49 protein-coding genes and 1 tRNA gene (1 of these 50 cut by a window edge) are annotated in these 57,671 nt (G+C 70.8%); 25 read left to right on the top strand and 25 right to left on the bottom strand.

The features are described 5' to 3' along the window. Together galK and galT are read right to left on the bottom strand one after the other, a co-directional pair. On the bottom strand, positions 1-314 hold the 5' portion of the coding sequence (galK, locus tag EDF19_RS06230; RefSeq protein ID WP_123680083.1) for a galactokinase. It extends 823 nt beyond the left edge of the window; only the first 314 of its 1,137 coding nucleotides appear in the window; the start codon lies at positions 312-314; the stop codon falls past the left edge of the window. Beyond that, entirely contained in the window at positions 311-1,408 is a 1,098-nt protein-coding gene (gene galT, locus EDF19_RS06225; RefSeq protein ID WP_123680082.1) for a galactose-1-phosphate uridylyltransferase, read from the bottom strand. Before galT ends, galK begins: the two co-directional genes overlap by 4 nt. Positions 1,409-1,472: 64 nt before the next feature. Between galT and EDF19_RS06220 the strand changes: the two genes are divergently transcribed. Together EDF19_RS06220 and EDF19_RS06215 are read left to right on the top strand one after the other, a co-directional pair. Next, positions 1,473-2,318 (top strand): DeoR/GlpR family DNA-binding transcription regulator, encoded by an 846-nt coding sequence (locus EDF19_RS06220; protein WP_123680081.1) that lies wholly within the window; start codon positions 1,473-1,475, stop codon positions 2,316-2,318. After that, complete coding sequence (locus tag EDF19_RS06215) at positions 2,315-3,247, top strand: aldose 1-epimerase family protein (RefSeq protein ID WP_123680080.1); 933 nt, start codon at positions 2,315-2,317, stop codon at positions 3,245-3,247. The genes EDF19_RS06220 and EDF19_RS06215 overlap by 4 nt, the downstream gene beginning before the upstream one ends. Positions 3,248-3,367: 120 nt before the next feature. Here the strand turns inward: EDF19_RS06215 and EDF19_RS06210 are convergent, their stop codons facing one another. The 4 genes from EDF19_RS06210 to EDF19_RS19075 form a co-directional block, all read right to left on the bottom strand. Then, entirely contained in the window at positions 3,368-3,688 is a 321-nt protein-coding gene (locus tag EDF19_RS06210) for a hypothetical protein (protein ID WP_123680079.1), read from the bottom strand. Positions 3,689-3,904: 216 nt separating this feature from the next. Continuing rightward, positions 3,905-4,654 (bottom strand): SGNH/GDSL hydrolase family protein, encoded by a 750-nt coding sequence (locus EDF19_RS06205; protein WP_185022715.1) that lies wholly within the window; start codon positions 4,652-4,654, stop codon positions 3,905-3,907. Between the two features lie 122 nt (positions 4,655-4,776). Next, positions 4,777-4,849: transfer RNA gene (locus tag EDF19_RS06200), tRNA-Lys, on the bottom strand. 52 nt (positions 4,850-4,901) lie between these two features. Continuing rightward, positions 4,902-5,063 carry a hypothetical protein gene (locus EDF19_RS19075; RefSeq protein WP_185022714.1) on the bottom strand — a complete coding sequence of 54 codons (162 nt, stop codon included), beginning with the start codon at positions 5,061-5,063 and terminating at the stop codon, positions 4,902-4,904. A gap of 125 nt (positions 5,064-5,188) precedes the next feature. Between EDF19_RS19075 and EDF19_RS06195 the strand changes: the two genes are divergently transcribed. The 3 genes from EDF19_RS06195 (at position 5,189) to EDF19_RS06185 (ending at position 7,856) form a co-directional block, all read left to right on the top strand. Beyond that, positions 5,189-5,818, top strand: a complete 630-nt coding sequence (locus EDF19_RS06195) for a DNA-directed RNA polymerase subunit beta (RefSeq protein ID WP_123680077.1) — start codon at positions 5,189-5,191, stop codon at positions 5,816-5,818. Between the two features lie 494 nt (positions 5,819-6,312). Further along, positions 6,313-6,912: an ECF RNA polymerase sigma factor SigK gene (gene sigK, locus EDF19_RS06190; RefSeq protein ID WP_123680076.1), complete on the top strand. Its 600-nt coding sequence runs from the start codon at positions 6,313-6,315 to the stop codon at positions 6,910-6,912. Next, the gene (locus tag EDF19_RS06185; protein ID WP_123680075.1) at positions 6,909-7,856 is read left to right on the top strand and encodes an anti-sigma factor domain-containing protein; all 948 of its coding nucleotides are present in this window, start codon (positions 6,909-6,911) and stop codon (positions 7,854-7,856) included. Before sigK ends, EDF19_RS06185 begins: the two co-directional genes overlap by 4 nt. A gap of 272 nt (positions 7,857-8,128) precedes the next feature. Here the strand turns inward: EDF19_RS06185 and pstB are convergent, their stop codons facing one another. The 6 genes from pstB to EDF19_RS06155 form a co-directional block, all read right to left on the bottom strand. Next, entirely contained in the window at positions 8,129-8,908 is a 780-nt protein-coding gene (gene pstB, locus EDF19_RS06180; protein ID WP_123680074.1) for a phosphate ABC transporter ATP-binding protein PstB, read from the bottom strand. Positions 8,909-8,955: 47 nt separating this feature from the next. Next, positions 8,956-10,041 (bottom strand): phosphate ABC transporter permease PstA, encoded by a 1,086-nt coding sequence (pstA, locus tag EDF19_RS06175; protein ID WP_123680073.1) that lies wholly within the window; start codon positions 10,039-10,041, stop codon positions 8,956-8,958. Between the two features lie 13 nt (positions 10,042-10,054). After that, the gene (gene pstC / locus EDF19_RS06170; RefSeq protein WP_185022713.1) at positions 10,055-11,005 is read right to left on the bottom strand and encodes a phosphate ABC transporter permease subunit PstC; all 951 of its coding nucleotides are present in this window, start codon (positions 11,003-11,005) and stop codon (positions 10,055-10,057) included. 204 nt (positions 11,006-11,209) lie between these two features. Beyond that, positions 11,210-12,316: a phosphate ABC transporter substrate-binding protein PstS gene (gene pstS, locus EDF19_RS06165; protein WP_123680072.1), complete on the bottom strand. Its 1,107-nt coding sequence runs from the start codon at positions 12,314-12,316 to the stop codon at positions 11,210-11,212. 376 nt (positions 12,317-12,692) lie between these two features. Next, complete coding sequence (locus EDF19_RS06160; RefSeq protein ID WP_123680071.1) at positions 12,693-13,640, bottom strand: NUDIX domain-containing protein; 948 nt, start codon at positions 13,638-13,640, stop codon at positions 12,693-12,695. After that, positions 13,637-15,802, bottom strand: coding sequence for an RNA degradosome polyphosphate kinase (locus EDF19_RS06155; RefSeq protein WP_123680070.1), 2,166 nt, complete (start codon positions 15,800-15,802; stop codon positions 13,637-13,639). The genes EDF19_RS06160 and EDF19_RS06155 overlap by 4 nt, the downstream gene beginning before the upstream one ends. Before the next feature lie 206 nt (positions 15,803-16,008). On the opposite strand from EDF19_RS06155, the gene EDF19_RS06150 reads away from it, so the two are divergent. The 3 genes from EDF19_RS06150 to EDF19_RS06140 all read left to right on the top strand — a co-directional run bounded on the left by EDF19_RS06150 (position 16,009) and on the right by EDF19_RS06140 (position 22,208). After that, on the top strand, positions 16,009-16,290 hold the full coding sequence (locus EDF19_RS06150; RefSeq protein WP_027466625.1) for a hypothetical protein: 282 nt from the start codon (positions 16,009-16,011) through the stop codon (positions 16,288-16,290). 106 nt (positions 16,291-16,396) lie between these two features. Continuing rightward, positions 16,397-21,733, top strand: a complete 5,337-nt coding sequence (locus tag EDF19_RS06145; RefSeq protein WP_123680069.1) for a DUF6531 domain-containing protein — start codon at positions 16,397-16,399, stop codon at positions 21,731-21,733. A 28-nt stretch (positions 21,734-21,761) separates the two neighbouring features. Then, positions 21,762-22,208 (top strand): hypothetical protein, encoded by a 447-nt coding sequence (locus EDF19_RS06140; protein WP_123680068.1) that lies wholly within the window; start codon positions 21,762-21,764, stop codon positions 22,206-22,208. A 37-nt stretch (positions 22,209-22,245) separates the two neighbouring features. Here the strand turns inward: EDF19_RS06140 and EDF19_RS06135 are convergent, their stop codons facing one another. After that, positions 22,246-22,707, bottom strand: coding sequence for a hypothetical protein (locus EDF19_RS06135; protein WP_123680067.1), 462 nt, complete (start codon positions 22,705-22,707; stop codon positions 22,246-22,248). Positions 22,708-22,757: 50 nt separating this feature from the next. Continuing rightward, complete coding sequence (locus tag EDF19_RS06130) at positions 22,758-23,351, bottom strand: hypothetical protein (RefSeq protein ID WP_123680066.1); 594 nt, start codon at positions 23,349-23,351, stop codon at positions 22,758-22,760. Positions 23,352-23,571: 220 nt separating this feature from the next. On the opposite strand from EDF19_RS06130, the gene EDF19_RS06125 reads away from it, so the two are divergent. Genes EDF19_RS06125 through EDF19_RS06115 form a run of 3 tightly spaced genes read left to right on the top strand, consistent with a single transcriptional unit; the run spans position 23,572 to position 32,082 of the window. Further along, on the top strand, positions 23,572-26,358 hold the full coding sequence (locus EDF19_RS06125) for a hypothetical protein (RefSeq protein WP_148071043.1): 2,787 nt from the start codon (positions 23,572-23,574) through the stop codon (positions 26,356-26,358). After that, positions 26,355-27,782, top strand: coding sequence for a hypothetical protein (locus tag EDF19_RS06120; RefSeq protein ID WP_123680064.1), 1,428 nt, complete (start codon positions 26,355-26,357; stop codon positions 27,780-27,782). The genes EDF19_RS06125 and EDF19_RS06120 overlap by 4 nt, the downstream gene beginning before the upstream one ends. 37 nt (positions 27,783-27,819) lie before the next feature. Continuing rightward, positions 27,820-32,082, top strand: coding sequence for an FtsK/SpoIIIE domain-containing protein (locus EDF19_RS06115; protein ID WP_123680063.1), 4,263 nt, complete (start codon positions 27,820-27,822; stop codon positions 32,080-32,082). A gap of 140 nt (positions 32,083-32,222) precedes the next feature. Here the strand turns inward: EDF19_RS06115 and EDF19_RS06110 are convergent, their stop codons facing one another. The 3 genes from EDF19_RS06110 to EDF19_RS06100 are packed head-to-tail and all read right to left on the bottom strand — an operon-like array spanning position 32,223 to position 35,812. Further along, positions 32,223-34,259, bottom strand: coding sequence for a serine/threonine-protein kinase (locus tag EDF19_RS06110; protein ID WP_123680062.1), 2,037 nt, complete (start codon positions 34,257-34,259; stop codon positions 32,223-32,225). A 45-nt stretch (positions 34,260-34,304) separates the two neighbouring features. Then, positions 34,305-35,129, bottom strand: a complete 825-nt coding sequence (gene mshD, locus EDF19_RS06105) for a mycothiol synthase (RefSeq protein ID WP_123680061.1) — start codon at positions 35,127-35,129, stop codon at positions 34,305-34,307. Continuing rightward, the gene (locus tag EDF19_RS06100; RefSeq protein ID WP_123680060.1) at positions 35,129-35,812 is read right to left on the bottom strand and encodes a response regulator transcription factor; all 684 of its coding nucleotides are present in this window, start codon (positions 35,810-35,812) and stop codon (positions 35,129-35,131) included. The genes mshD and EDF19_RS06100 overlap by 1 nt, the downstream gene beginning before the upstream one ends. Before the next feature lie 120 nt (positions 35,813-35,932). Between EDF19_RS06100 and EDF19_RS06095 the strand changes: the two genes are divergently transcribed. The 3 genes from EDF19_RS06095 (at position 35,933) to EDF19_RS06085 (ending at position 38,063) form a co-directional block, all read left to right on the top strand. Next, entirely contained in the window at positions 35,933-36,214 is a 282-nt protein-coding gene (locus EDF19_RS06095) for a hypothetical protein (protein ID WP_148071042.1), read from the top strand. 137 nt (positions 36,215-36,351) lie between these two features. Then, positions 36,352-36,954, top strand: coding sequence for an FABP family protein (locus tag EDF19_RS06090; RefSeq protein WP_123680058.1), 603 nt, complete (start codon positions 36,352-36,354; stop codon positions 36,952-36,954). Beyond that, positions 36,954-38,063 (top strand): folate-binding protein YgfZ, encoded by a 1,110-nt coding sequence (locus EDF19_RS06085; RefSeq protein WP_123680057.1) that lies wholly within the window; start codon positions 36,954-36,956, stop codon positions 38,061-38,063. The genes EDF19_RS06090 and EDF19_RS06085 overlap by 1 nt, the downstream gene beginning before the upstream one ends. A 252-nt stretch (positions 38,064-38,315) precedes the next feature. On the opposite strand, the gene EDF19_RS06080 is transcribed toward EDF19_RS06085, so the two are convergent. After that, complete coding sequence (locus tag EDF19_RS06080) at positions 38,316-39,089, bottom strand: class I SAM-dependent methyltransferase (RefSeq protein ID WP_123680056.1); 774 nt, start codon at positions 39,087-39,089, stop codon at positions 38,316-38,318. Between the two features lie 43 nt (positions 39,090-39,132). On the opposite strand from EDF19_RS06080, the gene EDF19_RS06075 reads away from it, so the two are divergent. Continuing rightward, a complete protein-coding gene (locus EDF19_RS06075) occupies positions 39,133-39,879 on the top strand; it encodes a phosphoglyceromutase (RefSeq protein ID WP_111032327.1) in 747 nt (248 codons plus the stop codon). A gap of 188 nt (positions 39,880-40,067) precedes the next feature. Here EDF19_RS06075 and EDF19_RS06070 read toward each other — a convergent pair whose 3' ends face one another. Next, positions 40,068-40,616, bottom strand: a complete 549-nt coding sequence (locus EDF19_RS06070) for an AAA family ATPase (protein ID WP_123680055.1) — start codon at positions 40,614-40,616, stop codon at positions 40,068-40,070. A 31-nt stretch (positions 40,617-40,647) separates the two neighbouring features. Then, positions 40,648-41,316, bottom strand: coding sequence for a phosphate signaling complex protein PhoU (gene phoU / locus EDF19_RS06065; protein ID WP_123680054.1), 669 nt, complete (start codon positions 41,314-41,316; stop codon positions 40,648-40,650). Positions 41,317-41,462: 146 nt separating this feature from the next. Here phoU and EDF19_RS06060 point away from each other — a divergent pair, with 146 nt between their 5' ends. Together EDF19_RS06060 and EDF19_RS06055 are read left to right on the top strand one after the other, a co-directional pair. Then, positions 41,463-42,629 carry a cell wall metabolism sensor histidine kinase WalK gene (locus tag EDF19_RS06060; protein WP_123680053.1) on the top strand — a complete coding sequence of 389 codons (1,167 nt, stop codon included), beginning with the start codon at positions 41,463-41,465 and terminating at the stop codon, positions 42,627-42,629. Continuing rightward, the gene (locus tag EDF19_RS06055; RefSeq protein WP_123680052.1) at positions 42,626-43,306 is read left to right on the top strand and encodes a response regulator transcription factor; all 681 of its coding nucleotides are present in this window, start codon (positions 42,626-42,628) and stop codon (positions 43,304-43,306) included. Before EDF19_RS06060 ends, EDF19_RS06055 begins: the two co-directional genes overlap by 4 nt. 125 nt (positions 43,307-43,431) lie before the next feature. Here the strand turns inward: EDF19_RS06055 and EDF19_RS06050 are convergent, their stop codons facing one another. Then, entirely contained in the window at positions 43,432-43,950 is a 519-nt protein-coding gene (locus EDF19_RS06050) for a DNA modification methylase (RefSeq protein WP_123680051.1), read from the bottom strand. A 155-nt stretch (positions 43,951-44,105) separates the two neighbouring features. Between EDF19_RS06050 and EDF19_RS06045 the strand changes: the two genes are divergently transcribed. The 4 genes from EDF19_RS06045 (at position 44,106) to rlmB (ending at position 48,313) form a co-directional block, all read left to right on the top strand. Then, positions 44,106-44,588, top strand: coding sequence for a CarD family transcriptional regulator (locus EDF19_RS06045; RefSeq protein ID WP_017888066.1), 483 nt, complete (start codon positions 44,106-44,108; stop codon positions 44,586-44,588). Between the two features lie 64 nt (positions 44,589-44,652). Then, complete coding sequence (ispD, locus tag EDF19_RS06040; RefSeq protein WP_123680050.1) at positions 44,653-45,843, top strand: 2-C-methyl-D-erythritol 4-phosphate cytidylyltransferase; 1,191 nt, start codon at positions 44,653-44,655, stop codon at positions 45,841-45,843. A gap of 18 nt (positions 45,844-45,861) precedes the next feature. Then, the gene (cysS, locus tag EDF19_RS06035; RefSeq protein ID WP_123680049.1) at positions 45,862-47,271 is read left to right on the top strand and encodes a cysteine--tRNA ligase; all 1,410 of its coding nucleotides are present in this window, start codon (positions 45,862-45,864) and stop codon (positions 47,269-47,271) included. 28 nt (positions 47,272-47,299) lie between these two features. Continuing rightward, positions 47,300-48,313 carry a 23S rRNA (guanosine(2251)-2'-O)-methyltransferase RlmB gene (rlmB, locus tag EDF19_RS06030; RefSeq protein WP_123680048.1) on the top strand — a complete coding sequence of 338 codons (1,014 nt, stop codon included), beginning with the start codon at positions 47,300-47,302 and terminating at the stop codon, positions 48,311-48,313. Between the two features lie 679 nt (positions 48,314-48,992). Here rlmB and EDF19_RS06025 read toward each other — a convergent pair. Both EDF19_RS06025 and EDF19_RS06020 read right to left on the bottom strand, forming a co-directional pair. Continuing rightward, positions 48,993-50,303 carry a DUF4032 domain-containing protein gene (locus EDF19_RS06025; RefSeq protein ID WP_123680047.1) on the bottom strand — a complete coding sequence of 437 codons (1,311 nt, stop codon included), beginning with the start codon at positions 50,301-50,303 and terminating at the stop codon, positions 48,993-48,995. An 85-nt stretch (positions 50,304-50,388) separates the two neighbouring features. Next, positions 50,389-51,492 carry an ABC transporter ATP-binding protein gene (locus EDF19_RS06020; protein WP_123680046.1) on the bottom strand — a complete coding sequence of 368 codons (1,104 nt, stop codon included), beginning with the start codon at positions 51,490-51,492 and terminating at the stop codon, positions 50,389-50,391. A gap of 264 nt (positions 51,493-51,756) precedes the next feature. Between EDF19_RS06020 and EDF19_RS19070 the strand changes: the two genes are divergently transcribed. Continuing rightward, on the top strand, positions 51,757-52,701 hold the full coding sequence (locus tag EDF19_RS19070) for a thioredoxin domain-containing protein (protein ID WP_185022712.1): 945 nt from the start codon (positions 51,757-51,759) through the stop codon (positions 52,699-52,701). Positions 52,702-52,707: 6 nt separating this feature from the next. Here EDF19_RS19070 and EDF19_RS06010 read toward each other — a convergent pair whose 3' ends face one another. After that, complete coding sequence (locus EDF19_RS06010) at positions 52,708-53,601, bottom strand: neutral zinc metallopeptidase (protein WP_123680045.1); 894 nt, start codon at positions 53,599-53,601, stop codon at positions 52,708-52,710. A 99-nt stretch (positions 53,602-53,700) separates the two neighbouring features. On the opposite strand from EDF19_RS06010, the gene EDF19_RS06005 reads away from it, so the two are divergent. Together EDF19_RS06005 and EDF19_RS06000 are read left to right on the top strand one after the other, a co-directional pair. Continuing rightward, positions 53,701-54,843, top strand: coding sequence for a glycerol dehydrogenase (locus EDF19_RS06005; protein ID WP_123680044.1), 1,143 nt, complete (start codon positions 53,701-53,703; stop codon positions 54,841-54,843). A gap of 35 nt (positions 54,844-54,878) precedes the next feature. Then, complete coding sequence (locus tag EDF19_RS06000) at positions 54,879-55,820, top strand: 2-deoxy-5-keto-D-gluconate 6-phosphate aldolase domain-containing protein (RefSeq protein WP_123680043.1); 942 nt, start codon at positions 54,879-54,881, stop codon at positions 55,818-55,820. 72 nt (positions 55,821-55,892) lie between these two features. Here EDF19_RS06000 and EDF19_RS05995 read toward each other — a convergent pair whose 3' ends face one another. Next, the gene (locus EDF19_RS05995) at positions 55,893-56,654 is read right to left on the bottom strand and encodes an NAD(P)H-hydrate epimerase (RefSeq protein WP_123680625.1); all 762 of its coding nucleotides are present in this window, start codon (positions 56,652-56,654) and stop codon (positions 55,893-55,895) included. Between the two features lie 34 nt (positions 56,655-56,688). Between EDF19_RS05995 and EDF19_RS05990 the strand changes: the two genes are divergently transcribed. Further along, on the top strand, positions 56,689-57,468 hold the full coding sequence (locus EDF19_RS05990) for an alpha/beta fold hydrolase (protein ID WP_123680042.1): 780 nt from the start codon (positions 56,689-56,691) through the stop codon (positions 57,466-57,468). The last annotated feature ends 203 nt before the right edge of the window (positions 57,469-57,671 follow it).

Genomic DNA, 57,671 nt, shown 5'->3' with positions numbered 1-57,671 from the left:
TTGTCGGACAGGTCGGCACCGGCCTGCTCGCGCAGCGCCCAGGCGATGCCGAAGACGTACGCCGACCAACCGTTCATCGCGTCGGGCGACAGGTCGTCGAGCGACAGCTCGAGCACGGCGCCGGTGTCGAACGCGGACGAGACGCGCAGCAGACGGTCCGGCCGCGGCGCGATGGACGCGGTGGTGCGGCGGTCGATCGCGAACGGCAGGACGTAGCCGTCGTTGTAGTCGGTGTGCTCGCCGATCAGGTTGACCCGGCCGGGGGCGGAGTACCGCACCGTCGGCTCGTACCCGTAGACCTGCTGGAACGTCATGCGCGCTCGACTCCTTGTCGGATGAACTCGGCCGCCTTCTCGGGCACGAGGTCCCCGATCCAGGCGCCCATGGCGGCTTCGCTGCCGGCCAGGAACTTCAACTTGTCCGCCGCACGACGCGGCGAGGTGATCTGCAGCATCAGCCGCACGGTGTCACGGGCGACGTGCACCGGTGCCTGGTGCCACGCGGCGATGTACGGCGTCGGGTCGCCGTAGAGCTGGTCGATGCCCCGCGTGAGGCGCAGGTGCATGTGTGCGAGCTCGTCCTTCTCGGCCTCGGTGAGGCCGGCGAAGTCGGGGACGTGGCGGTGCGGCAGCATGTGGATCTCGATGGGCCAGCGTGCTGCGAACGGCACGAAGGCCGTGAAGTGCTCGCCCTGCAGCACGACCCGCTCGGACGCCCGCTCGTTCGCGAGGTGCTGCTCGAACAGGTCCGGACCGAAGCGCTCGATGGACTCGAGCAGGCGCTGCGTCCGGGGCGTGATGTACGGGTACGAGTAGATCTGGCCGTGCGGGTGGTGCAGCGTGACGCCGATCGCCTCGCCCCGGTTCTCGAACGGGAACACCTGCTGGATGCCGGGCATCGCGGAGAGCGCGGCGGTGCGGTCCGCCCAGGCTTCGACCACGGTGCGGGCGCGTGACTCGGAGATCGACGCGAACGAGCCCTCGGTCGCGGGGGAGAAGCACACGACCTCGCACCGGCCGACGCTGCGGAGCTGGCGGTTCAGGCCGACGTCCGACAGGGACTGCAGCGAGGACGGGGCGTCGTCGGCCTCGAGCGCCGGGCCGAACGACGGCGAGCGGTTCTCGAACACGGCGACGTCGTAGCGGCTCGGGATCTCGGAGGGGTTCTGCGGCGTCTGCGGCGCGAGCGGGTCCTGGTCGGCGGGCGGCAGGAACGCGCGGTTCTGCCGGCTCGCGGCGATGGAGACCCACTCGCCCGTCAGGACGTCCTGGCGCATCCGTGCCGTCTCGGGCCGCGGGTCGAGCGCACGCTCGTCGATCGCACGGTCGGCGGGCAGGGTGGTGTCCGCATCGTCGAAGTAGAAGAGGTCGCGGCCGTCCGCGAGCTTCGTCACGCGCTTGGTGATCACCGACCCAGCCTAGCGCCCGTCCGAAGCGTTGCGAAAGACATCGGAAGCAAGCGAAACTGAGCACATGACGGACGACGACATCTCCTTCCTCGCCGGCGCGCTGCCCGCGCCGCTGCGTCAGGACCGCATCGTCTCGATCGTCGAGGGCGCGCCGGGCATGGTCCGCACCGCCGCGTTGGCAGCGTCGCTCGGTACCAGCGAGGTGACCGTCCGGCAGGACCTCGCCGTCCTCGACCAGGAGGCGCGGATCCGTCGGGTGCACGGCGGTGCGGTCCGCCTCGGGGCCGGTTCCGGCGAGCGACCGTTCGAGGAGACCGCCGTCGAGCACCAGGTCGCGAAGGCCGCCATCGGCCGCGCGGCCGCGGCACTCGTGCGCTCCGGCGAGTGTGTCGTGCTCGACGTCGGCACCACCCCGGCCGCCGTCGCCGAGGCCCTCGTCGCGCGCACGGACCTCGTCGACGTCACCGTCGTCACGAACTCGCTGACCACGGCACTTACCCTCGAGCGCGCCGTGCCGCGGTTCACCGTGATCGTGACCGGCGGCACGCTCCGACCGCTGCAGCACTCCCTCGTCGCCCCGTTCAACGGTGCCGTCCTGCCGATGATCGCGGCCGACGTGGTCTTCCTCGGGGGCACCGGCGTCGACGTCGCGCACGGCCTGACCAACGTGAACCTGCCCGAGACCGAGGCGAAGCGGATGCTCGCCGCCACCGCTCGGCGTACGGTCGTGGTCGCGGACGGGTCGAAGTTCGGCCGGGCCCACATCGGGGTCGTCCGCGCGCTCGAGGACATCGACGTCGTCGTCACCGCCGAGGCCGAGGCCCACGCGGTCGCCACGATCCGGGCGGCCGGGGTCGAGGTCGTCGTCGCGGACGGCGAGGACACACCCGGAAGGAACCGAACCCCATGACCGCAGCACCCACCGGTGGTCAGTACCGCCTGCACCACGCCGGACCCGACGGCGTCGTCGAGGCCGTGGTCACCGAGGTGGCGGCCGGCATCCGCGAACTCCGTGTCGCCGGCTTCGACCTGACGGAGCCGTTCCCCGTCACGGAGCAGCCGCCCGGGGCGAACGGCATCGTGCTCGTTCCCTGGCCGAACCGCGTCGGGGGTGGCGTGTGGCAGCTCGACGGCAAGGCGCAGCAGCTCGACATCTCGGAGCCGAAGTACGGCAACGCCTCGCACGGGCTGCTCCGCTTCGCGCCCTACCGGGTGGTGTCGCAGACCGAGACGGGCATCGTGCAGGAAGCCACGATCCATCCGCAGCACGGTTGGCCGTTCACCCTCGAGACCCGGGTGCACCACGAGCTCGTCGACGACGGCATCCGGGTGACGCACGAGATCACGAACCGCTCGGCGGTCAGGGCGCCGTTCGCCGTCGGCGCGCACCCGTACCTGCGAGCCGGTGACACCCCGGCCGAGGACCTCGTCGTCCGGCTCGACGCCGCGACCGCCTTCACGGTGGACGAGCAGAAGGTGCCGAACGGGTCCGTGCCGGTCGAGGGGACCGACTTCGACCTGCGCCAGGGCCGTCGAGCCGGCGACTCGGACCTCGACACCGCGTACTCCGACATCACCCCGGACGCCGAGGGGATCCGCCGCACGACGATGCACGGCCCCGAGGGCGACGGGGTCGAACTGTGGCAGGACGCCTCGTTCCCGTACGTGCAGGTGTTCACCTCTCGCGAGTACCCGCGCGGCGACGGGAAGGGCCTGGCTGTCGCGGTCGAGCCGATGACCGCCCCGGCGAATGCGTTGAACTCCGGCGAGGGCCTGCGCTGGCTCGAGCCCGACGAGACCTGGACGGGCACCTGGGGCATCCGCCGCGTCTGGTCCTGACCAGGCTCGCTGACGACGAAGGCCCCACCGGACGTCCGGTGGGGCCTTCGTCGTGCGGTCGAGGGCCGCTGGAGGCGCTGTGGGCGCTGTGGATGCTGCGGGCGCTGCGGATGCTGTGGGTCAGCCGCGGCGCATGCGGAGCGCTTCGACCGCGAGGGACTCGCTGGCGTACCGGCCGACCTCGTGCGCCCATGCCGGGTCGTCCCCGCGCAGGGCGATGAAGTCCTTGCGCTGGCGGCACACGTAGCCGAGCACGGCGGTGGCGTTGGCGACCTCGATGAAGTCCTTGCGGATGTGGCGGGTCGTGACCTGGGCGTTCCGGCGGAGCGTGTCGAGCAGGAGCTCGTTGCTCATCGTCGTGTTCGTCGCGGCTACGAGCTCGACGATGCGGCGCGCGTCACCGGTCGTGCTGGTCTGCGTGGCTTCGATGGGCTCGATCACGGTGTACCCCGTTCGTTCGTGGTGGTGCTGTTCCTGCAGGATCCGGTGATCGGATCCGGGAACGACACTATCGGCGTCAGCCCAACAGTCGGCTGGACGTCCACTGGGGTGTGCAGGGGAACACCCATGAGCCTGCTGGGGACGACTTGTACCCCGGTGTCGTTCGCGGGTCGACCGTCCGGCGTGGCGGCGGCCGTCAGTCGCGAGGATCAGCCGTCAGGCGCACTGCTCGCCGTCGGCCGGGGTCGCGAGGGCGTCCAGTGACTCCTCGATCCGGTCGGCGAGGTACTGGTACCCGGCGTCGTTCAGGTGCGCCCCGTCGGAGGCCGCGTAGCCAGGGCTGTTCATCGAGGTGAACCACTGGCCGCCGAGCGCGTCGATGTACGGCACCCCAGCTGCTGCCGCTCCCGCCGACACCGAGGCCGCGACACCGACCGTGGAGCTCGCCCACGGCTGCGGCGCGGAGGGGCCGACCGCGACGACGACCGCGTCGGGCCAGGTCTGCTCGGCCGTACGGAGGGTGCGCTCGACGGTGGCCTGCAGCTTCTCCGAGTCGACCAGCCAGTCGTTCTGGCTGCCCTGCACGATGACGAGCTGCGGGTCGAACGCGGCGTGCCGCTCGATGCGCGGCCCGAACGTGTAGTGCGAGGAGCCCGTGCGGCCGGTGTCGACGTAGCCGGTGCCGGGGTAGCCGTCGATCTTCGCGTTCCAGTCACGGTCGGCGGCGATGTCCTGCGCCCAGCCGTGCACTCCGCTGGTCGAACCGCGGCCCGAGGTGTACGAGTCACCGACGATGAGGACGTCGGTGCCGGGGGCGATCGCGTCGGCGACCTCGGCGGCGGAGACGCTCGTCGAGGTGGACGTGGGCTGGCAGGCGCTCGACACGGTCGGGAGGATGACCAGGAACGCGCTGACCCCGAGGGCCATCGCGCCGAGCGCGATGCCGGGGAAGAGTCGTCGTGCCATCCGCCACATCCTAGACAACGGACGACGTGCAGACCCCGAACGCCCTGGGCGAGGCTGAGAAGTGGGCCCCGTGGGGCTCGAACCCACGACCCTCGGATGAAGAGCCGGCGTTCAGGAGGCGGTGGGCCCCGTGGGGCTCGAACCCACGACCCTCGGATTAAAAGTCCGGTGCTCTACCAACTGAGCTAGAGGCCCTCACCCGCAAGGCTAGCGGGTGAGGGCCTCTGGGAAGTACCGGGTGTCCGGGTCAGCCGCGGCGCCCGGTGAGCGAGCGGACCAGCCACAGGACGACCGCGATGACGAGCAGCACGATGCCGACCCAGAGCAGGAACTTCAAGCTCGCGGCGAAGCCACCGACGAACAGCAGGATGACCGCGATCACGGCCAGGATGATGAGCAGGGGGTTCATGAGAGTCCTCTTCCTTCGCGTGCGGGAGGAGCGCCTCCCGAACAGAGACCGTACGCGCGACGGAGCGGTTGCGTTCTGGGCGAACGGCGGGCGGGCGTGTCACCGGCCGTGCCTACACTGCTGCGGTGCCTCGCGATCACCACCGTCCAGTCCACTTCACCGACGCCGAGTTCGCTGCCCTGCAGGGTGGTGAAGACCCGGCCGTGGTGAACCGCGTCGCGCACGAGACCGCGAACGCACTGCTCCACCGTGTGCGCGAGGACCCTGACCCCGCCGTGGTCGAGCGCCTCGTGACCTACACCGACGTGCACGGCATCGACGCGATCGCCGAACTGTGGGCTCGTGTCGGGGCCCACACCCTGCCGGGGGCACTGTGGCGGGTCTACCTCGTCCGGACGGTGATCCGGCAGAACCCCGAGGAGATCGCCTACCTGTTCGAGCGTGGCACCGAGCGCATCGGCACGATCGACCAGGCGGTCGCGGGTGCCGAGCAGCCGACGGGCCCCGCCGAGATCCTGACCCTGGCGGACCGGATCCTGCACGGGCTGTACACGGGCGACTTCGCGGTGGCGCTGGATCGCGGGGCGGCGTTCTGCCGACTGACCGCCGCCGGTGCGACCGCGGTGGCGGACGATGCCGACCTGACCGCGGGGGAGCGCGCGAGCGAGTTGACGACGAGGGCGCTCCGGTTGTCGGAGCTGGCGGCCGACCTGACCGAGGCGGCGGCGCTCTGGCGTCGCGACAGCCTGGACTAGCGGGCGACCCGCCGGACGCGCACCGCACCTCCAGGCCGGAGCCCGACGACGAACGCGACCGGCCAAGAACACGACCGGGCAGAGAAAGACCGGGCCGCAGAAGCGCCTCTCGGCGCGAGGCCGCTCGAAGCGGCGAATTTTGGAGCCCGGGGCTTGCTGCGGCCCGGCGACGTCGAGTCTACGAGACCTCGGCTGTGCTCGCTGCCCTGTTCACTCTCGGTGGACAGATCCGGCCCCGGGCGTGCCAGCGGGACGACCGGTCCGGGCAGGTTCTGCAACCTGATCCAATCCGCACCGGGCAGGGCACCGAATCATCAGCGTGACGGACTTGATGACCGTCGCACAAGAGAGGCCCAGCGTGACCCGGGCCGGCTTCCGCCGGTCAAATCCCTGTGGGTCACGCTGGCCCTCTCGTCTCGACCGCCGACGCGGCGGTCCTGTCGTACCCAGGTCGCAAACGGCCACCCGAGCAACCGAGAGGAGTGAAACCTGCAATGCTTGCCCTCGTGGATAGCGACACCGAACGCTGGAGCTCGTCAGAGCCCGCTCAGGCATCGCCGGACGACCTCTTGTCTCGGGTCGCTGCTGGCGACCAAGCCGCCTTCTCGGACCTGTACGACGCACTCTCCGGCCGGGTCCTCGGACTCGTGACACGCCTCCTGCGGGATCGCGCACAGTCGGAAGAGGTCACGCAGGAGGTCTTCTTGGAGGTCTGGCAGCAGGCCACCAGGTTCGACCGGAAGCGTGGCACCGCCTCCAGCTGGGTCCTGACCATGGCGCACCGCCGAGCGGTCGACCGGGTACGGGCCTCACAGTCCTCGCACGACCGAGACACGAAGATCGGCATCCGCGATCTCGAGGCCGGGTTCGACCAGGTCTCCGAGTCCGTGGAGATCCGGATCGAGCACGAACGTGTCAGCCGGGCCCTCGCGAAGCTCACCGAGTTCCAGCGACAGGCCGTGCAACTCGCCTACTACGGCGGCTACTCGCACAGCGAGATGGCCGAACACCTCGGTGTCCCCATCGGCACCGTCAAGACCCGTCTCCGTGACGGGATGATCAGACTCCGCGACGAAATGGGGGTGGCCTCGTGACCGAACGACACGACGACCCCGCTCTGCTCACGGGCTCGTACGCACTCGACGCTCTCTCCGACGACGAGCGTGCGCTCATCGAGGACGCGCTCCGGACGTCGCCCGAACTCCAGGCCGAGGCCGACTCGCTGCGCGAGACCGCGCTGCAGCTCGCCTACGCCACGGCTCCGGTCGAGCCGCCGGCGGCGCTCAAGGCGTCGCTGCTGGCTCAGATCGCCTCGACCCCGCAGGCCGCGCCGATCGTCGACACGACGGTCGACTCGACTCCTGTCACCTCGGCTCCTGCTGACTCGGCAACCGTCGGCTCGGCTCCCGCAGGCTCGGCTCCTGCCGGCTCGGCTCCTGCTGACTCTGCACCCGTCCTGGAGGCCCGTCCCGAGCCCGCCAGGCACGTCGCCTCGATCGCGGACGGCTCCACCGCCGGTGGCCGCGCGACCTCCGAGGCCCGCCGCCGCTGGTTCCAGCGTCCGGCAGTCATGCTCACGGCCGCCGCTGCCGTCGCCGCGGTCTTCTTCGGAGGGCTCGGGGTCGGATCGGTGTTCGACCCGAACGACTCCGGCCCGGGCACCACGCAGGCGTCCAGCGGTCTCGACCGGATCTACGCCGCGTCGGACTTCCAGCGCAGCACCACCAAGGTCGAGGGCGGCGGCACGGCCACGGTCGTGTGGTCGAACGACCTCGGCAAGTCCGCGGTCATCCTCGACGGCGTCGCCCAGGCGCCGAAGGGCAAGACGTACGAGCTCTGGTACATCGGCTCGGAGGACGAGGGCGGTTCGATCACCGCCGCCGGGCTGATGGACGGTGTCGCCGACGGCGTGCACTCCGCGGTCCTCAAGGGCTCGCTGTCCGACGGTGCGACGATCGGCATGACCGTCGAGCCGGCCGGTGGTTCGGAGCAGCCGACGACGACGCCGATCATGGCGGTCCCGACCACCACCGCCTGAGGCTCTTCCCGGAAGGTGCTCACGCAGTCGATGCGTGGGCACCTTCTGTCGTTCCACGAGACGATCGACGCGTGCTCTGTCGGAACATGCGCACGCAACTCCTGCGTGCGCATCGAGCGACGAACCACGAGACGATCGACGCGTGCTCTGTCGGAACATGCGCACGCATCCGCCACCGCGATCCCCAGCGCGACCACGAAGGCCCGGTGCGCGTCCGTGGCGGACGTGCACCGGGCCTCCAGGCTGCCGTCAGTGCGACGGACTGACAGCGATCACCCGAAGCGACCCGAGACGTAGTCCTCGGTCGCCTGCACGGACGGGTTCGAGAAGATCGTCGCGGTGTCGTCGAACTCGATGAGCTTGCCCGGGTGCCCGGTGCCCGCGATGTTGAAGAACGCGGTCTTGTCGCTGACGCGCGATGCCTGCTGCATGTTGTGCGTGACGATCACGATCGTGAACTCCTTCTTCAGCTCCTCGATCAGGTCCTCGATGGCGAGGGTCGAGATCGGGTCGAGCGCCGAGCAGGGCTCGTCCATCAGGAGCACGTCGGGCTGCACCGCGATCGCACGAGCGATGCAGAGACGCTGCTGCTGGCCGCCGGACAGGCCCATGCCGGGCTTGTCGAGGCGGTCCTTGACCTCGTTCCAGAGGTTCGCGCCCTGCAGGGAACGCTCGACGATGTCGTCGGCCTCGGACTTCGAGACGCGCTTGTTGTTGAGCTTCACGCCCGCGAGCACGTTGTCCTTGATGGACATCGTGGGGAACGGGTTCGGACGCTGGAAGACCATGCCGACCTGGCGGCGGACGAGCACGGGGTCGACCCCGGCGCCGTAGAGGTCGTCGCCGTCGATCTTGACCGAGCCCTCGACCCACGCACCGGGGATGACCTCGTGCATGCGGTTCAGGGTGCGGAGGAAGGTGGACTTGCCGCAGCCGGACGGGCCGATGAAGGCCGTGACGGTGCGGGGCTCGATGGTGATGTCGACACCCTCGACCGCCTTGAACTTCGAGTAGTAGACGTTGAGGCCGTCGACCTCGATGCGCTTGGACACGTTGATCCTTCTGGGTGGGTGGTGACGCTGGACCGCGGGGGCGGAGGTCAGCGGCTGAGCTTGGGGGCGAAGAGGCGGGTGACGAACCGGGCGAGCAGGTTGAGCAGCATCACGATCAGGATGAGCACGAGTGCGGCGGTCCACGCCCGGTCGACGAACGGCACCGGGTTGGCGCCCTGCTGCGAGTACTGCGTGTACGCGTACACCGGCAGCGTCATCATCGGGTTCTTGAACAGGTCGTAGTTCATGCTCGCGGTGAAGCCTGCGGTGACGAGCAGCGGGGCCGTCTCGCCGATGACGCGGGCGATGGAGAGCATGACGCCGGTGGTGATGCCGGCCAGGCTCGTGGGGAGCACGACCTTGAGGATGGTCAGGTACTTCGGCACGCCGAGGGCGTACGAGGCCTCGCGGAGCTCCATCGGCACGATCTTCAGGACCTCTTCGGTGGAGCGCACGACGATCGGGATCATCAGCACCGACAGGGCGACCGAGCCGACCAGGCCGAAGCGGGCGCCCGGGCCGAGGAACAGCGCGAAGAGCGAGTAGGCGAACAGACCGGCGACGATCGACGGGATGCCCGTCATGACGTCGACGAAGAACGTGATGCCCTTGGCGAGCACCCCGCGGCCGTACTCGACCAGGTAGATCGACGTGAGCAGGCCGATCGGCACCGAGATGAGCGCCGCGAAGAGCGTGATCTCGAGCGTGCCGATGAGGGCGTGGATCGCGCCGCCACCCTCGGAGATGACGCCGCGCATCGAGTACGAGAAGAAGTTCGCGTCGAAGCGGGCGAGGCCGTCGGCGAGCACCGTCCAGAGGAGCGACACCAGGGGCAGCACGGCGATGACGAAGGCGGTGATGACGAGGGACGTGACGAGCCGGTCGACCGCCTTGCGGCCACCCTCGACGATGCGGGAGACGACGACGATGAGCACGTCGAACAGGACCGTGCCGAGGAAGATCGCGGCGACGACGTTGAAGTCCTTGACGGCGCCACCGGCGTTGAGCAGTGCGAAGACCAGGACGAGCGCGACCCAGCTGCCGACGAGCAGCAGCCACGGCACCGAGCGGTGCAGCTTGCCGTTCGCGTAGACGTTGCCGGCCGCGGTGGGCTGGCGGAGAGCGAGGGACATCGGGGGTGACCTCTCAGCTGACTCGGCTGCGGACGATGTACCGCGCGAGCATGTTGATGACCAGGGTGATGACGAAGAGGATCAAGCCCGTCGCGATGAGGGCGTTCAGTGCCGTGCCCGAGGCTTCGGCGAACTGGAGCGCGATGTTCGCGGCGATCGTCGAGGGGTTCTGCGACGTCAGCATCTGGAACGTGACGTTCGTCGACACCGACAGCACCAGGGCGATCGCCATCGTCTCGCCGAGCGCACGGCCGAGGCCGAGCATGATCGCGGACACGATGCCGGACTTCGCGAACGGCAGCACCGAGAGGCGGATCATCTCCCACCGGGTCGCACCGAGCGCCAGCGCGGCTTCCTCGTTGAGGGTCGGCGCCTGCAGGAAGATCTCGCGCATCACGGCGGTCATGATCGGGATGGCCATCACCGCGAGGACGATCGAGGCGGTCAGGATCGTGCGACCGGTGCCGGAGACCTGCCCGGAGAACAGCGGGAACCACCCGAGGTACTCGTTCAGGAAGGCGTAGAAGGGCTTCACGAACGGCGCCAGCACGACGATGCCCCAGAGGCCGTAGACGACCGACGGGACCGCTGCGAGCAGGTCGATGACGTAGCCGAGCACCGGGGCGAGCCGTCGCGGTGCGTAGTGCGAGATGAAGAGCGCGATCCCGAGGGCGAGCGGCACGGCGATCACGAGCGCGATGAGCGCGGACCAGACGGTGCCGAAGACCAGGGGGCCGACGTAGTCCCAGAAGTTCGTCGCGCTGTTCGGCAGCTCGCCGACCTTGGCGGAGAACGCGGGGATGCTCTGCCAGACGAGGAACGCCGCGACGAGCACGAGCACGAAGAGGATCAGGCCGCCGGCGATGACCGAGGCGGCGGAGAACACCCGGTCGCCGATGCGCACGACGGGCTTCGGCTTGGTCGGGGTGACGGTGGCCCCTGGCTGGGCCGGTGCGGTCGTCATGGGACTCCTGTCGGAGGAACGCCGGGGGAGGCGACGGGTTCGGGTGGTGGTGCGGGGTGGCGCGGGCTGCTGCGGCGGTGCGAACTGCGGCGGTGCTGCGGTGCTGCGACTGCGGTGCTGCGGCCGCGCCGCTTGCCTCGTGACGGGCAAGAGCCCGGACGCCGGTCGAGTGGGTGGGACCGGCGTCCGGGCGCGTGCGGGGTGTTACTTGATGGAGTCGACCGCGGCAGCGGCCTTCTTCGCGAGGTCGGACGACAGGGCGGCCGACTTGGCCTCCTTCGCCGCGGCGTCCTGCGCCTCGCCGGTGACGACGTAGCTCAGGTAGCCCTTGACCAGGTCGGCCTTGTCCGAGTCCTTGTACTCCTGGCACGCGATGGCGTAGGAGACGAGGACCAGCGGCCATGCGCCGTCGGCGGTGTCCTTGCGGTCGATGTCGATCGCGAGGTCGTTGTCCTCGCGGCCCGAGGCCACCTCGGAGTCGGCGACGACCTGCGCGGCGCCGTCGGCCGAGATCTCGGTCGCCTTGTCGCCGACCATCAGCTTCGCCTTGTCGAGGTCACCGGCACCGGAGTCGTCGATGTAGGTGATCGCGTTGGAGGCGCTGGCCATCGCCGAGGCGACACCCGAGGTGCCCTTGGCGCTGTCACCGACGGAGTACGGGAAGGTCTGGCTCGGCTCCTCGGTCCACACGTCGGAGGCGTTCGCGGAGACGTACTCCGAGAAGTTCTGCGTGGTGCCCGAGTCGTCGGAGCGGTGCACGACCGTGATGTTCGCGTCCGGCAGGTCGACGCCGTCGTTCAGGTCGGCGATCTGCGAGTCGTTCCACTTGGTGATCTTGCCCGAGAAGATGCCCGCGATGGTCTTCGCGTCGAGCGTCAGGTCGCTGACGCCGTCGACCTTGTAGGCGATGGCGATCGGGGAGATGTACACCGGGATGTCGATGGCCTTGGTGTCGGCGTTGCACAGCTCGAAGGAGCTGGCGAGCTCCTCGTCGTTCAGTGCGGCGTCGGAGCCGGCGAAGTCCGCGGCACCCGAGATGAAGTTCTTGCGGCCTGCACCCGAACCGTCGGGCGAGTAGTTGACCGTGACGCCCGAGGCCTTCTCCTGGAAACCAGCGGTCCAGGTGGCCTGCGCGGTCTGCTGCGCCGACGAGCCGGAGCCGGTCAGGGTGCCGGAGAGGCTCGAGTAGTCGTTGCTGCTCGTGGAGGAGGTCTCGGTGCTGCCCGAGCCCTCGTTCGCCGCGCACGAGGAGAGCACGACTGCGCCGGCGATCGCGATTGCTGCGATCGAACCGATTCGCTTGATGTTCACAGGGGTCCCTTCGGGATGGGGTGCAGTGGGACCACTGCGGTCCCTGGGCCGGTGCCGACCCGGGAGCGACTGTAGGGACGCGAGGTGACGGGGATCACCCGCCCCGGTGAACGGAAGGTGAACGAGGGGTTGTCCCGGCCGGGGAGGCGTGCGCGGCGTGCGTCCGCGGAGCAGGATCGGGGCTCCGTGCGTGGGCGCGTGCGCGCGTTCGTGCGTGGGTGCACGGCTGCGCGGGTGCTTGGGTGCGTGGGCGCGTGGGCAGCTGCGCGCGTTCGTGGCTGCGTGCGTTCGTGCGTTCGATCGGCCTGGAGGCGCGGATCGCCCTCCGCGCGCGACCGACGCCCGGCACGTGGCCGGGTCGTCGAGCCCCCTCGGACTACGCCGAGATCGTGTTGCGGTGCGTCTCCACGGCGACCAGGGTCTCGCCGGCGATGTGCATCACGGCGAAGTCGCCGACTGAGAGCATCGCGGCGCGGCGCAGGTCGAACCGGCCGGAGTCGTCGGCCGTCGCGGTGGCGATCCGGGCGATGATGTCCGGCAGCACCGGGCCGTGCGAGCAGAGGACGGCGGTCTTGCCCTTGTCGAGACGACGGCGGACCACACCCTTGACGTCGGCGGCGCCTCGGTCGTGGGCGTCCTGGCTGATGTCCGGGGTGCTCGAGACGCCGAGCTTCGTGGTGGCGGACAGCGGCTCGACCGTCGCGAGGCACCGTGCCGCCGTGCTGCTGACGATCTTCTTCGGGCCGAAGGCCGCGACGGGCGACGCCGCTGCCTTGGCCTGCGAGCGGCCGACCGGCAGGAGCGGACGCGTGGCGTCGGGGCCGTTCCAGTCGGAACCCGGGACGGTCTTCGCGTGCCGGAGTGCGATCAGGGCGAAGGTGCGGTGGTGCCCAGCGGCCGCGCGCTCGGCGAACCGGTCGAGGATCGCCACGTCACGCTCGTACGTCAGGCGGTTCCGGGCGTCGTCGATGGTGACCCACTCGAGCGCGGCGACCTCGTGGTTGGGCGTGAACTCGCCGGCGCGTGCGTACTCCTTCGCGGAGACCCGTGCGGTCCAGTAGTGCACGACCTTGTCGCGGCCGTTCGGCAGGACGTACTCGGCGGTGCCGAGCGGTGCCCCGAGGTGCACCCGGTAGCCCGTCTCCTCGTCGATCTCGCGGACCGCGGTGGTCGGGATCGCCTCGCCCGGGTCGACCTTGCCCTTGGGCAGGGAGACGTCCTTGTGGTGGTCGCGGTGGATGAGCAGCACGAGGGGCGTGCCGTCCTGCTCACGCCAGACGACGGCGCCCGCAGCGAGGACGGGGCCCGAGGAGCCGCCGCTCACCGAGTCGAGCGCTTCCGAGCCGAGATCTTCCGCATCGTCACATTCTGCACGTCTTCGAGCGGACGGCCGTCATCGTCGGTCGAATGACGCGTCCACTCGCCGTCGGACTCCAGGTGCCACGAGCTCGCCGTGTCCGCCATCGCCAGGTCGAACATCTCGAGGACCTCGTTCACGTGGTCCGGAGCGCTCAGTCGCACCAGGGCCTCGACACGACGGTCGAGGTTGCGGTGCATCATGTCGGCGCTGCCGATGAACACCGCCGGGTCGCCGTCGTTGTGGAACGCGAACGCCCGGGAGTGCTCGAGGTAGCGGCCCACGATGCTCCGCACCCGGATGGTGTCGCTGACGCCCTCCATGCCCGGCTTCAGCGAGCAGATGCCGCGCACCCAGATGTCGACCGGCACCCCGGCCTGGCTCGCCAGGTAGAGCGCGTCGATGATCTGCTCGTCGACCATCGAGTTGACCTTGATCCGGATGCCGGAGGGCTTGCCGGCGCGAGCGTTCTCCGCCTCGGTCTGGATCCGCTTGAGCAGCCCCTTCCGCAGGTGCAGCGGGGCCACGAGGAGTCGCTTGAACTTCTTCTCGATCGCGTAGCCGGAGAGCTCGTTGAACAGGCGCGTCAGGTCCTTGCCCACGACGTCGTCCGACGTGAACAGCCCCATGTCCTCGTAGATGCGCGAGGTCTTCGGGTTGTAGTTGCCGGTACCGATGTGGCTGTAGTGCTTGAGCGTGCCGCCCTCTTGCCGGATGACGAGCACGAGCTTCGAGTGCGTCTTCAGCCCGACCAGGCCGTAGACGACGTGCACGCCCGCCTTCTCGAGCTTGCGCGCCCACGTGATGTTGTTCTGCTCGTCGAAGCGCGCCTTGATCTCGACCAGCGCCAGGACCTGCTTGCCGGCGGCGGCGGCGTCGATGAGGGCCTCGACGATGGGGCTGTCACCCGAGGTGCGGTACAGCGTCTGCTTGATCGCGAGTACGTGCGGGTCGGCGGCGGCCTGCTCGAGGAACGCCTGCACGCTCGTCGCGAAGGACTCGTACGGGTGGTGCACGAGGACGTCGTTCGACGCGATCGCGCGGAACAGGTCGGGCTTCGTGTTCGGCTCGCCCGGCTGGAACTGCACCGGGGTCGTCGGCACGTGCTTCGGGTAGTGCAGGTCGGGGCGGTTGATCTTGGAGATCTCGAACAGCCCACCGAGGTCGAGCGGCGACGGCAGCCGGAAGACCTCTTGCTCCGTGATGTCGAGCTCGCGCACCAGCAGGTCGAGGGTCACCGGGTCCATGTCCTCGGTGATCTCGAGCCGGATCGGCGGACCGAAGCGCCGACGGAGGAGCTCCCGCTCGAGGGCCTGGATGAGGTTCTCGGCCTCGTCCTCCTCGATCTCGACGTCCTCGTTCCTGGTCACGCGGAACACGTGGTGCTCGAGCACCTGCATGCCCGGGAAGAGGTCGTCCAGGTGGTTCGCGATGAGGTCCTCGAGCGGGATGAAGCGCATCCGCCCCGAGTTGTCGTCCGGCAGCTTGATGAAGCGGGAGAAGTTCTGCGGCACCTTGAGGCGCGCGAACTCCTGCCGCTGCGACTTGGGGTTGCGGACCCGGACCGCCAGGTTGAGCGACAGGCCGGAGATGTAGGGGAACGGGTGCGCCGGATCCACCGCCAGGGGCATCAGCACCGGGAAGATCTGCTCGTTGAAGTACTCGCGCATCCGCAGTCGGTCGGCCTCGTCCAGGTCGGACCAGTGCTCGATGTGGATGCCGGCGGCGTCGAGGTCCGGCTTGAGCGAGCCGATGAACGCCTGCGCGTGCCGGTCCTGCAGCTCGTGCGCCTTCTTCGCGATGTCCCGGAGGACGTCGCTCGGTGCACGGCCGACGTTGGTCGGCACGGCGATCCCGGTGTCGATGCGGCGCTTCAGGCCGGCGACCCGGACCATGAAGAACTCGTCGAGGTTGGACGCGAAGATGGCCAGGAAGTTCGCCCGCTCGAGCAGGGGCTGCGTCCGGTCCTCGCCCAGCTCCAGCACGCGCTGGTTGAAGCGGAGCCAGCTCAGCTCGCGGTCGAAGTAACGGTCGGTGGGCAACGACTCGTGCTCGATCTCCACGACCTCGTCGAAGTCGTCGAGGTCGGGTGCGACGGATTCGCCGTCGAGCTGCGGTTCGGTGTCCATGCGCACATCCTGCCACCCGTCTCCCGGCGTCGGAACGGCCCCGGTGGCCCCTGTGGAAACCGCGGGTGAACGGACGACGTGTGGAGGAACCGTCACGATATACGAACGGTGACATCTGCGCCCGATGTGGGTATGGTGGGGCGGGTCAGAGCCTCCGGGGGGATTCCACTGCGCGGGGGTGCAGCTACGAATGAAAGAGGTTCATCATGTCGCGTGTCCTTTCGACCGAGCAGGCCAAGACCGCCATCCGTCAGGTCCAGTCGATCATCAACGGTGGCTTCACCGACCAGATCTCGCAGCTCGACGCCCAAGGCCGGATCCTGTCCGACTCCAACGTCTGGGACGGCCCGCTCGCGGCGACGTTCCGTGGGTCCACCTGGCCGGAGACCAAGGCTGCGCTGGACAAGGCGAAGACCGAGCTCGAGCAGCTCCGCACCCAGCTCGACAAGATCTCGCAGGACATCTTCACCGCGGGTGGCGGCGCGTAAGCACCAGCCCGTCCGGCCCGGACCGTCGCACTCGTGGCGGTCCGGGCGTTCGCGGTCGGTGGGGCCGCGTCACCAGCACGACCAGTACGACTTCGGGGGATGAACCATGGGTGATCTGCACGGCAATGAGCCGGTCGAGTTCGACAACGGCACGGCCGACGCACTCGAGACCGCGCTGAACGGTGCGGCCGAGTCGATCGATGGACAGGCCGGATCACGGCAGTCGTACGTGAACACCGCGTCGACGGAGTTCCGCGGGCACTTCTCCGAACTCTTCACGCAGAACGCGTCGACGGCTGCGTCCGACGGTTCGACGATCGCCACCAACCTCCGCACCGTGGCGGGGTGGGTGGGCAAGATGCAGGCCGCCGCCGAGCGTGAGAACGCGCGCCGGAAGGAAGCCCGTGACTGGGAAGCCGAGTACGGCGACCGGAACTTCTTCGAGTGGGTGCACGACAAGGTCGCCGGAGCACCCGTGCCGCCCACGGTCCACCACGAGGACCCGCCGACGTTCGACCAGGCGACCGGACCGAGCACCCCGCGTCAGACGCCGAATCCCGGTTCGGGTGGCGGCGGTGGCGGCGGGACGTCGTCCGCGAAGCCTGCCGACCTCCGCTCGTTCGCGACCGGGTCGTCGTCGCTGAACCGAGCGCTCGACGGCAAGCCCGGCGGTCTGCGCGGCAAGCTCGCCGACTTCGCGAGCAAGTGCTCCTGGGGGCACATCGACGCGACGAGCCTGGTGAGCGCCTTCGAGAAGTGGCTCGACGCGAACGACCAGGACGTCACCTGGGCGAACACCGTCGCCGACGCCTTCGCGGCTGCCGGCGGTGAAGGCGCCGTCTCCACCGTCTCGGACGCCGCGCTCGCCGCGGCCCTGGCCGCCGCCGGGGTCTCGCAGACCCGTACCGACCTGCAGTTCGACCCACCATCGGCCTACGGGGCCCAGCCGACGACCGGCTACTCGATGGACCCGGTGAACACCACGACGGGCAACTTCCTCGAGCCGGAGCTCGACCTGGCGTTCACCGGTGCATCTGCGGCGCTGCAGGTCACCCGCATGTACAACTCCCTCGACCAGCACGTCGGACTCTTCGGTCCGGGGTGGGCGTCGATCCTCGAGACCCGGTTGCTCCTCGACGACGAGGGCGCATCCTTCGTCGGGGCCGACGGGCGCCAGGTCCGCTTCCCCCGCGACGGCGAGGGCTGGGCCCGTGGTGTCGGCGAGAACCGCTGGCTCGCGGCCGAGGGCGACCTGCTCGTCGTCCGCGACAACCAGGGCGAGCGCATCGACTTCTCGCCCTCCGGGCAGTGGCTCGGGCAGCGCGGCGGTCCCGGCACCGCGGTCCGCGTCGAACGGGACGCCGACGACGTCGTCGTCCGGTTGGTGCACGAGCGTGGGCGCGAGATCGACATCGACCACGTCGACGGCCGGGTGGCGGTGCTCCGCGCCTCCGACGGCCGCCGGGTCGAGTACGGCTACGACGATCGCGGCCGACTCGTCTCGGTGACGGACGCCGTCGGCACCCGGACCTACGGCTGGGACGACGACCTGATCACCACGGTCACGAGCGCGGCCGGTGTCGTCGAGGTCGACAACACCTACGACGACCAGCGCCGCGTGGTCGAGCAGGTCAGCCCGCACGGCCGCACCGTGCGCTTCGCGTACCTGCCCGGCCGTGTCACGGTGGTGTCCGACCACGACGGCTCCCGGTCGAACTCCTACATCGCCGATGCCAAGGGGCGCCTGGTCGGGGTCATCGACTCCGACGACCGGCGCCAGTCGATGAGCTACGACCGGTACGGCAACCTCGTGTCGGCGACCGAGCGCGACGGGTCGGTGACCGTCCACGCGTACGACGACCGCGGCCGGAAGACCCGGACCGTCACGCCGTCCGGCGGCGACCTGACCTACGGGTACGACGAGCAGGACCGCGTGACGACGGTCGTCACCGAGGCAGGCGCCGTGGTCACGTACGAGTACGTCGGCGACGACCGCGACCCGTCAGTGATCATCGACCCCGTCGGCGGCCGCACTGAGCTGACCTGGCAGGACGGCACCCTGACCCACGTCGTCGATCCGACCGGCGTGGTCCTGACCCTCGAGCACGACGCGTTCGGTGAGCTCGTCGCGACGACGAACGCCGTGGGTGACACCGCGCGGATCGAGCGCGACGCCGCCGGTCACCCGGTCGCCGCGATCAGCCCCTCCGGCGCACGGAGCGAGTACGGCTACGACGCCGCCGGGCTCCTGGTCGAGCGACGTGACGCCGACGGTGCCACCTGGCGGTTCGAGTACGCCGCCGGAGCGCGGATCGCTGCGATCACGGACCCGCTCGGAGCACGGACGACGCTCGAGTACGCCCCGAACGGCGAGCTCGCGACCACGATCGATCCACTGGGTCGCCGCGTCTCGCGGACGTTCGACGACCAGGGGAACCTGGCGGAGCTCGCATTGCCGGGCGGCGCGGTCTGGACGTTCGCGCACGACGCCTTGTCGCGCCTCCAGGCCGTCACCGACCCCGCGGGCGCGACGTGGCGTCACGAGTACGACGTCGTCGGCGAGCTGGTGGCGACCGTCGACCCGACGGGCGTCCGCCGAGAGTTCGCCGCCGACGTCGCGACCGGCGTCGCGACGCTGCGCGACGCCTTCGACGCCGCGACCATCCGTTTCGACGAGTACGGCCGACCCATCGAGTCGACATCCGACGAGACGGGCTCCGAACTCATCACCTACGACGCCGCCGGCCGGCCCGTCGAGCTCGTCGACGGCGAGGGCGGGCTGACCCGCCTCGAACGTGACCTCGCAGGCCGCGTCGTCGCGCTCGTCGCACCCTCCGGTGCGCGGTCGACCTACGAGTACGACGCCTGCGGGCGTCCCGCCGCTGCGATCGACGCCTCCGGTGCGCGGACGACCCTCTCCTACGACGCGGACTCCCGCGTGGTCGCCCGGACCCTGCCCACCGGCGAGGTCGAGGCGGTCACGTACGACGCCGTCGGACGCGTGGTCACGCAGACGACTCCGGGTTCCGGCACCGCGCGGTTCCGCTACGACCAGGCCGGGAGGCTCGTCTCCAGTCACGACGCACGCTTCGGCCGCCGTCGGTTCCGCTACGACCCCGCGGGGCAGCTCATCCAGGTCGTCAACGGTCTCGACGGGGGCACCGCGTTCGCGTACGACGACCGCGGACGCCTCGTGACGATCACGGACCCCACCGGCGGTGTCACGCGACGCGAGTACGACGACGCGGATCGACTGGTCGCCGTCACGGACCCGCTCGGCCGCACCACGACGGCCGCCTACGACGCTGCTGGTCGTCAGATCCGTCAGACGGACGCCGAGGGGCGGACGACCGAGTGGACGTACGACGCTGCCGGCCGGCAGCGGGCCGTGCTCGTCGACGACGCAGTGCAGTCGGAGATCGCCCGCGACGCCGTCCACCGCACGGTCGTCGTCACGGACCACACCCGTGGGGCCGGCCGCACGATCGAGCACGAGCTCCAGCACGACCGACGTGGCCTGCTCGTCCGCCGTGCCCGGGGCGACCAGTCCGTCGCGTGGGAGTACGACGCCGACGGCAACCGCACTGCCCGGGTCGACCCGACCGGCACCCGCACCACCTACCGTCGCGACGTCGTCGGCCGGGTCGTCGGGGTGGACCGTGACGGCACCGCTGCCGGGACGTTCTCCTACGACGCCTCGGGTCGTGTCGTCCAGGCGGCCACGGGCGACCTGGTGCAGTCGTGGTCGTACGAGGGTGGCGCCCTGGTCGCGCACACCTCGACGACGCTCGACGGCGCCTCCAGCACGCGGATCGAGCGCGATGCTGACGCGCGGATCACCGCGGTCGACGGACCGTCCGGAGCGGTGTCGTACGAGTACGACGCTGCCGGGCAGCTCGTCCGTGCGGGGGAGTCGACGTGGACCTACGACGACGGTGGGCGACTCGTGGCCGAGACCGTCGGCGGTGTCGAGACGCGCCACGAGTACGACGCTGCCGGACAGCTGGTCGCGACGATCACCGATGACGACCGGATCGAGTACGTCCACGACGGTCTCGGCCGACGGATCCGCCGGACCGTGGCGGACGGGTCGACCACCGAGTACGCCTGGTCGGACCTCGGCTTCCTCGCCGCCGTCGTCGACCGCGACGCAGCGTACGCCGTGACCGGCCGACTCGACGTCTGGGTCGACGCCCTCGGTGAGCTCGCCGAGGCGGGTGGGGCCGCCGCGTGGTGGGACTCCGCCGCGGTCGTGCCGTCCCTCATCAGCATCGCGGACACCGCACTGCTCGAGCTGCCCGGCGGTGTCACCGCGATCGGCGACGCCGTCACGCAGCCGGGGTGGCGGACCGCTCGCGCGACCGATGCTGCGGACCCGTGGGCTGCGCTCGCTGCCGTCACGGACCTCGCACTGCCCTCCGGGGTTGCCCTCACCGGCTCTGGCGGGGTGTCCGTCGCCGGCCTGGAGTGGCTCGGAGCGCGTGTCTACGACCCCGCCGCGCGGGGCTTCCTGTCCGTCGACCCCCTTGCGCCGGTCCTGGGCGCGGCGTGGGCGGGGAACCCGTACTCCTACGCCGGCAACGACCCGTTGCAGGCCGTCGACCCGCTCGGGCTGCGACCGGCGACGGACAAGGACCTGCAGGCGTACCGGGATGCGCACCAGGGGGCGATCGCCGCCGTCGGGAACTGGTGGGACGACAATTGGGAGTACGTCGTCGCAGGGGTCGCGATCGCCGGCGGCATCGCGCTCATGTGCACGGGAGTCGGCGGGCCGGCGGGCATCGCACTGTTGGCGGGATCGGGTGCGCTGCTCAGCGGTGGGATCTCCGTCGCCACCCAGAAGGCGACCACCGGATCGGTCGACTGGCAGAAGGCGGGGATCGACTCGGCGATCGGTGCCATCGGAGGTGCTGCTGGCGGAGGGGCTGCCCTCGGGCTCTCCAAGCTCGCACCGATCGTCGGGCGAGCATCGACCCCGATCGTCCAACAGGTCGTCGCACCTGTCCTGAGTTCGACCGGCCGTTCGTCCATCTCAGCCGGTGTCTCCGGTGCCGCGTCCAACATGGCTGACTACGGGTTCAACGGCAAGAACCAGACGGTCGGCGGGTACGCGCAGACGGCACTCGCCGGATTCGGGACGGGCACGGTCGCCAGCCTCGGGTCGAGCAAGGTCGGGTCCTACTTCACCGATCGTCTGCACATCACGCCGCACTTCCCCGAACCGACCGGCAGACACGTCCGTATCCCGGAACACGCGATGGCGCCCAACGTGGTCCGGTGGAACAACGCGGTGGAAGGAACTGTCGACCACGTCTTCGGGGGCGCGAGCAGCGTCGTGAACGGCTTCGTCACCGGGAAGCGGCCAGACGACATCCTCCAGGACGCCGTGAACGGTACAGTTTCCGGGGCCGGTGGTCCCACGATGGGTGTGCATCGCGGATGACGCCGTCAGTCGAACGAAGGGGCGGTTGATGTCGGAGACGTCCGAGCAGCCGGCACGACGCAACAAGCGCTCTGTCCGGAGGGACCGGATCACGGTTGTGGTCGGTCTGATCGTGGTCGTGTTGGTCCCGGTGCTGCTGATGTTCGGCGGTCCCGTCGCCCTGAAGCTGTACGACGCGGGTCATCGGACGATCGTCACGTGCTCGGTGTCGTCCGCCGAGAGCGCCGTCGGATCCTCTCGCTCGCTCCGGGGTGTCGGCACATCGACCAACCAGATCTACATCGACACGAAGGACTGCGGGGAGCTCGTCCTGCGGTGGGGTGTCACGGCGGCGAACCGCGAATCGATCACTCGCGAACTGTCCAGCGGTGGCAGCTTCCGTTTCGACATCGGCGAGGGCTCGTACCGCTTGCGGGGGCTGCTCGGCGTGGTCCGTCAAGCTGTCTTCGTGAAGGACTTCGACAAGGTCTCGTGAGACGCCGCGCCGCAAGCGCGTGGATGAGCCGGGTGTTTCAGCAGCCGGTGTTGAGGCCTGTGCCGGCCGGGCTCGAGCGCTTGCTCTCGGGCATCGAGCCCTCGGCTGCGCTGTACGTGACGTTGTACGTGGACATCGCGACGGGGTCCGCGTCCTCGGTTGGTCGGTACTCGACGCAGACCGTCCCTGCGATGTAGCCCGGGCGCTTCGTGATCTCCCACTTCCCGAGGTGGTGGTGCTCGTCGAGCGGGTGCGCCTCGAGGTACGTGTTGCTGTCCGCGTCCAGATCGCCGGCCGCGATGGACTCGAGCATGGAACCGGCTGCCGTCTCGGCGTCCGCGGTGAGTCCCGGCAGGGTCGCCTTTCGCTGCGCCTCGGACATGTCGGGTCCGGTCGTCTTCGCAGGCGCAGCATCGTCGCCGCCGGCGCTGCACCCGGCGAGCACCATCAGGATCGCTGTCCCGACGGCGATCGCGCTCGCCGAGCGGATGGTGCTCATCGTGTTGCTCCTGCTCCTGTTCCTGCTCCTGCTCCTGCTCCTGCTCGTGCTCATCGAACGAAGACCCGTGCGAACTCGCTCCACGGACCGGGTGCCCGCTCCTCGAGCCATGCGCACAGCTCGGGGTAGGCTGCGTCGATCGCGAGGACGGTGATCACGCCGCGCTGTCCCTTGGACTTGATGTCCAGCCCGCCGAACCGGTTCGTGGTCGGCCTGATGCTGGTGATCGCTCCCGGACCGACTGCTCTCGGCGCGCGGAACATCGGCGTCACGAGCAGTTGTGCGTCGTAGGCCTCGACGCGGCGGCGCTTCTGCCCGACGCCGATGTACACGAACAAGATCCCGAACAGGCAGATGCCGACGCCGGCCAGCAGCATGCCGAGCGCGTCCGGGTCGTCGAGCACCCCCAGGGTGACGAGGAAGAAGAACCCGCCGACGACGATGAAGACGATCCCCAGGACACGGAACATCAAGTAATTCCAGCGGCGTGAGCGGACGGTGAAGAGCACGCCGTACGCCTCGTCGCCGACGACGGTGGACGGCGGCCGCTTCCGGTCGCTCCGACGGACGAGCGCGCTGACTGCGGCCGGGATCGTGATCATCGCGAGCAGCGCGATGATCACCGACGAGAGCGTGATGGTCACTGGTCTGCCCCCGAGAGTGCATCCGGACGTCGTCGTTCGATGGGCGTCCCGCCCTGGTCCCCCTGGATCATGCGGGCAGCGTACCAGCGCCCGCGAGATCGTCCGGAAGCGACCGGCGGATTCGCTATGTCGGATTTCAGTTCAGGAGTGTGGCCCGAACGGGGGCCGCGCGAGCAGGCGATCGACGCGGACCGCGCGACGTCCAGCAACTAGCATCGACGTGCTCGACGATTCTCTTGGGGGGAAGACCGTGATCAACCAGCGTGCCGGGAACACCGGGGGACGACGGACCAGTCGACGTGTCGTGGGGGCGGTCGCCGTCACGGGCATCGCCGCGCTGGTGCTCGCCGGGTGCACATCCGACGACAAGCCGGTGACCGACCCGTCGCGGATCCTGCAGACGGTCGACACCCGTCTGGCTGCGGATGGATCGATCACCTCGATCTCCGACACCGCGATCTCGGTCGCCGGCAAGGAATCGTCGACGGCCACGACCGACCACGACCCGGCGACGGCTGCCGGAGACCTGCCGCTCCGGATCACGACGCAGTACTCGACCGCGAAGAAGACCGGCACGGACCTCGACGACCTCGACGGGTACTCGGGCCGGATCGCGATCGACCTGACGATCGAGAACCTGACCGTGACGTCGAAGAACCTGACGTACGACGTCGCGGGGACCTCCCGCTCGACCCCGGCCCTCGTGGGTGCTCCCTTCAGCATCGCCGCGTCGACCGTGCTGACCGGGACGGCCGCCGACCGCATCGTCACGGACGGGGCCGACTCGGGCCCGTCGACGGACGGCGTCGTCAGCACGAACGACGACGGCGACGCCGTCGTCCAGTGGGGTCGGCTCCTGGCCCCGCCGACCTCCGGTGCGAGCAGCACGCTGCACCTCGTCGCCGACGTCGAGGACTTCGCCGCACCCACCTTCGACGTCGCGGCGCAGCCCGGACTGTCGACGGACCTGTCGTCGACCGGCGTGGTGAGCGCCGCGTTCGGCTCTGACAGCGACTCCGAGCTCGCCCTCCAGCGCCGGACGATCGACCTCATCTCGCAGGTCAACGAGGTGCTCGCCCGAGCCGGTGGGACGATCACCGAGGTCCGGTCCAACCTCGAGACCACGTCGAAGACCCTCGGCGTCAGTACCGCGGAGCGCCTCAAGGAGAGCAGCTCGTCGCTCGCGAGCACGATGCAGTCGTTGTCTGGTGAGCTCGGCTCGCTGAACAGCGACCTCGGCGCGACCGTCGAGTCCACGCAGTCCACGGTGCTGCAGCAGCTCCAGCAGACCACCACGAGCCTCGACGGCCTGCTCGGCGACACATCCGCGACGGCGCCGGCGACGGTGCTCGACGGCAACGGGTGCGCTGCGACGCCGAAGACCTCGGCCGCGGGCGGCAGCGTCTACGGCAACCTGCTCCGTGTCTCGTCACAGCTCGACGGGTACGCCGACGCCAGCGAGGCCTGCAAGCAGCAGGTGAGCGCGCAGCTCGCGTCCGCCGTCGGCCCCGATGAGCCGGACGCCACGACCTGCGCGGCAGCCGATGCCCGTGACTCGCTGACCTGCACGCTCTTCGCCTCCTCGACGGCCATCAACGGTTCGTTGATCGGACTCGTCAGCACCGGGCAGGCGCTCGCCGCTCGGCTCCAGCCGGAGACGGTCGACGACGCCATCGCGAGCGCAACCGACCTCGACGCGCAGCTCACCAAGATCTCCGACGCGCTGGACGAGTACGAGGACGGCGGCGACGGTGGGACCGGCGATGCCCTGCGCGGCCTGTCGGCGAGCGCGGACCAGATCGGGACGCGGCTCGATGCCCTGGCGACCGCCGTGCGGACGACGCACGACCGCGCGCAGGCGGCCCGCGACCTGGTCGACGGCGCCGGCTTCCCGCTGTCGATGCAGCGCCAGAACTCGACTGTCGCCGACCAGCTCTGCACCCTCGCGACGCTCGGACAGCTCGACCAGGCCGACGCTGATCGCCTCCGGGGCTACCTGACGGCGGAACCCTGCGCCGGCGCCCCGGAGGGCACCGTCCTCCGGCCCGGTCTCGGCTTCGACACCCCGATGGACCAGCGACTGGACGACCAGACGATGCGGTGGCAGGAGATCGTCGACTCGACCAGCGAGGACGCGACGGCAGACGGTTCCGTCGGCAGCGCCATCGCGGGCATGCGGACCGACCTCGCGGCGCTCCAGACCAGCATCCGTGCGGTGCGGGACGCCGTCCGGGGCGGCAGCGACGAGGTCGGATCGACGATCGATCGGCTCCGTGCGGCGTTGGGGGACGCCGATCGGTCGCAGCAGGTCATCGCCACCCAGCTCGGGACGGTCCGCCAGACGCAGATCGACCTGGCGGCCGAGGTCGAGAAGACGTTCGAGGACGCCTCGGACCAGTCGTCGGAGACCTTCAAGAAGGCGATCGACGCGCAGGTCCGCAAGGTGTCGACGACCGCGGCCGAGAGCAACGAGGCCGTCCGGGAGGCCTTCGACAAGTCGATCACCGGGCTGCGATCGACCTCGGACGAGGTCACGAAGGGCTCGAAGGGCACGCTCGACGAGCAGAAGGAGACGCTCGAGCAGGAGAGCTCGGGCCTGGCGTCGGCGGTCGATCGGCAGACGGCGTCCAGCCTCGAGCGCATCGCTGCCAGCACCAGCGCGTCGACGCGTGACGTGCAGGGTGCATCGACGCTGCTGACCGCGGACCTGAACCGCGTGATGCTCGACCTGGGCGACCGCAAGGTCAACGGTTCCGGCATCCTCGGGGCGATGGCCACGAGCGCGGCGAAGTCCGACTCCGCCGACTACCAGCTCGCGCTCGCGTCCCAGAACGCAGCGGGCTACGCGAACGTCCGCGCCGAGGACGTCGCCGGCATCTTGCTCCAGCAGGAGCAGTTCCGTGCATCGCTCGACGCCGCGACGACGCTGCCGGCCTTCCAGTTGCGGGTGCCCTCGAGCGCGACGTCGACCACGCTGTACACCTTCCGGATCGGGGCGGACCGATGAGCGACCACACGATCGACGACACCGAAGGCGAGCGTCCGAGCAACCGCCGTCCGCTGCTCGTCGTCGGCATCGCAGTGCTGCTCGTCGCCGCCGTGGTGGCGGCCGTCCTGACGTTCCGGACGATCGGCAGCGGCTCGCCGGTCGAGGCCGTCCCTGCCACGGTGCCCGTGGAGATCGTCGCCGCGCACGTCCCGGAGGACACGAAGATCGGTGTGGTCGTCACGCTGGGTGACGGCGAAGGGTCCGAGTGGAACGCGGCAGCGCAGGGAGCGCTCGTGGCGGAGCGACGCCTGGCGCTCGGCGGGACGGACATCACCCTCGTCACGAAGAACGACGGCGGGACGGTGTCCGGCGCGAAGGCTGCGGTCGAGTCGCTCGCGAAGAGCGGCGTCTCGGGCATCGTGGTCGCGTCGGCCGGCACGCACGTCGCCGGCGCGCTGACGGCTGCCGCCGCCCTGGACATCCCGGTCGTGCTGCCCTACGCGGCCGCCGAGAAGGACTCGTGGTCGACCGCACCGACTGCTGACTCGATCAGCGACGCGATGACGACGGCCCTCGGTGACGCCCGGTCACCGCTCCTGGTCGACCTCGGAGGCGGTGCACCAGCTGGCCTGCGGATCTCACACGTCCTGGACGGTGAGGACACCGCGGACACCGCCGCCCTCGCCCAGACCGTGGCCGAGCGGACCGGAGCGACGAGCACGGACGCCGACGCCGACACGGGCGCCGACACCGACGCGGCCGACGCGGAGACCGCCGCCCCGGACTCCGACGCCGTCGTCGTCAGCGGTCCCGCAGACCGCCAAGGGGGGTTGGTCGCAGCGCTCCAGGCCGCCGACGTCACCGTGCCCGTCGTCCTCACCGCGGACGCGACGAGCCCGGCCTTCGGCACCGCGCTGGCGGAGGCGGGCGGCAGCCTGAGCGGCTCATTCCGCACCGTCGGTGTCGCCACCGACGACGCCCGGGCCCTCGCGTCCGACGCCGAGGGCCGCGCGATGTCGGCGTTCCTCGGAGGGGTCCGCGTCCTGGCGGGCGACCAGGACGCCGAGAACCTGACCGGTGACCAGTCCTTCGCAGCGGTCGCCGACGCAGCGGACTCCCGGAGCCACGACGCGGTCGTCGCCTTGGTCCGCGCGGTCGGGAAGGCACGGAGCACCGAGCCCGCCGACGTCACCGATGCGCTCGCCGCGCTCGAACTCGGCCCAGGGTCGGGCATCGCCGGCCCGGCGCTCGACTTCACGCGGCAGCAGGCGCTCGGTGCGCCGGCAACGGTCCTCGCAGCGTCGGCACAGCAGCTCGGCCTCCGCCCCGCCAGCACCGCCACCACGTCCGGCACGGCGACGAGCGGTGGCACCGACACGGGCGACGCTGCGACGGCCCCGAGTGCGTCGCTGGTGTGGTTCGAGGACTCCACCGCACGCTGACCCGTCCACCCACCCACCTCGGAGAAGGAACGCGAGCATGCGCCTGCTGATCGAGCTCGACGACCGCCGTGACGCGGTCGAGGTCGACGGGTGGTCGGGTGCGTCCTCGCTCGGCGAACTCGTCGCCGCAGCGATCGGCACCCAGCTCGACGCCGACACCGCGCTGGCGGTCGACGGCCACCGCACCAGTGCCGGGACGCCGCTCCGCGACCTCGTCCTGCTCGAGGGGTCACGCATCGGCCGCTCGGTCGAGGAGCGCCCGGGGACGGTCGACGGCTGGAGCGTGACGCTGGCGGGCGGCCTCGACGCCGGACTCGTCGTGCCGGTCCCGCGCAGTCGGGAGTTGGTCGTGGGACGCGCGCCGCAGGCCGACGTCGTGCTGCCCACCGAGAGCGCCTCGTGGGAGCACTGCACCATCGAGCGCGAGGACGACGGCGTCCGTGTCCGTGACGCGGGTTCGACGAACGGCACCGTGATCGCGGGGCAGCGTGTCGACGCCGAGGGGGTCCTGCTGACCGGCACGACGAGCGTCATCGTGGGCGGCGCCGTGCTGCTCGTGCGGCCGGTGCTCGACGAGGTCCCCGTGCCCGCGGCCGGTTCGATGGCGAACCTGACCCCGGCGGCGACGGCACCGTTCAACCGCCCGCCGCGCGCCGGCCGGACCTCGGACGCCGAGACGGTCGTGCCACCCGGCCGGAAGGACGTCCCGCCCGCGTCGAAGTTCAGTTGGATCACCGTCGCCGCCCCGTTGGTGCTCGCGGGAGCGATGGTGCTCCTGCTCGGCGATGCCCGCTTCGCGCTCTTCGCCCTGCTCTCCCCGGTCACCGCGATCGGCATGTGGTTCGAACAGAAGCACCGCCGCGCGAAGAACCTGAAAGAGGAGGACACCCGGTTCACCGAGGCCGTCGAGTCCTTCCGTGGCGAGATCGCCGAGGCCGCCGCCGTCGAGGCTGCACGTCGGCAGGAGCTCGTGCCCGACCCGGCAACCGTGGTCCGGCGAGCAGAACTGCCGACCACCCTGCTGTGGCAGCGACGATCCGACGACGTGGACTTCCTGAGCCTGCATGCCGGCACCGGGGACGCTCCGTGGCGACCCGAGGTCGACCAGCGCGCGGCGTCCGCGAAGCTCGAGGACGAGGCCAAGGCAGCCATCGCCGACAGCCGTCTGACGGCCGCACCGGTGGTCGCCGACCTTTCGGACGCCGGTGTCGTCGGGATCGTCGGTGACCGCGAGGGCGCCCTCGCCCTCGCGCGCAGCCTGCTCACGCAGGCGACCGTGCACTGCGGACCCGCGGACCTGACGGTGGGCGTCTTCTGCGACGCGGGCCGAGCGGACGACTGGGGGTGGGCCTCCTGGCTGCCGCACGCGCGCGTGGCGGGGAGCAGTACCGGTGCCCGCTGGATGTCGTCGCAGCGCGACCAGAGCGCGGCGGTGCTGCGCGGCCTGCGGGAGTCGCTCGACGAGCTGCCGACCCCGAACCTGCTGGTGGTGATCGACTCCGAGGTGCTCACGGAGGGCCGAGACGCCCCCGCGCGCAACCTCCTCGGCCAGGGCCGTACCGTGCCGGGAGCCTCCCTCCGGCCCGGCGAACGCCCCCGGCGCGTCAGCGGGATCGTCATCGCGACGAACGAGCAGCAGCTCCCCGCCGCGTGCACGTCGATCATCACGGTCGCCGCGGACGCCGCCGCCACCGTGTACCGCCCCGAGGACCGCACCCGTGTCGAGGACGTCGTCCTCGCGGGCCTGAGCGTCGAGACCGCCGAGCGCAGCGCCCGGAGCGTCGCACACTTCGACGACCCGGAACTCACCGTGCCCGGCGCATCACTGCCGTCGCTCGTCCGACTGCCGGAACTGCTCGCGGGCGACGACACGGTCGCGCGAACCCCGACGGGCGCGAGCCCCGCCGATGCGATCCGCACAGCCTGGGACGCCCGCACCGGCTTCTCGACGCCGATCGGCTCGTCGGAGAGCGGCGTGCTCGAGATCGACCTGGTGCGCGACGGGCCGCACGGCCTGGTCGGCGGCACGACGGGTTCGGGCAAGAGCGAGTTCCTGCGCTCGCTCGTCGCCGGGCTCGCGGCGCGGAACGACCCGACCCGTCTGAACTTCCTGCTGGTCGACTTCAAGGGTGGTGCAGCCTTCGCCGCCTGCGAGCGGTTGCCGCACACCATCGGCACGATCAGCAACCTCGACGAACAGCTCGCCGACCGCGCGATCCGTGCGCTCGAGGCCGAGCTCGAGCGACGCCAGCGCGTGTTCGCCGCAGCGGGTGCGGACATCGACAACCTCGATGCCTACCTGGCGACGGGGCCGGCCGAGCCGATGCCGCGCCTGCTCCTGGTGGTGGACGAGTTCGCGATGCTGGCGAAGGACTTCCCGGACGTCCTGACCTCGCTGGTCAGCATCGCCGCGGTGGGTCGTACCCTCGGCGTCCACATGATCCTGGCGACTCAGCGACCGGCTGGCGTCGTGAGTGAGGACATCCTGGCGAACACGAACATGCGGGTCGCGCTCCGGGTCCAGAGCCGCGAGGACTCCACCAACGTGATCGGTGTCCCCGCGGCGGCGGGCATCGGTCGCCAACAGACGGGCCGCGCGTACGTGAAGCTCGGGCAGGACGACATCACCCCGGTCCAGACGGCGCTCGTCACCGGCCGTGCCCGCGACGAACGCGCCGAGCAGCCGGTGTCGGTCCGACCGACGGACGTCTTCGGTGTGCCCGCGCCGATGCCCGCCCCGGCACCGACGGCGTCCGACGTCACCGACCTCGATCAGCTCATCGAGGCGATCACGGAGGCGAACGACGCCGCCGGGTACGCCCCGCCGCGCCCGATCTGGCCCGAAGCGCTCGGCGATCGCGTCGAGCTCGGGGCGCTGGCGAGCACGGACGCAGCGAGCATCGTCCCCGTCGCCCTGGCCGACGACCCGGACCACCAGCGCCAGCTCACCACCGGGTGGGACCTCGACGAGGGCAACCTCATGCTCATGGGGATCCCGGGCAGCGGGACGAGCACGGCGCTCGCCACGATCGCCCTGCAGCTGGCCGCGGAGACCACCCCCGAGGGCCTCGACCTGTTGGTGCTCGACATGGGCCCCGGTGACCTGGCTCCGCTCGCGCAGCTCCCGCACACCACGGCGTACGTCGGTTCCGGACCGGGTGCGGGGGAGTTGCAGGCACGCTTCCTCCGTCACCTGCGGGTCGAGCTCGAACGTCGTCGTGCGGCTCCGGGTGGGCGTCGCGCCGTGGTGCTGATCGACGGCCTGGCGGCCCTGCGTGACGAGTACCAGGACTTCGAGGGGCAGCAGCTCCTCGACGCGCTGTACCGCGTCTACGCCGAGGGCCCCGCGCTCGGGATCTCCTTCGCGGTGTCGACGACCCGCGCCAAGGCCGTGCCGTCGGCCATGGACGAGGTCACCACCCAGAAGTGGATGTTCCGCCTGGCGGACCCGTACGACTACGCCTCGATCGGGGTCCGCCCGAAGGACGTCCCACCGCCGGTCCCCGGTCGCTTCATCGACTCGGTCCTGCGGCTGCAGTCGCACGTCGCGACACCGGACGCCCCGCTCGCGCAGGCCGTCGAGCGCGTCGCCGACCGTTGGTCCGGCGCAGCGACCAAGGCGAGCGCGGTCGGCCGGCTGCCCGACGCGGTGCTGGTCGACGAGATCGGCTCCGGTGCGGACTTCACGAGCGAACCGTGGCGGCTGCCGATCGGCATCGCCGAGGACGACCTCGGACCGGCGGCGCTCGAGGTCTACGACGGCGAACACGTGCTCGTCGCAGGTCCGGCCCGGTCCGGCAAGTCGTCGGTCCTGCTGGCCGTCGCCGCGCTCGCCCGAGCGGGCGAGGGCGTCCGCCCCGCGGTGTGGGCGATCTGCGACCGCCGGTCACCCCTGGCGTCAGGGTCGTTCGACCGCATCGCCGTCGGCGCGGACGAGGTCCCCGCACTGCTCGCCGCGGTGCGTCTCGAGCGCGGCCCGGTGCTGCTGCTCATCGACGACGCGGAGCGCTTCGAGGACGGCGACCAGGCGATCGCGACCCTGCTCTCGACGGAACGCCCCGGCCTGTGCGTCGTCGCCGCCGGACGTTCGGCGGACCTCCGGTCGCTCTACAGCCACTGGACACGCGCCGTCCGGAAGTCCCGCTGCGGGATCCTGCTGCAGCCGGACGTCGACTACGACGGCGAGCTCCTCGGGGTGACGCTGCCGCGGCGCGCGCCCGTCGCGTTGACGGTCGGTCGCGGCTACGCGTCGTCCGGTGGCTCGGTCCGTCTCGTCCAGACCGCGTCGGCCGGCAGCTGACCGGGGCCAGCGCACCAGCGCAGCACCGCAGCACCGCAGCAGTGCTGGAGCGCAGCAGTGCAGCCGTGCGACGGACTGGAGGCCCGTGGCGGCGCCGCCACGGGCCTCCAGTCCGCCACCTGGTCGCGTGCCGTGCGCGCTCAGTCGCGCGTCGTGATCCCGAAGGGGGAGCTCTCGAGGTTCGTGAAGTTCCCGACCGTCGCCCGGACGGTGCACGAGGGGGCAACGGACAGTGCGGTGACCACCAGGCCGTCGGACGACACGGCCAGTGCGCCCGAGCAGCCGTCGGCGAAGCGCACCCCGGACTCTCCGCCGGCCACGTCGACGAGCATCTGCGACGGGCGCCCCGTTGCCGGACTGCGGTAGAGCGGGTTGAGCTCGTCCGAGCCGCTCGGCCAGACCGGCACGAGGGTGACGGGCAACGCCGTCTGGCTCACCGTGCGGTCGGGCGTGCGGACCTCGATGCCCTGCAGCCGCTGCACCGGGTACGCCGTCCCGCGCACGGACTGGTCGGTCACGGCGGTGGTGGTGGCCACGCCGACGCCGTCGAGCCAGGTCTGCAGTGCGGCTCCGTCGGTCACCGACGACAGCGGGACCGAAGCCTGCACGGTGACGTCGCCGCCCGCGGGGACCTCGATGCCGGACAGGGTCCAGGCACAGTCGGCGTCGACCCCGGTCAGTGACGGCTGGTTGCGCTTCGCGGTGATGCCTTCGCCGGACCAGGTGACCGCGGGACAGGACGCTCCGGTGCGGGCACCCGGCACGACCTCGAGGAAGGGGCCGGTCAGCGCCGAGGCCTGCGCAGCGTAGGTGATGCGCAGGTCGACGGTGTCCTTCGCCGGGTCGATGGTGGCCCGGCGGGTGGTCGCGAGTCCGGTGGGCAGCGGCCGGTCCTGCTGGTAGGCGTTGGCTGCCTGGGCGGTCGCGGTCCCGGTGCCCGGGGTCTTCCGGAGTGCGCCGGGCAGCCACACGACACCGCCGACCACGAGCGCGGCGACGAGCACGATTCCCAGACCGCCGAACAGCAGGGCACGGTTCGTGAGCCACTCCGGGCGGGCGAACCGGCGTGCGGGCACGGACTCCGGTGCGGGAGCCGCGGGCATCGGCTGCCGGGCCATCGGTCGGATGACGGTCCGTGAACCAGCCGGGCCGAGCTCCGGGGCCGGCCCGAAGGCAGCTGCTGCAGCGTCGTCCGCGGCGCCCGTGTCGTCGGTGCCGACCGTGCCGACCACGCCGCCGGGAGCGCGGATCCCACGGACCACGGTGGCGGGACGCTCGACCTCGTCGAACGCGTCGGGGTCCTCGGCGGCCGGCAGCGCCGGGGCCGATGCGAGGGGCCGGGCGAGCCGACGCAGGGTGGCCGCTGCGTCCGTGGCCGACGGGCGGGCGTTCGGGTCCTTCGCGAGCAACGCGGACAACGATGCCCACAGGGCGTCGGGGACGTCGAGCGGCGGCGGGTTCGAGGTGACGTGCCGGTACGCGACGGCGAAGTCCGTGCCGGGGCCAGCGAAGGGCGTGCGGCCGGACAACAGCTCGTAGAGCATCACGCCGGCGCCGTAGACGTCGGCGGCCGGACCCGAGCGGCCGTGGCTGATCGACTCGGGTGCCATGTACTGCGGCGTGCCGAGCAGCCCCGTGGTGGTGCGCTCCCGCTCGGCGACCACGGAGGCGATGCCGAAGTCGGTGACCCGGACGTCGCCCGTCGTCCCCGGTGTCCACGGCGTCTGGAGCAGCACGTTGTCGGGCTTCACGTCACGGTGGGTGACGTCCTGCTCGTGCGCTGCGGCGAGGGCGTCGAGCGTCTCCGCCGTGATGGTCAGCGCATCCCGCGGGGGGAGCGGACCGTTCGACACCAGCAGGTCCCGCGCGGAGCCGCCGGGCACCAGGTCCATGACGATCGCGAGCCGATCGCCCTCGACCACCAGGTCACGCACCCGGACGATCGACGGGTGCTGCAGGGCCAGGAGCACCGACCGCTCACGGACGAACCGCTCGACGATCTGCGGGTCGGCGGCGAGCTCGGCGCGCAGGAGCTTCGCGGCGAAGTGCTCACCGGTCGCGCCGTGCTCGGTCCGCCAGACCTCGCCCGTGGCACCGGTGCCCAGGAGCTCGACCAGACGGTACGACGCGCCGAGCGGCTCCCCCTGGCCGTACTGCCCTTGACGGTCCTGCGCCACGTGCTCCCCGATCCCCAGTGCCGGCCCCTCGCCGACCTCGCGATGTTACCGGCCGGTCGGTGCCGCTGCGTGCTCCGGGGCCGCGTACTGCACGTCGATCGCGTGCTGCGTGAACCCGGACCGCCGGTACAGCGCGAGCGCGGGCTCGTTGTCGCCCTCGACGTACAGCGCGGCGGCGGTCAGCCCCCGGCCGGACAGGCGAGCCGTCCCCGCGCGCATGAGCACCCCGCCGAGTCGCCGTCCCTGCAGGTCCGGCCGCACCGCGACGGCGTAGAACTCGCCGATGCCGTCCTCGACCTTGAGCCAGCACGACCCCGCGAGCGCACCCGACGCATCACGGAGCAGCAGCAGGTCGTCGCCGGAGAACCAGGCGTCGTCCTCGCGAGCACGGAGGTCGTCGAGGGTCATCCGCCCCTGCTCGGGGTGGTGCGCGAACGCCGCGGCGTTGAGCGCGAGCCAGTCGGTCTCGTCGTCGGTGCCCGGACGGAACGCGGACAGGGTGTAGCCGTCGGGCAGGTCGACGTCCGGTGCGGCATCGGAGATCGGTGCGCGGAGCTGCAGCAGGGTGCGGACCGCGCGCCAGCCGAAGTGCTCCGCCAGGGCCCGCGCGCCGGGGTGGTCCCCGTGTGCCCAGGCGAGCACCGGAGCGGCCCCGCCGCCCAGCGCGAGCGCCTGCGTGACGAGGGTGGTCCCGACGCCGCGGCCACGGGCCTCCAGGCTGACCACGAGTTCGAGCTCACCGTCGCGCACCACGGCGACCCCGTCGTCGACGTCGAGGACGGTCGCGCGCCCCGCGCGGACGTCGACCAGCGTCTGGTCGGAGAACGGTGGGGGATCTCCGGGCGTGACGAACCGGTCGAGGTCCGGCACTACTGACCCATCAGGCGCTCGGCCTCGTCGTCGTAGACGTTGAAGCGGTACCCGACGTTCCGGACGGTGCCGATCAGGGACTCGAGGTCGCCGAGCTTCGCGCGGAGACGACGGACGTGGACGTCGACCGTGCGGGTGCCACCGAAGTAGTCGTAGCCCCAGACCTCGCTGAGGAGCTGCTCGCGGGTGAACACACGAGAGGGGTGGGTGGCGAAGAAGCGGAGGAGCTCGAACTCCTTGAACGTCAGGTCGAGCGGCCGGCCACGGACCTTCGCCGAGTAGCTGGCCTCGTCGATGACGACACCCGACGCCTGGATCTTCGAGCTCGACTGGCCCTTCGCCGCGCGGCCGGCCGACAGTCGGATGCGGGCGTCGATCTCGGCGGGACCGGCGCTCTCGAGCACCACGTCGTCGATGTTCCACTCGCTGTTGACCGCCGTGAGGCCACCCTCGGTGACCACGAGCACGATCGGCGTCGTCGACCCCGACGAGGCGAGGATCTTGCACAACGCCTTCGCGCTGACCAGGTCCGTGCGGGCGTCCACGAACATCAGGTCGCTCTGCGGAGCGTTGACCAGCTGTGCTGCCTCGGCCGGCACGTGACGGATCCGGTGGCTCAGGAGACCGAGGCTGGGCAGGACGTCCCCGGGCGCGGTCGAGGTGAGTACCAGGAGCTGTGCCACAGGACCTCCGGAGGTGGATGACGTCGTGGAGACATCCTAGTGATGCTGGACAAGCGCTCATCCGGCCGGACGGTTTGCGCGGGAACCCGCAAGCGTCGCCTCCCTGACATGATGGAACGCGTGACCGAGCCCGTGCAGCCCACCGACCAGCGTCGCCTCCGGCTGACGTCCGTCCTGCCGGTCTGGGTGCTGGCGATCGTCGGGGCCGTGCTCGTCCTCGTGCTCGCCGACCGCGACGCCTACGCCTGGCTGCTGCTCGTCTTCGTCGCCTGCGTGATGGTCAGCTTCGTGCTGCAGCTCATCACCGCGACGAAGGACGGCCTGGTCGAACGGATCAGCATCGCGTCGTCCGGTGCGTTCGTCGTCGTGCTCGTCACCGCCGTGGTGCTCCTGGCGCGTTGAGCCGAGCCGCGTAGACTCCACACCATGGATTCGCTGCTTGCGCTCGAGCTGTTCTACGTGGGCCTGCTGGGCCTGGCGTCGCTCGCGATCGCCTTCGTCTCGGTGACCGTCGTCGTCAAGCTGTTCAAGGGTCAGCGTTGATCGAGCTCCCCGAGGGCCTCGCGCCCGAACTCGTCCCGCTGTCGTGGCTCGTCGGCGTCTGGGAGGGCACCGGCGTCGTGGAGTACCCCGTCGGTGACGACGAGGACGTCCGCAAGTACGAGTTCGGCCAGCGCGTGAGCTTCAGCCACGACGGCCTGCCGTACCTCAACTACTCCTCCACCACGTGGCTCCTCGACGACGACCACACCCCGCTCGCCGCCGAGATGGGCTACTGGCGGATCGATCGTCCGACCGAACCGGGTGACCGCGGTCCCGCGATGCTGATGGGCGACGGGCCGACCCCGTTCAGTTCCGTCGAGAGCGTCGAAGCCCTGCGGAACGCGTCCGACGGGTTCGACGTCGAAGCGGCGATCATCCACCCGACCGGGGTCAACGAGCTCTACGTCGGCCGGGTCCTCAAGGGCCGGATCGACCTCGCGACGGACGCCGTGCTGCGCTCGCCGAACGCGAAGGACTACTCCGCCGCGACCCGTCTGTACGGGCTGGTCGAAGGCAAGCTCTTCTGGGCGTGGGACATCGCCGCGCTCGGCCGCGAACTCACCTCGCACGCCTCGGGGCAACTCGCGAAGGTCGACTGATGACGTCGGCGTTCGCGGCGCACGACGGGTTCGTCGCGGCGACCCCGTCGGACGACGGTGCCACCGGCGGCGTCGCCGCGCACTTCGGCAACCCGTTGGGTGAGCAGCGCCTGCTCGCCCGCGGTCGCGCCGTCGTCGAACTCGGCCTCGGCGTCGTCACGGTCACCGGCCCCGACCGCCTCTCGTGGCTCAACTCGATCACCTCGCAGCAGCTCACCGGGTTGCCGGCCGGCGTCAGCACCGAGACGCTCGTGCTCGACCAGGCCGGTCGCGTCGAGCACGCGGCACGGGTCGTCGACGACGGTTCGGTCGTCTGGCTCCTCACCGAGCGCGGCGACGCGGCACCGCTCGCCGGCTGGCTCGACTCGATGCGCTTCATGCTCCGGGTCGAGGTCGCGGACCGCTCAGACGACTTCGCGACCATCGGTTGGTTCGGCGACGCCGCCCCGTTCGCGTCCGTGGAACTGCCGGAAGCGCCGGTCGCCGAGTGGGTCGACCCGTGGGGTGCCGTCACGCCCGGTGGGTGGGGCTACGCCAGCCTGGAGGCCCATCCCGGCTCCGACTGGACCCTGCGGATCGCCGTGGTCACGCCCGGCACCGCACAGGCCATCGCCTCATCGGGTGAACCCGTCGCGGGGCTGCTCGCGTACGAGGCACTGCGGATCGCCGCCTGGCGCCCGACCCTGTCCGACGTCGACGAACGGACCATCCCGCACGAGCTCGACTGGCTCCGTTCCGCCGTGCACTTGTCGAAGGGCTGCTACCGCGGGCAGGAGACCGTCGCGAAGGTCCACAACCTCGGGCACCCGCCGCGTCGGGCCGTGCTGCTGCACCTCGACGGGTCCGACGGCGTGCTGCCGGCACCGGGGACGCCCGTGCTGCTCGACGACAAGCAGGTCGGTCGGCTGTCGGCCTCGGCGATCCACCACGAGCTCGGGCCGATCGGGCTCGCCGTGGTCAAGCGCTCCCTCGACCCCGCCGCGACCCTGACGCTGGTCGCCGACGACGTGGTGGTGACCGCCGCGCAAGAGGTCATCGTCCCGCCGGAGGCCGGCGCCACGGCGAACGTCCCGCGCCTGCCCCGCCTCGGGGCCGTCAAGCGCTCCTAGCGTCCGTTCGCAGAACCGCTGCGGTCACCGGTCGCCGGTTGCCTGATGCCTGTCGCCGGTTGCCTGATGCGTGCGCAGGTTCCGACAGTCCACGAGTCGATCGACTGGTGTTCCGTCGGGTGATGCGCACGCATCGTGTGCGTGTGCATCTTCCGACAGTGCACGCGGTGATCGACTCGTGGATCGTCGCGAACGCGCCGCCGCGCCGCCGCAGCGCCGTCAGGCAGGCGCAGTCGCGCCGCCGCCGCGCCGTCAGACAGGCTCGACCGCGGCCCACGGCACGGACAGCTCGCCGAGCCGCCACCGCGCCGGCCCGTGCAGTACCGGCCACCCGCGGTCCCGCATGCCCCGCACCGTCGCGATCCACCGCTGCCTGGGGCCGTACGTCCCGAGCGGTGCCGCGACCGCCCACGACAGGTCGAGGTCGCGCAGGAACGCGTGCACCCGCTCCCCGGGCACGTTCCGGTGGATGAGCGCCTTCGGCAGCCGTTCCGCGACGATGCTCGGCACGTCGAGTCCGGCGAGCCGCAGCGACACCGTGAACGTCTGCGGCGCGACGTCGTCGAGCGTCACCCACGAGGCCACCCGACCCACCTCGTTGCACGTGCCCTCGACGAGCGTACCGCCGGGTTGCAGCCGGTCCTGCATGATCCGCCACGAGTCGACGACCGCCGACTCGTCGTACTGCCGCAGCACGTTGAAGGCCCGGATCACGGCGGGTCGGCGCTGTCCGGGCGTGGGGGTCTCGAAGCCGCCGAGGCGGAACGTCACGCCGTCGCGGGTGCTGGCGTTCGCGAGCGCCACCCGGGAGGGCTCGATCTCGATCCCGGTGACCTCGACGTCCGGACGCACCAGGGCCAGGCGGTCCCGCAGCTCGAGCGTCGTGGTCGGCGACGCCCCGTACCCGACGTCGGCGACGAGCGGGTCGTCGGCCTTCCGGAGCGCCGGGAGGGACGCGATCCACCGGTCGACGCGGCGGAGCCGGTTGTACCCGGTCGTCCCGCGCGTCACGTTCCCGATGGGCATGCGTCAAGGGTACGGGGGTCGTGGCGCTCGGTAGACTCGCAGCATGACCTCCACGCTCGTCCTGCTCCGTCACGGAAACAGTGACTGGAACCAGAAGAACCTGTTCACCGGTTGGGTCGACGTCCGGCTCAGCGAGCTGGGCGAGAAGGAGGCGAAGCGCGCCGGCGACCTCATCGCCGAGTCGGGCATCGTCCCCGACGTCCTGTACACCTCGCTCCTGACCCGTGCGATCCAGACGGCCGACATCGCGCTGCTCCAGGCCGACCTGGCGTGGCTGCCGGTGAAGCGCGACTGGCGTCTCAACGAGCGCCACTACGGCGACCTGCAGGGCAAGGACAAGGCCCAGACCCTGGCCGAGTACGGCGAGCAGCAGTTCATGGAGTGGCGCCGTTCGTTCGACGTCCCGCCGCCCCCCATCGCCGACGACGCCGAGTGGTCGCAGTTCGGCGACCGCCGCTACGCCGAGCTCGGCGACCAGCTGCCCCGCACCGAGTCGCTCAAGCTCGTCATCGAGCGCCTGCTTCCCTACTGGGAGTCGGACATCACGAAGGACCTCGCCGCCGGCAAGACCGTGCTGGTCACCGCCCACGGCAACTCGCTGCGCGCGCTCGTGAAGCACCTCGACGGCATCTCCGACGACGACATCGCCGGGCTGAACATCCCGACGGGCATCCCGCTCGTCTACGAGCTCGACGACGACTTCACCCCGACGAAGCCCGCGTACTACCTGGACCCGGAGGCCGCCGCTGCCGGCGCCGCCGCCGTGGCCGCCCAGGGCGCGAAGAAGTAAGACCGCACACACGAACGCCCCGTCCGGTCTCCGGGCGGGGCGTTCGTCGTCCGGCCTGGTGGGGCCGCGAGAGCGACAGTCTGCCGCGAACGTTCCGCCGACTCCTGTCGCTCTGCCGGGAGGAACGGATCACCGCACCGACGACGCGTCGCCTCGGCAGAGCGGTCGGCTCCTCGGGCCGCGGCTGGTCAGACGAAGTGCGACGCGATCTCCTGCACGAGGGCACCGACGTCGTACTCCTTCGTCGTGTCCACGCGGATCACCGGGACGCCGGGGAGCCCGACGGGCCGGGCATCGTCGACGTGTTCGTCCCAGAACGCCTGCACGCCGGCCAGGTCCCCGTGCACCTCGTGGCGCACCGGAACGGTGCCCGGGTCGTACCGGTCGCGCAGCCGGTCGTCGGCGGTGGCGCGGTCCGTGTCGCACCACACCTCGACGGCGCGAGGCGACCCGGCGGACGCGAGCCCGGCCTCCAGGCGGTCCCGGTCACGAGACGGCAGCCAGACGGCGTCGAGGACGACCCCGTTCTCGACGGCCCGCGCCATGGACCACATCGTGTCCATCGCGATGCCACCGAGCGGACGCGACGCGATCATCGGCCCGACGATGTCGGCGAGGGGCTCCTTGATGCGGTCCTTCGACAGGAACGGGCAGCCGAGGACCTCGGCCAGCGCCGTGCCGATCGTGCTCTTGCCGGAACCGGGCATGCCGTTGACGATGATCGCGACCTGGGCCATGCGTCGATCCTCGCAGACTGCGAGGCGCGGGTCAGACCGAGGCGCTCGCGGTGGAGGCGCCGGTCCAGTCTCCCGTCGCCAGGTACTCGACCTTCTTCGCGATCGACACGGCGTGGTCGGCGAAGCGCTCGTGGTAGCGGGAGGCCAAGGTGGCGTCCACGGTGTCGATCGGGTTGCCCTTCCAGGTCTCGCCGAGGACGAAGTCGAACACGCTGGCGTGCAGCTCGTCGACGGCGTCGTCCTCGTCGCGGATCTCGGCGGACAGGGCGATGTCCTCCGTCGCGAGCAGGCGCGTGAGCTTCTGCGCCATGGCGACGTCGTGCGCACCCATCTGCTTGAAGGTGCCGCGGAGCCCCTTCGGCACGACCTTCTCGGGGAAGCGCTGCCGGGCGAGCTGCGCGATGTGCTCGGCCATGTCGCCCATCCGCTCGAGCGAGGAGCTCACACGGAGGGCGGTGACGACGACGCGCAGGTCGCGGGCCACCGGAGCCTGGCGCGCCAGGATGTCGATGGCGATCTCGTCGAGGCTGTTGGCGGCCTCGTCGATCTTCTGGTCGTCGGCGATGACCTCGTCGGCGAGGGCGACGTCGGAGTCGCCGAAGGCCTGGGTGGCTCGGGTGATGGCGGACTCGACGAGTCCTGCGATCTCGGTCAGTCGCTCCTGGACGTCCTGGAGTTCCTGCTGGAAGACTTCGCGCATGGGGGAGTACCTCTCTCTGCGTACCGGTCGAGTGTCGTCAGCCCAGGTGAACGAACGGTGACGTGGGGCTGAACGCTTCGCGTTCCGGCCTGGCAGGGCGGGTGAACGGTACCGGAACCCCGTGTGACCATCCCTACACTGGCGGCATGGACAACGCGTGGCTGGTGCCACTGTCGATGCTCCTCGGCGGGGTCTTCGGCGCGGGGGTCGTGGTGCTGATCATCACCGCTGAGCGCACGGCACGTGCTGCCGACGTGGCGGAGCGGACCCTGCCGGACGGCGTCGCCGCGGTGATCGCCACGATGCACAACCCGGCGGTCGTCGTCGATCCGTCGAACACCGTCGTCGCGGCGTCACCCCAGGCCCTCACGGTCGGGCTCGTCGTGCGTCGCCGGCTCGTGCACCAGGAGTTGCTCGACGTGGTCGACCGGGTGCGGCGGAGCGGGGAGATGGCGTCGGAGGACCTCGAGCTCCCGCGCGGCCGGCACGGTGAGCTCATCGGCTACCTCAGCTTCCGGGCGGCGCAGCTCGGCAACCGGTACGTGCTGCTCACCGCCGACGACCTGACCGAGAGCCGCCGCATCGACGAGGTCCGCCGGGACTTCGTCGCCAACATCTCGCACGAGCTGAAGACCCCGATCGGCGCCATCGGCCTGCTTTCCGAGACCCTCGTGCTCGCCGCCGACGACCCCGTCCACGTGAAGAAGTTCGCGGCGCAGCTCATCACCGAGTCCGAGCGGCTCGGGGCGCTGACGAAGGACATCATCGAGCTGTCCCGCCTGCAGTCCGTCGATGCCCTCGAGAACAGCGAGGAGACGAGCGTCGACAAGATCGTGCAGGCATCGGTGGACGCCAACGCGGTCGTCGCCCGTGCCCGCGACATCGAGATCGTGCGGGCGAAGAAGTCGAAGCTGCGCGTGATGGGCGACCCCGGCCTGCTGCAGGTCGCGGTGTCGAACCTCATCGCGAACGCGATCAAGTACTCACCGGACGGCACCCGCGTCGGCGTCGGCGTCCGGTCCACCAAGGGCTTCGTCGAGATCGCGGTGACCGACCAGGGCGTCGGCATCCCCGAAGCGGATCTCGACCGCGTCTTCGAACGGTTCTACCGTGTCGATCCCGCACGGTCGCGGGCCACCGGGGGCACCGGCCTCGGGCTCGCCATCGTCAAGCACGTCGTCGGCAACCACGGCGGCGACGTGCGTGTCTGGTCGCAGCCCGGCAAGGGCTCGACCTTCACCATCCGCATCCCCGAAGCGGACCCAGAACTGACCACAGCACTCGAAGAGCAACTGGAAGAGCAGCCATCGTGACCAAGATCCTCATCGTCGACGACGAGCCGGCCCTGAGTGGACCCCTGGAGTTCCTGCTGCAGCGTGAGGGGTACGAGACCTCCGTCGCAGCCGACGGCGTGACCGCGCTGTCGAAGTTCGACGCGGAGAACCCGGACCTGGTGCTCCTCGACCTCATGCTGCCGGGGCTGAGCGGCACCGAGGTCTGCCGTCAGATCCGCACGCGGTCGAACGCCCCGATCATCATGCTGACGGCGAAGGACTCCGAGGTGGACATCGTCGTCGGGCTCGAACTCGGCGCCGACGACTACGTCACGAAGCCGTACTCGACCCGCGAACTCCTGGCTCGCATCCGCGCGGTGCTCCGCCGCCGGACCGAGGATGACCCGGCGGAGAGCGGGATCCTGCAGGTCGGCGGCATCCGCATGGACGTCGAGCGCCACACGGTGTCGGTGGACGGGTCCGAGACGGCGATGCCGCTCAAGGAGTTCGAGCTCCTGGAACTGCTCCTCCGCAATGCCGGCCGGGTGCTCACCCGTGGTCAGCTCATCGACCGGGTGTGGGGCTCCGACTACTTCGGCGACACGAAGACCCTCGACGTCCACATCAAGCGGATCCGGTCGAAGATCGAGCGGGTGCCGTCGGCGCCCGAGGTCCTGGTGACGGTCCGCGGGCTCGGGTACCGCATCGAGGCCTGAGACGGACGGACAGGAGGCCCGGTGCGAGTCCGTGGGACTCGCACCGGGCCTCCTGTCTGCAGCAGTGGCGTTGGCGCGTCTGGCGCGTCTGGCGCGTCTGACGCGCTCGCGCGTGCGCGGTGCGGCTACTGGCCTTCGGTCGGCGTGGCGCTCGGCGTCTCGACCGGCAGCGTGATCTGGCTGGACGGCTCAGGGGTCGAGGTCGGCGCGAGGGTGGCGTACTCCTCTTGTGCCGAGGTCAGGACCGGCACGCTCGCCGAGACGCCCTCGGCGTCGGGGTAGGAGAAGTAGACCTTGACGAGCGAACCGGGCTTCGCGTCCGCGCTGTCGAAGTCGAGGGTGTCGTGCTGCGAGTCGTTCGCCAGGTCGACGTGCGAGTTCGCCGGCACCAGCACGGTCTCGGTGTCGCCACCGATCTCGACCGACACGGTGATGCCGTCGGTGTCGGAGTTGTTCACCAGCGTGCCGATGAACCGCGCGCCCTCGCCGTCGTCCGAGATCAGGAGCGCGTTCCGGACGTCGACCTTGCCGGTCGAGACGTTCACGCCGTCGGTGATCTGCTTGATGTCGACGGTGTGCGCGGGCGACATGAACTCGCACCCGGTGGCGCCCAGCGCGATGGTTGCCGCAACGGCGACGGACACGAGTACCCGAGCTCGCAAGAGATTCCTCCGTAAGTCGATGAGGACCGGACGGTCCCGCACCATCCTAGCGATCGCCGGGAAGTGCCAGTGCTGAGGGTCCCCTTACCCGAACACCCCTTGTGGTAAACTGGAAGTCTGGGAACGGAGCCTGATACATGCAATTCGAGGTCGGCGAGACCGTCGTCTACCCCCACCACGGGGCGGCAACCATCTCTGAAGTCAAGACGCGCGTCATCAAGGGCGAGGAAAAGGTCTACCTGAAACTGCGGGTCACGCAGGGTGACCTGACGATCGAGGTCCCGGCGGACAACGTCGACCTGGTCGGCGTCCGCGACGTGATCGGCAAGGAAGGGCTCGACAAGGTGTTCGAGGTCCTCCGGGCGCCGTTCACCGAGGAACCCACCAACTGGTCGCGCCGGTACAAGGCGAACCTCGAGAAGCTCGCTTCCGGGGACGTCATCAAGGTGTCCGAGGTCGTCCGCGACCTCTGGCGTCGGGACCAGGACCGCGGCCTGTCCGCGGGTGAGAAGCGGATGCTGGCCAAGGCCCGGCAGATCCTGATCTCCGAGCTGGCCCTGGCCGAGAAGACCGACGAGGACAAGGCATCGACCGTCCTCGACGAAGTCCTGGCGTCCTGAGCGTGACGAACCACTGAGCGCAGCAGCACTGAACGCAACGACGACCGCACGGTTCCCCGAAGGGGTGGACCGGGCGGTCGTCGTCGTTGCAGCGGGGTCCGGCACCCGGCTGGGCATCGGTACCGCGAAGGCGTTCGTGCCCGTCGCTGGGCAGCTCATGCTCGCGCGGGCGCTCGAGCCGCTGTTCACGTCGTCGGCTCCGATGCTGGTCGTCGTGGTCGCTCCGTCGGCCCTGCTCGAGGACTGCCGTCAGGTGGTCGCCTCGGTCGCGGGCGCTGCGGTCGCGTACACGGCGGTCGTGCCGGGAGGCGCGGATCGCCATGGCTCGGTCCAGGCCGGCTTGGCCGTGCTGCCGGACTCCGTCACCACGGTGCTGGTGCACGATGCGGCGCGGTGCCTCACGCCCGCTGCGCAGTTCTCCCGGGTGTTCGACGCGGTCGAGTCTTCTGTCGCGGCCGGTGCTGGGGACGGCGTCGTCCCCGCGCTCCCCGTCACCGACACGGTCAAGCGGGTGTCCGGCGACGTGGTCGTCGAGACCGTCGACCGGGCTGCACTCGTCGGGGTGCAGACGCCGCAGGGCTTCCCGCTCGACGCGCTCCGGCGGGCGTACGCGGTGTCGGCGCAGTCCGAGACCGACGACGCGGGCGTGTTCCAGTCCGCGGGCGGCACGGTGCGGTTCGTGCCGGGCGACGCCGACGCCTTCAAGATCACCACGCCGTGGGACCTCGGTCGGGCCGAGTCCATCGTGCGGGCGCGGTCTGCCGTTCTTGTGGACACCGCTGTCCCGGCCGTCCGGCTCGGACTCGGGGTCGACGTGCACGCGTTCGACGTCGAGTCGCCGTGCCGCGTCGGTCTGCTCGACTTCCCCGGCGAACCGGGGCTCTCCGGCCACAGCGACGGCGACGCGGTGGCCCACGCGGTCTGCGACGCCCTGCTCTCCGCGGGCGGGCTCGGCGACATCGGCGGGACCTTCGGCACGTCGGACCCCGCCTACGCCGGTGCGTCCGGTGACGTCTTCATCCGCGGTGCCGTCGGGCTGCTCGCCGACGCCGGCCTCGTACCGCAGTCGGTCACCGTGCAGGTGATCGGGAACCGACCGCGCATCGGGGCCCGTCGCGCCGAGATGCAGGACGCCCTGTCCGCCGTCGTCGGTGCCCCCGTCGCGGTGTCCGGCACGACGACCGACGGCCTCGGGTTCACCGGCCGGGGCGAGGGGCTCGCCGCGATCGCCACGGCCGTCACCCGACCGGCCTGACGTCCTAGGCTTGGGATCGTGACCGTTCGCCTCTACGACTCCCGCGCCGCAGCCGTCGTCGACCTCGTCCCGTTGGTCGACGGACACGTCAGCGTCTACGTCTGCGGTCCGACGGTGCAGTCGTCGCCGCACATCGGGCACCTCCGCTCGGCCCTGGTCTACGACATCTGGCGACGGTGGCTGACCTACCGGGGGTTCCGCGTGACCCTGGTGCGGAACGTCACGGACATCGACGACAAGGTGCTCGACCTGGCCGCCGGCACCGACGAGCCGTGGTTCGCCCGTGCCTACCGCGTCGAGCTCGAGTTCACCGCCGCGTACAACGCCCTGGGGATCCTGCCCCCGACGTACGAGCCCCGTGCGACCGCGAGCGTGCCCCAGATGCACGAGATCATCCAGCGGCTCATCGACCGCGGGCACGCCTACGCCGCCGACGACGGCTCGGGTGACGTGTACTTCGACACCGGCAGCTGGGCGGACTACGGCGTCCTCACCCGACAGCGCCGCGAGGACATGGTCGAGGCCGCCGACGCCGATCCCCGCGGCAAGCGCGACGCCCGCGACTTCGCGCTCTGGAAGGGTGCGAAGCCCGGTGAGCCCGCGACCGCGAACTGGGACTCCCCGTGGGGTGCCGGGCGCCCGGGGTGGCACATCGAGTGCTCGGCGATGTCCCGCCGGTACCTCGGTGCCGCGTTCGACATCCACGGCGGCGGACTCGACCTGCGCTTCCCCCACCACGAGAACGAGCTCGCCCAGTCGACCGCCGCGGGTGACCCGTTCGCGTCCTACTGGCTGCACAACGGGCTCGTGACGGTCGAGGGCCAAAAGATGTCGAAGTCGCTCGGCAACTCGATCTTCGCCGCCGACTTCCTCGGTGCCGCCCGTCCCGCCGTGGTCCGCTACTTCCTCGGTGCGGCGCACTACCGCTCGTCGATCGACCACCACGAGGGCTCCCTGGCCGAGGCCGAGGCAGCGTACGACCGCATCGCGGGCTTCCTCGAACGGGCCGAACAGCGCCTCGAAGGGGTTCACCTCGCCGACGCCCCGACCGTCCCCGACGCCTTCGCCGCGGCCATGGACGACGACCTCTCGGTGCCGCAGGCGCTCGCCGTCCTGCACGAGACCGTCCGGGCCGGCAACGCCGCACTCGACGCCGACGATGCGGAATCGCTCGGGACCGCGTACCATCAGGTGGCTGCGATGGTCGAGGTCCTCGGTGTCGACCCGCGAGCCGCCCACTGGACGGGCGGTGGCCAGGACACCTCGGCAGGCCCGCTCGCCGCTCTCGTCGAACGCCTCGTGCAGGAGCGCGCGGACGCCAGGGCAGCACGCGACTTCGCTGCGGCCGACCGTGTGCGCGACGACCTCGCCGCCGCGGGCATCACGATCGAGGACACGCCGTCCGGAACACGCTGGAGCATCGCCTGACAACGGCAGTGCCGAACAGGAGCTACGCATGAAGAACGTCTCGGGAAACAAGAAGGGTCGGCCCGGCGCCGTCCGTTCCGGCCGCAAGGGCAACAAGCAGGTCGGCTCCGGCGGCCAGGGCGCACAGGCGCTCGAGGGCCGCAAGCCGACCCCGAAGGCCGAGGACCGGCCGTACCACCCCGCCGGTAAGCGCAAGGCCGCGAAGGACCGCTTCGAGGCGGCGAAGGGCCGTCACGGTGCGTCCAGCTCGACGCAGAACCGCACCGGTGGTCGCCCGCCGGCGCGCAAGACCGACGACTCCGAGCTCGTGACCGGGCGCAACTCCGTGCTCGAGGCGCTCCGCACGAAGACCCCGTCGACGACGCTCTACATCGCGTCCCGCATCGAGGTCGACGACCGCGTGAAGGAGATCCTCACGCTCGCGAACCACCGCGGTGTGCCGATCATCGAGCTGATGCGCCCCGAGCTGGACCGCATCACCGGTCACGACAGCGTGCACCAGGGCGTCGCGCTCAAGGTGCCGGCGTACCAGTACGCGGTCGCCGAGGACATCGTCGAGCAGGCGTTCTCCCGCGACCAGGTCCCGCTGCTCGTCGCGCTCGACGGCATCACGGACCCCCGCAACCTCGGTGCGATCATCCGCTCGACCGCGGCGTTCGGTGGGCACGGCGTGGTCGTGCCGCAGCGTCGTTCGGTCGGCGTGACGGCGTCGGCGTGGAAGACGTCGGCCGGTGCCGCGGCCCGCACGCCCGTCGCGATGGCCCCGAACCTGACCCAGACGCTGAAGTCGCTCAAGTCGATGGGCCTGTTCGTCCTCGGCCTCGACGGTGACGGCGACATCGAGCTCGACGGCCTCGAGCTCGCCGACCGCCCGATCGTGATCGTCGTCGGTTCCGAGGGCAAGGGCCTCTCGCGCCTGGTCACCGAGACGTGCGACGCGATCGTGTCGATCCCGATCTCGAGCGCGACCGAGTCGCTCAACGCCGGCATCGCCGCGAGCGTCACCCTGTGGGAGGTCGCGCGGCGCCGTCGCACCGCGTAGCCCGCGTTCGCTCACTTCGTGAGCACGAATGGTCGCCTCCCCGCTGTGGGAGGCGACCATTTCTGCTCACGGTGCTGGATGGGGTGGGGCCGGAGGGTCAGGACACGTCGGCTGGTGCCCGCCGTGTGGTCACGAGTCGTCGCTGCGCGCCGCCGCATGTGACGGTCTGTGACCGGCCGACGTCCGCCTGGCGGGGTGTCGTGACCGCTCGACGTCCAACGTCACCATCGGCGGTGCGGGCGTGACGGTCTGGAGGGCCGGCGCCGGTCTCCGGGACACGGGCCGGGCCTCCAGGCGGTCGCGTTCTCGACCCCCGAACGGTCAGGACACGTCGGCTGGTGCCCGCCGTGTGGTCACGAGTCGTCGCTGCGCGACGCCGCAGGCGACGGTCCGTGACCGGCTGACGTGCACCTGGCGGGGTGTCGTGACCGCTCGACGTCCAACGTCACCATCGGCGGTGCGGGCGTGATGGTCTGGAGGGCCGGCGCCGGTCTTCGGGACACGGGCCGGGCCTCCAGGCGGTCGCGTTCTCGACCCCCGAACGGTCAGGACACGTTGGCTGGTGCCTGCCGTGTGGTCACGAGCCGTCGCTGCGCGACGCCGCAGGCGACGGTCTGTGACCGGCCGACGTGCACCTGGCGGGGTGTCGTGACCGGTGGGCGGCGCGCGGGCGGGGGTGTCAGACGGTGGCGCGCCAGTCGTCGACGTCGTCGGACTCGTCGGACTCGTCGGCTGCGTCGACCACCGGGATCGGCAGCGTCATGGACGAGGTCGGCGGGTTGATGAGCAGGCGCTCGTCGCGGCGGTGCCGCAGCACGTCGTTGATGTACGCCGTCGTGGCCTCGGGCAGGGAGACGGAACGCTCCTCTTGCTGGGACATGAACCAGCGGTGCTCGAGCAGCTCGTGGAACACCTCGGCGGGCTCGAGTCGCCCACGCAGGTCGCGGGGGATCGACCGGACGACGGGCTCGAAGACCCGCGAGACCCACTCGTGCGCCACCATCTCCTCGTCGAGCTCGTCACGGCCGTTCCGTGCCCGGTAGGAGTCGAGGTCGTTCAGCAGACGACGGGCCTGGTTCTCGCCGGCGTCGAGCCCGGTGAGCCGCAGCAGTCGACGCTGGTGGTGCCCCGCGTCAACGACCTTCGGCTGGATCCGCACCTGCGAGCCGCCCTCGGTCGTGTGGATCGAGAGCTCCTCGATGTCGAAGCCGAGCTCGTTGAGCCGTTCGACGCGGTCGTTGATGCGCCAGCGTTCCTTGACGTCGAACTGCTCGGTGCCGGTGAGCTCCTTCCAGAGCGTCCGGTACTGCGCCACGATGCGGTTCGAGACGTCCACGGGGTCGGCGTTCTCGTCGAGCCGTCCACCGGCTTCGAGGTCGAGGAGCTCGCCGGCGATGTTCACCCGCGCCACCTCGAGGTCGTTCTCGCGCTGGCCGTTCGAGAGGCCGCCGGGGTAGAGCTTGCCCGTCTCGGCGTCCACCAGGTAGGCGGCGAAGGAGCCCGCGTCGCGCCGGAACAGCGTGTTCGACAGCGAGACGTCACCCCAGTAGAAGCCGATGATGTGCAGCCGGACCAGCAGGAGCGCGAGGGCGTCGACGAGGCGGGTCGCGGTCTCCGGTCGGAGGGTCTGGGAGTACAGGGCGCGGTACGGCAGGGAGAACCGCAGGTGCCGGGTGACGAGCACCGGGTGCAGGGGTGCGCCGTCGGCGTCCGCACGGTTGGTGATGACGGCGACGGGGTCCACGCACGGCACGTCCATGCGCTGCAGCGTCCGGAGCATGTCGTACTCGGAGCGCGCCACCTCTTCACCGGTCTCCTTCACGGCGGCGACGTAGCCGCTCAGGTGCACGAATCGGACGAGGTGCCGGGAGATGCCCTTGGGCAGGGCGACGATGGTCTCGTCCGGCCAGTCCGCGAGGGGGACGTCCCACGGCAGGTCGAGCAGCCCCGGGTCGACGGTGGCGGCGGTGATGGACAACGAGTCGGGCACGGTGGTTCCTCTGGAGTCGGGGACAAGCCGAGAGCCCGCGACCCGCCCTTGTGAGGCGGGCGCGGGCTCCCAGGGAGTGCGCTGCTTACGCGCGGGCGACGACTGCCTTGTCGTCCAGGCGCTCGCCAGACTCGGTGTCGAACGCGTGCACGTGGCCCTGCTTCGGCGTCACCACGATGGTGTCACCGATCGAGGGGTGCGCACGGCCGTCGACACGGGCGACGATGTCGACGCGCGTGCCGCTGACGTCGGCGTGACCGTAGAGGTAGCCGTCGGCGCCGAGTTCTTCGACCACATCGACCGTGACCGGCAGGCCCTCGCCCGACTGCGCCACGACGACGTCCTCGGGGCGGATGCCCACCGTGATGTTGCCGGAACGCGCGTTCGAGAGCGTGTCGCGGTCGATCGGGTGGTTGAGCGTGCCGAACTTGATGCCGCCCTCGACCACGTCGGCCGGCAGGAGGTTCATGGCCGGCGAGCCGATGAAGCCGGCGACGAACACGTTGTTCGGCTTCTCGTACAGGTCGCGCGGGGTGCCGACCTGCTGGAGGATGCCGTCCTTGAGCACCGCGATGCGGTCACCCATGGTGAGGGCCTCGGTCTGGTCGTGCGTGACGTAGACCGTGGTGACACCGAGACGACGCTGCAGCGATGCGATCTGGGTGCGGGTCTGGACGCGGAGCTTGGCGTCGAGGTTCGACAGCGGCTCGTCCATGAGGAACACCTGCGGCTGACGGACGATCGCACGGCCCATCGCGACGCGCTGACGCTGACCACCGGAGAGGGCCTTCGGCTTGCGGCCGAGGTACTGCTCGAGGTCGAGGAGCTTGGCGGCTTCCTGCACGCGGGTGGCGCGCTCTTCCTTGCCGACACCGGCGATCTTGAGCGCGAAGCCCATGTTCTCGGCGACGGTCATGTGCGGGTACAGCGCGTAGTTCTGGAACACCATCGCGATGTCGCGGTCCTTCGGCGGGACGTCCGTGACGTCGCGGTCGCCGATGCGGATCTGACCGGAGTTGACCTCTTCGAGGCCTGCCAGCATGCGGAGGGAGGTGGACTTGCCGCAGCCCGAGGGGCCGACGAGGACGAGGAACTCGCCGTCGGCGACGTCCAGGTCGAGGGAGTCGACCGCGGGACGGTTGCCTCCGGGGTAGAGACGGGTTGCCTTGTCATAGGTGACGGACGCCATGAGCGTTCGGTCCTTTCTTCACCGGCAGGTACGTGCCGGACGATCCGAGTGAAGCGGTCAGCCCGCGAGGGCCCCGGATGGTCGTCGTCGACCATCGAGGTTCATACAACACGACTTCGCCCGTCGGCGCCAGTGCTTCCCACCTGGCCGGGCGGTTCCCAGAGCGTGGTTGGGTGGTTCCCAGAGCGGCCCACTACAATCGCCGGGTCCGTCCGCCGAGCGGGGGTAGGCCGTGCGGACGCCGATCAGGAGGACGACGCACCGATGACCAACCGCCCCGAGGGTGATGCCCGCGCCGCGCGGAACGAACGCCGTGAAGCCGCCCGACAGCGAGCGCAGCGTGCCCGTACCCAGCAGAAGCGTCGCCAGCGCGGCACCCGTCTCGGACTGCAGATCGGACTCGGCGTCGTACTGCTCGCCGCGGCGACGATCGTCACGCTCGTCCTCGTCGACTCCGTCAAGCCCGCCGGCCCCGGCCCGTCCACGATGTCGCAGGGCGGCATCACCATCGGCCAGGGGCTGAAGCCCGTCAGCGCCGCCGCGACGCCCAGTGCATCCGCGACCGAGGGCGCCGGCACCGTCCGGATCACCCTGTACGTCGACTACCTGTGCCCGATCTGCGGCCAGTTCGAGAAGGCCAACGGCGAGTACATCGAGAACCTCGTCGACTCCGGTGCCGCGACGGTCGACATCCACCCGGTCGCCATCCTGTCGAACCGCTCGCAGGGCACGAAGTACTCGCTCCGCGCCGCGAACGCCGCCGCCTGCGTCGCCGAGCACTCGCCTGACCAGTTCTTCGCCGTCAACGCGGCGCTGTTCGCCGACCAGCCCGAGGAAGGCACCGCCGGACTCACCGACGCCCAGCTCACGAAGGTCGTCACCGGGGTCGACGGGCTCGAGAACCGTCGCGCGGTGACGAAGTGCATCGCCGACCAGGACTACAGCAAGTGGGTCGACGAGCGGACCAGTGCCGTCTCCGGTGGGGACATCCCCGGGTCGTCGCTCACCACGTTCCCGGGCACGCCCCTGGTGCTCGTGAACGGCCAGCAGTACGAGCTCACGTCACCGATCACGAACGACGACTTCCGCACCTTCGTGGTCACGGCGGCGGGCGCGACCGACGCCACTCCGACGCCGACTCCCTCGGCGACGCCGACCCCCTCGGCGACGCCGACCGGTTCCACGAGCCCGAAGCCGACGAAGAGCTGACTCCCGTTACAGCGACGAGCCCGGGATGCTGAACGTGTCGCAGCTCGTCGCGCCCTGCTGGTAGCCGCGGACGAACCACTTCTGACGCTGCTCGCTCGACCCGTGCGTGAACGAGTCCGGGTCGACGCGGCCGCTCGAGCGCTCCTGGATGCTGTCGTCGCCCACGGCACTCGCGGCGGACAGGGCATCGGCGATCTCGGACCGGGTGATCGGTTCGAAGAAGGTCTGCCCGTTCGCGTCCTTCGTGTTCGCGGCGTCACCGACCCACGCGCCGGCGTAGCAGTCGGCCTGCAGCTCCACGCGGACGCTGCCCGACGAGGCCCCGGTGCCGGAGCGGTCCGTGTTCGCGAAGGACCCCTGCAGCTGCTGGATGTGGTGACCCCACTCGTGCGCGACGACGTACATCTGCGCGAGCGGACCGCCGGACGAGCCGTACTTCGACTGCAGGTCGTCGTAGAACGCGGTGTCCAGGTAGATCGCGCGGTCCGGCGGGCAGTAGAACGGCCCGGTCGCCGCGGACGCCTGGCCGCACGAGGTGCTCGTCGAGCCGTCGAACAGCACGAACTCCGGTGACGTGTACGAGATGCCGAGCTGCCGGGACTCGGACGTCCAGTAGCCGTCGAGCGACTCGGCCGCGCCCTCCATCCGGCACTCGACCTTCAGGTTGGCGTCGCGGCCCGTGCGGCACTCCGGTGCGACGTCGACCGTCTCGCCCTGCTGCTGGATCTGCGTCGTGCCGTCGCCACCGCCGACGAAGCCGCTGAGGTCGACCCCGGTGAACTGCGCGATGAGGAACACGACGATCGCGGTGACCCCGACCGCGCCGCCGCCGATCGCGGCACCGCGTCCACGCCGGGTGACCTTGCCGCCCTTGAGCTGCGAGTCGTCGTTGAACGTCATGCCCCGAATCTACGGCTCGTGCGGTTCGCATGTCCCACGCGTAGCGTCTGGGCCGTCGGTGATCCCGACACCTGTCGTACAACCGGAAGGAACCGCACCATGGCCACTCCCATCAGCACCGTCATGAGCCCCGCCCGCTACGTGCAGGGCAAGGACGCGATCACCCGCGTCGGCGAGTTCGTCGCCCCCATCGGGAAGCGCCCCCTGATCGTCGCGGACGACGTCGTCTGGGGCATCGTCGAGGCAGCGGTGACCGAGAGCTTCCAGGGCGCAGACCTGCCGGTCGAGCGAGTCGGGTTCGGTCGGTTCGCGACGCCCGAGGCCGTCGACGAGCTCGTCGCGAAGATCCGCGAGACCGACTCCGACGTGATCGTCGGCCTCGGCGGCGGGTCCGCGATCGACGCGGCCAAGGCCTCCGGCCACCTCGCCGGGATCCGGTGGGCCAGCGTCCCGACGGCGGCGTCGACGGATGCCCCGACGTCGGCGCTCGCGGTGATCTACTCCGAGGAGGGCGAGTTCATCGAGTACCGCTTCTTCCCGCACAACCCGGACCTCGTGCTCATCGACACGAAGCTGGTCGCGGGCGCACCCGTCCAGTTCCTGATCGCCGGGATCGGCGACGCCCTCGCGACCTGGGTCGAGGCGCGCGCCGCCAAGCGTGCGAACGCCGACACGATGGCCGGCGGGCTCCAGACGGAGACCGGCGTCGCGCTCGCCGAGCTGTCGTGGAAGCTCCTGCACGAGAACGCCCTGCAGGCCATCGAAGCCGTCAAGGCCGGGGTCGTCACGCCCGCGCTCGAGAAGGTCGTCGAGGCGAACACGCTGCTCTCCGGACTCGGCTTCGAGTCCGGCGGGCTCGCAGCCGCGCACGCCATCCACAACGGGCTGACCGCCGCACCCCAGGCGCACGGACTGGCGCACGGGCAGAAGGTGAACATCGGTACGATCGCGCAGCTCGTCATGGAGGGCGCACCGGCCGAGGAGATCGAGGACTTCGTCGTCTTCACCACGAAGGTCGGCCTGCCGAACACCCTCACCGAGATCGGACTGAGCGTCGACGACACCGCGGAGCTCCGAGCCGTCGCCGAGGCTGCGACCGTGGAGGGCGAGACCATCCACAACATGCCGTTCCCGGTGACCCCGGAGCTCGTCGTGGACGCCCTGATCGCGATCGAGGGCATCTCGCGCGGGATCCGGGCCGCGAACGGTCTGCCCGAACCGGTCCTGTACCGCGCCCACTAGGACGGCACGGAGGGGGCGCGGAGCACGATGGGGACATGCCCGTCCTCGACGAATCCCACCTCCTCTTCCTGCTCGCGATGGACCAGCGGTCGTCGCTGCTGAAGCACACCTACGGCTCCGACACCGGCGACCCGGCCGACGAAGCCGACGCCGAACGCGTCCGCGCCGGCAAGCAGCTCGTCTACCGCGGACTCCTCGGGGCCCTCGCCGCCGGTGCCTCGCGGGAACGCACCGGCGTCCTCGTCGACGAGCGCTACGGCGCCGACGTCGCGCGGCTCGTCAAGGAGGCCGGGCTCCAGCTCGCGATGCCGATCGAGCGGTCCGGCCGTGACTGGTTCGAGCTCGAGTACGGCGACGACTGGACGGCCCACGTCGACGCGTTCGACCCGGACTGGGTGAAGGTCCTGGTCCGGGACAACCCCGCCTTCGACGCCGACCGTCGCGCCGACCAGGCCGCGCGGCTCGCCGAGGTCGCCGCCGTGCTGCACGAGGCCGGTCGCCCGTTCCTCGTCGAGCTGCTCGTGCCCGGTACCGACGAGCAGCAGGCGTCGGTCGATGACTACGACCGCGACCTCCGCCCGGACCTCGTGGTGCAGGTCCTCGAGTACCTGCAGGACCGCGGGGTCGAAGCCGACGTCTGGAAGCTCGAGGGACTCGACCAGGGGTCGGACGCAGAGCGCGTCGTCGCGACCGCACGGCGCGGTGGCCGCGACTCGGTGCAGTGCATCGTGCTCGGCCGCGACGCCCCGGACGAGCAGCTCGACCACTGGCTGCGCACGGCGGCGCCGGTGGACGGGTTCGTCGGGTTCGCGATCGGCCGGAGCAACTGGGAGTCGGCACTCGACGACGTCGTGCAGCGCGGCCTCGACACCGAGGCCGCTGAGCAGCGCATCGCCGCGAACTACCGGCACTTCGTGGACACCTGGCTCGAGGCCCGTCCCGACGTCGAACACGGGGTCGACGCCGGCGGGTACTGAGCAGCACGCAGCGCGAGCGGACGGGCAGCACGCCGCGCGAGCGGTCTGGCAGCGCGCCGCGCGAGCCGACGATCAGGTGCGGACCAGCGGCTCCGTCGCAGCGAGGTCCTCGCCGATCCCGATGTCGACGAGCTCGATCCGTCCGGCGAGCGTCGCGGCCGGTCCCCGGAGCAACCCGGCCTTCACGCCGCCGAAGGTCACGGTGACGTCGGCGTGCAGCACGTGCTCGTCGGCGATGCCACCGGTGTCGACGTCGATCCCGCTCGGCACGTCCACGGCGACGACGAACGGTGCCCGCTGGTCGCGGGCGAGCTCCCGGATCGCGTCGACGACCTCGCGGGCGGGGGAGCGGAGGGCCGCCGGCCCGCGGACCCCGATCCCGAGGATCCCGTCGAGCACGAGGTCGGCCTCGAGCGCGGCAGCGGTCGCGACCGCCGCAGGAGCGGAGACGCCGGCAGGGCCCGCGGCGGCCGCCGGACCGGAGGCGTCGGAAGGGCCCGCAGCGCCGGTCGTGCCGTCCAGGAGGCGCGCCCCACCCGCCAGCGCCGCTGCCAAGCCGGCCTCGTGGACACGTGAGCCGACGCGCAGGACCGCCACGTGCCTCCCGGCCGTCGCCAGCCGCGCACCCGCGAACAGGGCGTCACCACCGTTGTCCCCGCTGCCCACCAACAGGAGCACGGACCCCGGTCCGTCACCCGGCCGCACGGCCGGGTCGTCGAGCAGGTCGCCGACGATCCGCGCGAGTCCGTCCGCCGCACGCTGCATCAGGGGCTCGCCCGCGTCGAGGTGCGGCCGCTCCGCCGCTCGGATCTGGTCACCGCCGTAGCCGTCCATGGCGACCACAGTGCCCCGGTACCCTGGAGGCGACATGTCACTCGTCCCCGAAGCGCCCCGACCCCGTGCCGTGATGTCCCCGGACGGGCTCAAGGTCGCCACCTACGACTTCGGCGACCCGGACGCACCGGCCGTCGTCGCCGTGCACGGGTTCGCCTCCGGGGCGTTGCTGAACTGGCACGCCTCCGGCTGGACGCGCGACCTCGTGCGCGCCGGCCACCGGGTCGTCGCGATCGACCAGCGCGGCCACGGTGCGAGCGCGAAGCCGCGCGACCCGGACGCGTACTCGATGGACCTGCTCGTCGCCGACGTCACGACCGTCATCGACACGTACCTGCTCGACGACGTCACGTTCCTCGGCTACTCGCTCGGCGCCCGCGTCGGCTGGCACACCGCCGAGCGGCTGCCGGACCGGATCAGCCGTGCGGTGTTCGGCGGGATCCCGGACGCGGACCCGATGCGTCGGGTGCGGGTCGACCAGGCGAAGGCGTACCTGGCGGACGGCACCCCGATCGAGGACCGCGTGACGAACGGGTACCTGACGATGGCCGGCGCCGTCGAGGGGAACGACCTGGCGGCCCTCGTCGCGATGGTCGAGGGGATGCGGAACAGCATCGAGCCGACGCCGGAGAACGCGCCGTCGCAGCCGGTGCTGATGGCTGCGGGCAGCGAGGACGGCATCAAGGACAGCGCCGTGCGCCTGGCCCAGGCGGCGCCGGACGCGTCGTTCTTCGAGATCCCGGGGCGGAACCACTTCAACGCACCGACGTCGCGGGCGTTCCGCGAAGCGGCGATCGCGTTCCTGCGGGGCTGAACCACGCGGTGACACCGTTCTGCGCACCGACGTCGCGGGCGTTCCGCGAAGCGGCGATCGCGTTCGTGCGGGGCTGGACCACGCGGTGACACCGTTCTGCGCACCGGCGTCGCGGGCGTTCCGCGAAGCGGCGATCGCGTTCCTGCGGGGCTGAACCACGCGGTGACACCGTTCTGCGCACCGACGTCGCGGGCGTTCCGCGA

Source organism: Curtobacterium sp. PhB115 (genome assembly GCF_003752025.1).
Taxonomy (GTDB): domain Bacteria; phylum Actinomycetota; class Actinomycetes; order Actinomycetales; family Microbacteriaceae; genus Curtobacterium.
The sequence above is the reverse complement of the archived record's forward strand: the minus strand, read 5'-3'. Positions and strand labels throughout refer to the sequence as shown.

Bases quoted from the DNA above. Each gene is read 5' to 3' on its own strand.
- EDF19_RS06005 (WP_123680044.1), top strand. From the start codon at position 53,701: ATGGCCACTCCCATCAGCACCGTCATGAGCCCCGCCCGCTACGTGCAG.
- rlmB (WP_123680048.1), top strand. From the start codon at position 47,300: ATGAAGAACGTCTCGGGAAACAAGAAGGGTCGGCCCGGCGCCGTCCGT.
- EDF19_RS06150 (WP_027466625.1), top strand. From the start codon at position 16,009: ATGTCGCGTGTCCTTTCGACCGAGCAGGCCAAGACCGCCATCCGTCAG.
- pstA (WP_123680073.1), bottom strand. From the start codon at position 10,041: ATGTCCCTCGCTCTCCGCCAGCCCACCGCGGCCGGCAACGTCTACGCG.
- EDF19_RS19070 (WP_185022712.1), top strand. From the start codon at position 51,757: ATGACCAACCGCCCCGAGGGTGATGCCCGCGCCGCGCGGAACGAACGC.
- EDF19_RS06205 (WP_185022715.1), bottom strand. From the start codon at position 4,654: ATGGCACGACGACTCTTCCCCGGCATCGCGCTCGGCGCGATGGCCCTC.
- EDF19_RS05990 (WP_123680042.1), top strand. From the start codon at position 56,689: ATGTCACTCGTCCCCGAAGCGCCCCGACCCCGTGCCGTGATGTCCCCG.
- EDF19_RS06000 (WP_123680043.1), top strand. From the start codon at position 54,879: ATGCCCGTCCTCGACGAATCCCACCTCCTCTTCCTGCTCGCGATGGAC.
- EDF19_RS06075 (WP_111032327.1), top strand. From the start codon at position 39,133: ATGACCTCCACGCTCGTCCTGCTCCGTCACGGAAACAGTGACTGGAAC.
- EDF19_RS06010 (WP_123680045.1), bottom strand. From the start codon at position 53,601: ATGACGTTCAACGACGACTCGCAGCTCAAGGGCGGCAAGGTCACCCGG.
- EDF19_RS06120 (WP_123680064.1), top strand. From the start codon at position 26,355: ATGAGCGACCACACGATCGACGACACCGAAGGCGAGCGTCCGAGCAAC.
- EDF19_RS06080 (WP_123680056.1), bottom strand. From the start codon at position 39,089: ATGCCCATCGGGAACGTGACGCGCGGGACGACCGGGTACAACCGGCTC.
- sigK (WP_123680076.1), top strand. From the start codon at position 6,313: ATGCTTGCCCTCGTGGATAGCGACACCGAACGCTGGAGCTCGTCAGAG.
- EDF19_RS06020 (WP_123680046.1), bottom strand. From the start codon at position 51,492: ATGGCGTCCGTCACCTATGACAAGGCAACCCGTCTCTACCCCGGAGGC.
- EDF19_RS06215 (WP_123680080.1), top strand. From the start codon at position 2,315: ATGACCGCAGCACCCACCGGTGGTCAGTACCGCCTGCACCACGCCGGA.
- EDF19_RS06060 (WP_123680053.1), top strand. From the start codon at position 41,463: ATGGACAACGCGTGGCTGGTGCCACTGTCGATGCTCCTCGGCGGGGTC.
- EDF19_RS06145 (WP_123680069.1), top strand. From the start codon at position 16,397: ATGGGTGATCTGCACGGCAATGAGCCGGTCGAGTTCGACAACGGCACG.
- EDF19_RS19075 (WP_185022714.1), bottom strand. From the start codon at position 5,063: ATGAACCCCCTGCTCATCATCCTGGCCGTGATCGCGGTCATCCTGCTG.
- EDF19_RS06140 (WP_123680068.1), top strand. From the start codon at position 21,762: ATGTCGGAGACGTCCGAGCAGCCGGCACGACGCAACAAGCGCTCTGTC.
- EDF19_RS06085 (WP_123680057.1), top strand. From the start codon at position 36,954: ATGACGTCGGCGTTCGCGGCGCACGACGGGTTCGTCGCGGCGACCCCG.
- EDF19_RS06070 (WP_123680055.1), bottom strand. From the start codon at position 40,616: ATGGCCCAGGTCGCGATCATCGTCAACGGCATGCCCGGTTCCGGCAAG.
- EDF19_RS06135 (WP_123680067.1), bottom strand. From the start codon at position 22,707: ATGAGCACCATCCGCTCGGCGAGCGCGATCGCCGTCGGGACAGCGATC.
- EDF19_RS06045 (WP_017888066.1), top strand. From the start codon at position 44,106: ATGCAATTCGAGGTCGGCGAGACCGTCGTCTACCCCCACCACGGGGCG.
- phoU (WP_123680054.1), bottom strand. From the start codon at position 41,316: ATGCGCGAAGTCTTCCAGCAGGAACTCCAGGACGTCCAGGAGCGACTG.
- EDF19_RS06220 (WP_123680081.1), top strand. From the start codon at position 1,473: ATGACGGACGACGACATCTCCTTCCTCGCCGGCGCGCTGCCCGCGCCG.
- pstC (WP_185022713.1), bottom strand. From the start codon at position 11,005: ATGACGACCGCACCGGCCCAGCCAGGGGCCACCGTCACCCCGACCAAG.
- EDF19_RS05995 (WP_123680625.1), bottom strand. From the start codon at position 56,654: ATGGACGGCTACGGCGGTGACCAGATCCGAGCGGCGGAGCGGCCGCAC.
- EDF19_RS06155 (WP_123680070.1), bottom strand. From the start codon at position 15,802: ATGGACACCGAACCGCAGCTCGACGGCGAATCCGTCGCACCCGACCTC.
- EDF19_RS06115 (WP_123680063.1), top strand. From the start codon at position 27,820: ATGCGCCTGCTGATCGAGCTCGACGACCGCCGTGACGCGGTCGAGGTC.